This is a genomic window from Streptomyces albus subsp. chlorinus, from assembly GCF_013302895.1.
GTDB lineage: Bacteria > Actinomycetota > Actinomycetes > Streptomycetales > Streptomycetaceae > Streptomyces > Streptomyces chlorinus.
In genome coordinates this window covers 1,326,329-1,368,342 of record NZ_VJOK01000001.1, presented here as the reverse complement: position 1 = coordinate 1,368,342, position 42,014 = coordinate 1,326,329, and the positions used below count along the sequence as shown (strand labels likewise).

Here is a 42,014-nt window from a genome sequence, read left to right as displayed (position 1 = left end):
GCCCTGCGGTGCGGGCGCGTCGGCGTCCCGGGCGCCGTCGGCGCGGTCCCGGGCCGTCCCGTCCGGATGGCCGCCGTGGCCCGGGTGGCCCGTGTGCCCCGCCTGGTCCCGGGCGGTGTGCCCGTCGCCGCCGTGCCCGGCGTGGTCCACGGTCGACTTGGGGCGGCCCGCCTCGATCTGCCGCTCGTCCGGCCGGGCGGGCGCGGCGCGGCCCCCGGCGGCGCTCTTCCCGCCGAAGGTGACGTCCGAGCAGGTGTAGAACGCCTCCGGGCTGTCCGAGCGCTGCCAGATGCTGTAGACCAGGTGCCGTCCCGACCGCTCGGGCACGGTGGCGTCGATGACGTAGCTGCCGTTCTTCAGCGTCGGGTCGGTGACCTTCGCGAATGGTGCGGACTCCAGGTCGGACCACTTCAGCGGCTTCGCCGGGTCGTAGCCCTCCTTGGTGAGGTACAGCTCGAAGGTGCCCTTGTGCGGGGCCGTGGCCTTGTAGGTGAAGGTGTGCTCGCCCGCGGTCATCGCGGTGGCCGGCCAGTCCGCACGCGGCAGGTCCAGCCCCTTGTACTTGTCCCGCCCGGCGCTGCACAGCTTGCCGTCCGGGATGATGCGGCGGTGCTCGCCCGCAGCGTCGGGGATGTTGACCTCGTTCCAGTCGTAGAACGCCTGCGGCCCGCTCGCCGCGACGGCCGCCTTGCACGCCGCCGACTCCGGGCTCTCCGGCCCCTCGGCGAAGCAGGTCGAGACCCGGCTGACGGGGTCGGCCATGGAGCCGTGCGCGACGGCGGTGCCCGCGGGGACCACGGTGAGCGCCAGCGGGGCGAGACCCAGCAGGGCGATTCCGGTGGCCTTGCGGACGAATCCGGCGGCGGCCTCGCGGCGAACGGTCATGATGAAGGGCTCCTCGAAACGGGGACGTGGGGGTCCGGGCCGGGCCACGGTCCGCCGCCTCCCCTGCGGCCCGGCCGTGAACCCGCCCCGGCGACCAGCACGTTAGCCACGGCGCACGCCCGGAGGGGGGCTTCGGCGCCCGGTCCGGCGATCTTTAGGGCTCGCTTAAGGAGGGGTTGAGCGGCGGCACAGGAACGGGCACGGGCACGGGCGGCACAGGCAGGGGGAAGGCGCCCGCACCGACGACGGTCCGGGTGCCCTCTGTCACACGCGGGAACCAGAAGCCGGTATCCGGCGTTCTTCGCACAGACCGCTGTTCGCACACACCTGTCCGCACACCCGGCAGCACCGAGCACCTCGAAGAACCCGGGCCCCGCGCAACGGGAAGGCGCGCAAGGCGCACCACGGGAAAGCGCGCACCAGAAGGGAGCGGAGCCGTGAACCTGCTGGATCTGCTCCTGATCATCGCCGCCCTCGGCTACGCCGGTTCGGGCTTCCGCCGAGGGCTGGTGGCGGGGCTCGTCTCGCTGGCCGGCTTCGTCGGCGGCGCCGTGCTCGGCGTCTGGCTGCTGCCCTACGTCCTCGACCTGGTCGACCGGGGGACGACGGGCGCCACCGTCCTGGCCCTGCTGACCGTGCTGGTGCCCGCGCTCGGCGGGCACGCCCTGGCCGCGCCGCTGGGCTGGCGGCTGCGGCAGGCGCTCAGCCGCACCCCGGCGCGCTGGGTGGACGGGGCGGGCGGTGCCCTCGTCAACGTCGTCGCCGTGCTCGTCGTCGGCTGGATGGCCGGCAGCGCGCTGGCCGCCTCGCCCTCGCCCGCGCTCAACCAGGCCATACGCGGCTCCGCCCTGCTGGAGGGCGTGCACGAGAGGATGCCGGGCAGCGCGGCCACCTGGTTCAACCGTGCCACCGGCGCGCTCACCACCGCGGGCTTCCCGCCGGTCTTCAACCCCTTCGAGCAGGAGCCGGGCGCCTCGGTGCCCGAACCCTCCGGCGACTCGGTCACCCCGGCGGCGACGACGGCGGCCCAGCGCAGCACCGTCAAGGTCGAGGGCGTCGCCGACGTGGACGGCGGCCGGCAGGGCCAGGAAGGCAGCGGCTTCGTCTACGCACGCGGCCATGTGATGACCAACGCGCACGTCGTCGCCGGAGTGGACGCGCCCACCGTCCGCGTCGCCGGGACGGGCCGCCCCTACGCGGCGCGTGTCGTCCTCTTCGACCCGGAGAAGGACATCGCCGTCCTGGACGTCCCCGGCCTCACCGCGCCCGCCCTCCCCTTCGCCGGCGACGCCGACCGCGGTGACCAGGCCGTGGTCGCCGGCTACCCCGAGAACGGCGGCCTCGACCTGCGCGCCGCCGCCGTGGCCGCCCGCACCCCCGCCCGCGGCCAGGACATCTACGGCGACGAGCTGACGACCCGCGACATCTACGCCATACGCTCCCAGGTCCGGCCGGGGAACTCCGGCGGGCCGCTGCTGACGCCAGGCGGGCGGGTGTACGGCGTCGTCTTCGCCCGCTCCACCACCGACGCGAGCACGGGCTACGCGCTGACGGCCGCGCAGGTGCGCGACGCCGCGCGGAGCGCCGCCGGCGCCCACGAACCCGTGGACACCGGGGACCGCTCGGCCCTGTGACCACGGGCCGCCGCCGGCCCGGCCTCGTCGCGGTGGGGGACAATCACCGTGACGACCGCTCGCTCCCCGGAGGTCCCGTGCCGCGGAACCCATCGAACGTCCTGCGCCTCACCATCGACACCGAGGCGCCCGAGGCGCCCTACGAGCAGGTGCGCGCGCACATCGCCGCGCTGGCGCGCGGTGGCGACCTGCCCACCGGCTACAAGCTGCCGACCGTACGCGGCCTGGCCGAGGAGCTGGGGCTCGCGGCGAACACCGTCGCCAAGGCCTACCGGGCGCTGGAGACCGACGGCGTCATCGAGACCCGTGGCCGCAACGGCACCTTCGTCGCCGCCGCGGGCGGGGTCGCCGAGCGGGAGCTGGCCGAGGCGGCGCAGACGTTCGCCGCCCGGGCCCGCCGCCTCGGCATCACCGAGGACGCCGCCGGCGCCGCCGCCCGCGACGCCCTGCGCGCCGCCTACGGCAGGTAGCGACAGGGAGCGGCGGGCAGGGGCGGGCGGGAGCCGCGCAGGGCGGCGCCGCCGGGCGCGCGGTCCGGTGGCGAGCGCCGCCGGGCGGTCAGAGGCGGGCCGCCGCCTTGGTGGTCGTCATACGGAACGCGTCCACCGGGGCGTGCGCCAGCGTGCCCATCTCCGCCCAGCGCACCACCGTGACCTTGGCGCCCTTGCGGACCACCGCGAACAGGCTCACCCCGTGCTCCGACTCGGGCGGTGCGGTGTGCACACCGTAGACGTGGGCGCTGTCGCCCGCCTCGACCCTGCCGTAGTCGTCCCAGGACGCGGAGCTGCCCGGGTTCTTCCGCAGCCAGTCGGCCGCGCAGCCGGCCACCCGCGACTCCAGCTTCGCGGCGAGCTTGGTGGCGGCCTGCCGGGAGGCCGTCGTGACGCCGATCTGCGAGGCATGGGTGTCGTAGTCGGTGCCGAAGAGGCGGTGGTAGGTCTTCCCCGAGTCAGGGACCACCCCGTCGACGCAGAAGGGCTCCGGGTCGGGCAGGCCCTTGGCGACCTCGCCCGTGTACCAGGGGGAGGTGGCGTGCGGCGGCAGGTCGTCCGCCTCCAGGAAGCCCGGGCCGGCCGCCGCCGTGGCGGTGGTGGCGGTGGCGGCGAGTGCGGTGAGGGCGGCGGCGGTGGTGGTCAGGGCGGCGACGGTGCGGGTGCGGCGCATGGTGGGTCCTCCCCCGGGTGCGGGCTGTTGCCGTAACAGACAGCCGAGCGGGGGTGATGGTTGTCCCGGCAGGCTCCCGGTCCCCCTCAGGAGGTGTGCGGAGGGGGCCGGGACCAGGTCCGCCAGGCGCGTCCGGACGTCCCGCCAGGCGCGTCCGGACATCCACCACGCGCGGCACCCGCTCACAGGCGGCACCCGCTCACATGCACAGGCCGCGACGGCTCACAGGTACAGGCCGGCGCCTGAGCGCTCCTGCCCGGGGACGTGGGCGGGGGGCTTGCCCTTCCGCAGGGCGTACAGCTCCGCGAGGGTGGCGCCCTCCCGGCCGACGCCCTCGTCCGTGCCCAGCCAGGAGACGGCCTCGTCCCGGGTGAGGGAGCCGACCTCGATGCGGGCCAGGCACCGGCCGGGCCGTACCACGGCCGGGTGCAGCCGCTCCAGGTCCTCGTTGGTGGTGACGCCCACCAGCACGTTGCGGCCCTGTCCCAGCAGTCCGTCGGTGAGGTTGAGCAGCCGTGAGAGCGCCTGGCCCGCGGCGTACTTGGCCTCGCCGCGGATCAGCTCGTCGCAGTCCTCCAGGAGCAGCAGCCGCCACCGGCCCGACTCCGGGTCGGTGTCGTCCGCGCCGATGGCGATGTCCATCAGGTAGCCGATGTTGTTGAACAGGTGCTCGGGGTCGAGGACGCAGTCCACCTGGCACCATTCGCTCCAGGAGCGGGCCAGCGTCCGCAGTGCGGAGGTCTTGCCCGTGCCGGGCGGTCCGTGCAGCAGGAGGAGGCGCCCGGAGATGTCGTCGGGGCGGAGCCCCATCAGGCCGTCGAGGGCGGTGGCGACCGGGGCCGTGTAGTTCGGCCGCACCTCGGCCCACGAGCCCGCGCTGATGGTGCGGGAGGTGCGGCGCGGGCCGCGCATGGGGGAGTGGTACCAGAACCCCATGGAGACCTGGTCCTCCTGCGGCTCGGGCTCGTCCTCCGCGTCCTCCACGGCCTGCCGCAGCAGCTGGTCGGCGAGTTCGTCGGTGATCGCGGTGACCGTGACCTCGGCGCCGCGGTTCCAGCGCGAGACCCGCACCGTCCATCCGTCGCCCTCGGCGAGGACCGAGCCGGAGTTGTCGTCCTTGGCCTCGCGCAGCACGCGCGCGCCCGGCGGCAGGAGTGTGGAGCCCTTCTTCACGCGGTCCACGGTGTGGCTGCGGGAGTAGGGTTGTTCCCCCAGGGTGAAGCGGCCCAGGAAGAGGGCGTCGATGATGTCGCCGGTGGAGTCGCTGTCGTCGATCTGGAGCCGGGAGACCAGCGCCTGTTCGGGTGCGGTCTGCGGCGGGACCGCGGGCTGCTTCCGGTCGGTACTCATGAAGGCCATGATCCGGCATGGTGGTCCGGCCCGCACGCGGGTTTCGCGGCGCGCCACCCGCGCGCCAGGGGAAGCCCGTGAGCCCCCGTGTGCGCCCGGCGGCTTCCGAACTCCCGCCGCTGTGTCCGTATTTGTCGCGCTTCGCGGGGTGTCCGCCGGGGGCCGGGACGGCGTACCGTGTGCGTCAACCGCCTTGTGAGGCAGGTGAATGCTGTGACCGGGATGCACGCATGTCGTAGTCGGGAGATAGGGTTACTCTGCCCGGGCCGGGTGCCCTCGTACGGGTGGGGAGTGACATGGAACAGATAACAGTCGGCAGCAGGGCGCGAGTGCCCGCGATCAAATGCGGGACTGGCGCGACGAGTTCGCGCCTCGACCGGCACCTCTCCGTGCTCGCAGGACCCGCCGTCCCTCAGGTCGAGGCGGAGGACGCGACGACGCTGATGCGGGAGATCACGCAGCGCGACGCCGTGCGGAGCCGGGCGAGGAACCGCAGCGCGCGGGTCTCGCTCTTCGCTCCGCTGCGCAAGCTGCGCCGATCGCTCTTCGGCGGACGCGGCTGACGGCGGCCGCCGGACCGCCTCGCGCGGACGTCCCGGCGGCCGCTCTCTCCGGTTCCACCCGGCGCTCCCCGTCGATCCCGGCCCCTGGCTCGACCCGGCGTCCGGCCGGGAGCCGGTTTCCCCCGGCTCCCGGCCGGACGCCGGTCCTTTCTCCACCCGCGGACCGCGTCCGCCCCCCGGTCCGGTCGGTCCCTCAGTCCGAGACGTTCTCCAGCGTGACGGAGAACGCGAAGCGGTCACCCCGGTAGTGGATCCGCACGACGTCGACCACCTCGCCCTCGCCGTCGTAGGTCACCCCGGTGTAGTGCAGGATCGGGCTCAGCAGCGGCACCTCCAGCAGCCGCGCCGTCTCCGGGTCGGCCAGCCGCGCCTCGACGGTGTCGGTGATGCTGCTGATCCGCACCCCCACGCTGTCCCGCAGCACCTTGGTCATCGGCCAGCCCCGGCGCAGCTGGGCCGGGTCGATGCGCTCCGCCACGTCGGCGCGGATGAGGTTCACCGCCCAGTTGGCGGGCTCGCCGCTGTCCCGGTCGTGGCGGAGCCTGCGGTAGGCCATCACCTCCCGCTGTCCGGGGAAGTGCTCGGCCAGCTCGGCGGGCACCGGCTCGGGGCCGTGCCCCAGCAGCGTGGTCGGCTCGCCGGACTGCTGGGCCACGATCGTGTCGACCGAGCCCAGCAGCCGCACCGGGCGGGCGCGGCGCGCGTCGGGTTCGATGAAGGTGCCGCGCCGCCGGTGCCGGCTGATCAGCCCCTCGGTCTCCAGCTCCTTGAGGGCCTGCCGCATGGTCAGCACGCTGACGCCGTAGTGGCCGGCGAGCTGGTCCTCGGGCGGGAGCCGGTCCGGCGCCTGGGGCGGGCGGCCCAGTATGGAGGCGCGCAGCGACTGAGAGACCTGGTACCAGAGCGGCAGCTTCCGGTTCAGCTCGACGGAGTCCGGAGTGAACAGCGGCGTCATGGGGCGTGCCTCCGCGGGTGGGAGCGGTCCTCCCCCCGACGCCGTCGGCCGGGGGAGGCCACGACTCGAAGCGACCGTCAGGGGGCCGTGAAGTGACGCTCCAGACCCTGCCACACCGCGTCGTAGTCCCGCTGAAGATGTCCGGCCTCGGCCGCCTGCCGGGTCAGGATGACGGGCCACCGGGTCTCGAACATGAACGCCAGCCCGTCGTCCACCTTCTGCGGCGCCAGCTCGGCAGCGGAGGCCCGCTCGAAGGTCTCCCGGTCCGGGCCGTGCGCCGACATCATGGTGTGCAGTGAGCCGCCGCCGGGCACGAAGCCCTCGGCCTTGGCGTCGTAGGCGCCCTCGATCAGGCCCATGTACTCGCTCATCACGTTCCGGTGGAAGTACGGCGGCCGGAAGGTGTCCTCGCCCACCAGCCAGCGGGGCGCGAAGAGCACGAAGTCCACGTTCGCCAGGCCGGGGGTGTCCGACGGCGAGGTCAGCACGGTGAAGACCGAGGGGTCCGGATGGTCGTAGCTGATGGAGCCCAGGACGTTGAACCGCCGCAGGTCGTAGCGGTAGGGCACATGGCTGCCGTGCCAGGCGACGACGTCCAGCGGCGAGTGGTCCAAGACCGCCTTCCAGAGGTTGCCGCAGTACTTGGTGACGACCTCCACCGGGCCCCCGGTATCCTCGTAGGCGGCCGTGGGCGCCTGGAAGTCGCGGGCGTTGGCCAGCCCGTTGGCGCCGATCGGGCCCAGGTCGGGCAGGGTGAAGGGGCGGCCGTGGTTCTCGCACACGTAGCCGCGCGCGGCCCGGTCCTGCCCGCCGTCGGCCGGACTGTCCAGCAGTTCCACCCGGAAGCGCACCCCGCGCGGGATCAGCGCCACATGGCCCGGCTCGGCGCACAGCGGCCCGAACTCGGTGCGCAGCAGCAGCCCGCCGCGCTCGGGGACGATCAGCAGCTCTCCGTCGGCGTCGCTGAAGACCCGGTCGGTCATCGAGGCGTTCGCGGCGTACAGGTGCACGGCCATGCCGTTGCGCTGCCGTACGTCCCCGTTGCCGCCCAGCGTCCACAGGCCCGCGAGGAAGTCGGTGCCCTCGGGGGGCTCCGGCAGCGGGTTCCAGCGCAGCCGGTTGGGGTCCGGGACCGTCTCGTCGAAGGGGGCGCCCGCGAGGCCGCCGTTCGCCATCCGCTCGAACCGGGGGTGCGCGGCCGAGGGGCGGATGCGGTAGAGCCACGAGCGCCGGTTGTGGGCGCGCGGCTCGGTGAACGCGGTGCCGCTCAGCTGCTCCGCGTACAGCCCGAGGGGGGCCCGCTGGGGCGAGTTGCGGCCGACGGGCAGCGCGCCCGGCTCGGCCTCGCTGCTGTGCTCGTTGCCGAATCCGGTCAGGTAGGTGAGGTCCGCGGCCTCCTTGCGGGCCCGCTCCCGTGCCCGGTCTGTGCTGGTGCTGGTGCTGCTGTCGGTGCCCTGGCCCATCGCCAACTCCCGCCGCATGAAGGAATCCTGTGGTAGACCATAGGAATCGGCGGGGTTCCCGTCAACGAACCGGTTACCTGCTCCCCGCGCACCCGCGCGCGGTGAGGCGGGGATCCGCGACGCCCTGCTGACACGTAGCTGACCCGACAGTAGGTTTGCCCCATGAAGGCTCACGACGGCTTGTTCATCGACGGTGCCTGGCGGCCCGCGACGGGCACCGGGACGATCGAGGTCACCAATCCCGCCGATGGCAGCCTGCTGGCCACCGTCCCCGCCGGCGGGCCCGAAGATGTCGACGCGGCCGTGCGCGCGGCCCGCGCCGCCCTCCCCGGCTGGTCCGCCACGCCGCCCGCCCGGCGTGCCGCGCGGCTGGAGGCGCTGCAGCGGATCCTGAGCGCGCGCGGCGAGGAGATAGCCGGGACCGTCACCGCCGAACTCGGCTCGCCGCTCACCCTCTCCCGGAAGGTGCACGCCGCCGCCCCGGTCGCGGTCTGCGGCAGCTACGCGCGGCTCGCCGCCGAGTACTCCTTCGAGGAGCGGATCGGCAACTCCCGGGTGCTGCGCGAGCCGGTCGGCGTCGTCGGCGCCATCACCCCGTGGAACTACCCGCTCCACCAGATCGTCGCCAAGGCGGCCCCCGCGCTGGCCGCCGGCTGCACCATGGTCCTCAAGCCCGCCGAGGACACCCCGCTGGTCGCCCAGCTGTTCGCCGAGGCCGTCGCGGAGGCGGGGGTGCCGGCGGGCGTCTTCAACCTCGTCACCGGCCTCGGCCCCGTCGCGGGCCAGGCGCTGGCCGGGCACGAGGGCATCGACCTGCTCTCCTTCACCGGCTCCACCGCCGTCGGACGCCGGGTGGGCGCCCTCGCGGCGGGCGGCGTCAAGCGGGTCGCGCTCGAACTCGGCGGCAAGTCGGCCAACGTCATCCTGCCCGGCGCCGATCTGGCCCGGGCCGTCAAGGCCGGCGTCGCCAACGTCATGTCCAACTCCGGCCAGACGTGCAGCGCCTGGACCCGGATGCTGGTCGACGCCGAGCGCTACGACGAGGCCGTGCGGCTGGCCGCCGAGGCGGTCGCCCGGTACGTGCCGGGCGACCCGGCGCGGGAGTCCACCCGGCTGGGCCCGCTCGTCAACGCCGAGCAGCGCGAGCGCGTCCTCGGCTACATCCGGCGCGGCCAGGAGGAGGGCGCCCGGCTGGTGGCCGGCGGCACCGAGCCCCCCGAGGGCCTGGAGGGCGGCCACTACGTACGGCCCACCGTCTTCGCCGACGTCACCCCGGCGATGACCATCGCGCAGGAGGAGATCTTCGGACCCGTTCTGTCCGTCCTCGCCTACCGGGACACCGAGGAGGCGCTGCGCATCGCCAACGGCACCGTCTACGGCCTGGCCGGCGCCGTGTGGTCCGACGACGAGGAGGAGGCCGTCGCCTTCGCCCGCCGCATGGAGACCGGACAGGTCGACATCAACGGCGGCCGTTTCAACCCGCTCGCCCCGTTCGGCGGCTACAAGCAGTCGGGCATCGGACGGGAGCTGGGCCCGCACGGTCTGGAGGAGTACCTGCAGACCAAGTCCCTCCAGTTCTGACCCGGTCAGCCACCAGCCGTTGGGAGTCCCATGGTCCGCGCCGTCGTCCTGCCCGCCGTCTCGGCCCCGCTGGAGGTCACCTCCATAGCCCTGCCGGACCCCGGTCCGGGCCAGGTGCGGGTGCGGCTCGCCGCCGCGGGCGTCTGCCACTCCGACCTCTCCCTGGCGAACGGCACGCTGCGCCAGCCTGTACCGGCCGTGCTCGGCCACGAGGGCGCGGGCACCGTCGTCGCCGTGGGCGAGGACGTGACGGACCTCGCCCACGGCGACCGGGTCGTCCTCAACTGGGCGCCCGACTGCGGCGAGTGCCACTTCTGCGCCCGCCTGTCCCAGCCGTGGCTGTGCGTCCGCGCCAACGAGGCGACCACCCGCCCGTACGCCGCCACCCGCGGCGGCGACGGCCTCTACCCCGGGCTGAGTGTCGCCGCGTTCGCCGAGGAGACCCTCGTCCCCCGGCGCGCGGTCCTGGCACTGCCCGACGGGGTGCCGCTCCAGGACGCGGCCCTGCTCGGCTGCGCCATGCTCACCGGGTACGGCGCGGTGCACCACAGCGCCCGGCTGCGGGCGGGGGAGTCCGTCGCCGTGTACGGCGCCGGCGGGGTGGGACTGGCCACGATGCAGGCGGCGCGGCTGGCCGGCGCCGAGCGGATCATCGCGGTGGACGTGTCGGCGGAGAAGGAGGAGCTGACGCGGGCCGCCGGGGCGACGGACTTCGTGCTCGCCGGGGAGAAGACCGCCAAGGCCGTGCGGGGCCTGACCGAGGGCGGCTTCGGGGCGGACGTGGCCATCGAGTGCGTGGGCCGCGCGGAGACGATCCGCGCGGCCTGGGACTCCACCCGGCGGGGCGGACGCACGGTGGTGGTCGGAATCGGCGGCAAGGACGAGCGGGTCTCCTTCTCCGCGCTGGAGATCTTCCACTTCGCGCGGGAGCTGCGGGGCTGTGTCTACGGGGACTCCGACCCGGCGCGGGACGTCCCCGTGCTCGCCGGGCACGTACGGGCGGGACGGCTCCAGCCGGGCGCGCTGGTCACCGAGCGGGTCTCCCTCGACGGGGTGGGCGCCGCCTTCGAGGCCATGCGGGCCGGGCGCGGCGGGCGCACGCTGGTGGTGTTCTGACCGGGACTAAGCGGGCGCTCATCGTGGGGGTAAGCTGGCCGGATGACGACGGTCGAGACCGATGAATCGTTCGGCGGGGTCACACCGGACGCCGCCCGGAGGCTCCTGCTGGGCGCCGTCCAGGCGTTCGCGGAGCGCGGTTTCCACGCCACGACGACCCGCGACATCGCCGGCCGCGCCGGGATGAGCCCCGCGGCGCTCTACATCCACTACAAGACCAAGGAAGAGCTGCTCTTCCACATCAGCAGGGTGGGCCACGAGCGGTCGGTGGCCGTGCTGGAGGAGGCCGTCGAGGGCGCGGCCGACTGCGCGGAGCGGCTGGCCCGCGCCGTGCGCGCCTTCGTCCGCTGGCACGCCGGGCACCACACCACGGCGCGCGTCGTGCAGTACGAGCTGGCGGCGCTCGAACCGGAGCACTACCAGCGGATCGTGGTGCTGCGCCGCCGCAGCGAGGAGATCCTGCGCGGGGTGCTCGAAGACGGTGTGGCGGCGGGGGAGTTCGACATCTGTGACATCCGCGGCACCGCGCTGGCCGTGATGTCGCTGTGCATCGATGTCGCCCGCTGGTTCAGCCCCGAGGGCCGCAGGACGCCGGACGAGATCGGCGCGCTCTACGCCGACCTCGCCCTGCGCATGGCGGGCCACCGCGGCGCCGGGCAGGCCCGGCGGTAGCGGCGGCTCACCAGTAGTAGCGGCTGAGGCTCTCCGCGACGCACACCGGCTTGTCGCCGCCCTCGCGTTCGACCGCCACCCGCGCGGCCACCTGGACGCCGCCGTCGGACGCCTCGCTCACCTCCGTCAGCGCCAGGCGGGCCCGCAACCGGGAGCCGACCGGGACGGGCGCGGGGAAACGCACCTTGTTCACCCCGTAGTTGACGCCCATTCTCGCCCCCTCGACGCGCATGACCTGCGGGACGAGGGCCGGCAGGAGGGAGAGGGTGAGATAGCCGTGCGCGATGGTGGTGCCGAACGGGCCCTCGGCGGCGCGCTCAGGGTCGACGTGGATCCACTGGTGGTCGCCCGTCGCGTCGGCGAACAGATCGATCCGCTTCTGGCCGACCTCCAGCCAGTCGCTGCTGCCCAGCTCCTCGCCGACCGCCGCCCGCAGCTCGTCGGCCGAGGTGAAGACCCTCGGTTCCGCCATGCGAATAACCTCCCACGCGCCTGTGTCCGGAAGCCGGTGCCGAATAAGCGATTGCTCAGCACTCGGGCGGTCAGCATGCCAGTACCGCCCGCCGGAGCGCCAGCCCCGGCGCCGGCTCCCTGCGCCGGGCGGTGGCCGTGGCCCGGAGAGGCCCGGGGTGCTCCCTGTCAGGGGCCGGGCCATCCCGTGGAAGGGCGGGCTATCCCTGGGAGGGCAGCGGGCTGCCGAAGCCCAGTCGCGGGCCGCCGCTCTGGCGGTGCTGTTTGCGGGCCTCGCGCCGGCCGGTGCCGTCCGTGCGGATCTCCGTGCGCACCCCCTGGTCCAGCCGCAGTCCGCGGCGCTGCGGCGGGATCTCGCGCATGTCCATCACCGAGATCATGCGGCGCAGCACCTCGGCGAGCCGCGGTGTGGGCGGCTGCGCCGGATCGCACCGCAGCAGCGATCTTCCGCCCCAGGTTCTGCGGTGCCACTCGTCGAGCGCGGTGGGCTGTCTGATGCCCTCGCGCTTCTCCCGTTTGCGGCGGGCGGCGACTTCGGACTCGTAGGCGAGCCAGACCGCGCGGGCTTCCTCCAACTCCTCCAGTGCCGCCACGAGCAGCGCGGGGTCGGGTTCGCGGTCGTCGGGGTGGAACCCCGCGTTCCTGCACAGGTGCTGCCACGTGGCGCGGTGCCCGTAGGGGGCGAACCGTTCGAGGCACTTGCGCAGTGCCTGCCGCCGCTGCGACGGGTCTCTGTCAGGGTCTCGGACTTGTCGGGCGAGCGCTCTGAAACCGGCCAATCATCCCACCTCCGGCGGAGAGGACCCGTGTCGTCGGGGATGTGACGTACGACCCCGCGTCGAGGATCCGTCTCCGGCGATGTTTTTTCGCGCGGACAGCGCGCACTTGCTTCGGCGTGGCGGATTACCCCGGATATGGCCCGCTATTCCTGTAAGGGGCGGTTTCCCGCCTCACCTGACGCAGCCGCTCCCGGGGCTCTCCACCCGTCACGCGTACGCGTCGCCGCGCGCCGCGCACACCAGGGGAACGAGCCCTGGGCCGCTGTCGTTCCCGAGTGCGCGCCGAGAGTCGCCGGGATCGCCGGGCACCCCTTCCGCAACAACATACCGACTGGTTAGTCTGCCGAGCGGGCGTGCGGCCACCCGAGGCCGCCCGCACCCGAACGGGGCCGTACGGATGCCCGAGCGGGGCCGCGGAGCACGAGCCCGGGCCCCACGGACTGGGAGGCGCAGCCAATGGAGTCTTCGCGCGACAGCGTCGTCGTCACCGGGGCGGGCGGCGGTATCGGAGCGGCCCTCGCCCGCAGATTCGCCGCCGCGGGTGCCCGGGTCGCCGTCAACGACCTCGACGCGGACGCGGCCCGCGCCGTCGCCGACGAGATCGGCGGCATCGCCGTCCCCGGCGACGCCGCGACCGTGGCCGGCCCCGCCATGGAGGCGCTCGGCGGCACCGTCGACGTCTACTGCGCCAACGCGGGCATCGGCACGGAGGGCGGTCCCTTCTCGCCCGACGCCCAGTGGGACGCGGCCTGGGAGGTGAACGTCATGGCGCACGTACGGGCCGTGCGTGAGCTGCTGCCCGGCTGGCTGGAGCGCGGGCGCGGCCGGTTCGTGTCCACCGTCTCGGCGGCCGGACTGCTGACGATGGTCGGCTCGGCGCCCTACAGCGTCACCAAGCACGCGGCCCTCGCCTTCGCCGAGTGGCTGTCGGTCACCTACCGGCACCGCGGGGTGGACGTCCACGCCATCTGCCCGGAGGGCGTGCGCACCGACATGCTCGCCGCCACCGGCATTGCCGGCGACCTCGTGCTGCGGTCCGGCGCCATCGCCCCCGAGGCCGTCGCCGACGCGCTGTTCGCGGCCATGGCCGAAGGACGCTTCCTCGTCCTGCCGCACGCCACCACCCACGGCAGCTACGCGGCGCGCGCCCAGGACACCGACAGCTGGCTCGGCGGCATGAACCGCATCCAGCGCAAGCTCGAACAGCGGATACGCGACGCGCGCCCGGAAGAGCGCCCCCGCACGGAGGAAGAGGAAGCGGTGCGCCCCCGTACGGAAGAAGAGGTGCGCCCCCGTACGGAGGAGGCGGCACGGCCCCGCGCGGCGGAAGGGGAGCCCGCATGAGCCCGAAGTCCGCGCCCGCGTACGAGGACAAGCCCTGGCTCGCCCAGCTCAACCCCGCGCAGCGGGCCCCCGTCACCCCGCCCGAGACGCTGCTGCACGCCTTCCGCACCGCTGCCCGCGAGGTGCCCGACCGCACCGCCCTCGCCTACTTCGACGGACGGCTCACCTACGCCGAGGCCGACGCGCTCTCCGACGCCGTCGCCGCCCACCTGGCCGGGCGCGGCATCGAGCGCGGCGACCGGGTCGCCCTCATGCTCCAGAACACCCCGCACTACGTCCTCGCGCTGCTCGGCGCCTGGAAGGCGGGCGGCGTGGTGGTGCCCGTCAACCCGATGTACAAGGAGCGCGAGGTCGGCCACGTGCTGTCCGACTCGGGCGCCGGCGCGCTGGTGTGCTCCGACCGCGCCTGGGAGAGCCACCTGCGCGCGACCGCCGAGGGCACCGGCGTGCACACCGTCCTGACGGCCTGCGAGCTGGACCTGCAGACCCGCGACGACGCCCGGGTGCTCGACTTCGCACGGTGCGCGCCCGCCGGCGACACCACCGATCTGCTCGCCGCCGCGCGCACCGGCGCCCCCGCGCCCGCCGGGCGCGAGCCGGCCGGCGGCGACATCGCCCTCATCAGCTACACCTCCGGCACCAGCGGCACCCCCAAGGGCGCCATGAACACGCACGCCAACCTCGCGTTCAACGCCGAGCGCCAGCGCGTCGGCCAGGGCCTCCCCGAGGGCTCGCGCGTCTTCGCGCTGGCGCCGCTCTTCCACATCACCGGCATGGTCGCCCAGCTCGCCGGCTGCATCGCCAACAAGGGCACGCTCGTGCTGGCCTACCGCTTCGAGGCGGGCGTCGTCCTCGACGCGTTCCTCGAGCACCGGCCCGCCTTCACCGTCGGCCCCGCCACGGCGTTCATGGCGCTGGCCGCGCACCCCGCGGCCAGTCGCGAGCACTTCGCCTCCTTCCGGCACCTGTCCTCCGGCGGAGCCCCGCTGCCGCCCGCGCTGGTGGAGAAGTTCCGCGCCACTTTCGGCCCGTACCTCGCCAACGGCTACGGACTGACGGAGTGCACCGCGCCGTGCGCCTCGGTGCCGCCCGGCAAGGAGGCGCCCGTCGACCCGGAGTCGGGCACCCTCGCCGTCGGCGTCCCGGGCCCCGACACCGTGGTGCGCGTCCTGGACGAGCGGGGAGAGCCCGTCCCCTTCGGGCAGCAGGGCGAGATCGCCGTGAGGGGACCGCAGGTCGTGCCCGGGTACTGGCGGCGGCCCGAGGAGACGGCCGCGGCCCTGCCCGGCGGTGAACTGCGCACCGGCGACATCGGGTTCATGGACGAGAACGGCTGGCTGTACGTCGTCGACCGCAAGAAGGACATGATCAACGCCTCCGGGTTCAAGGTCTGGCCCCGCGAGGTCGAGGACGTCCTCTACACGCACCCCGCCGTCCGCGAGGCCGCCGTCGTCGGCGTCCCGCACCCCTACCGGGGGGAGACCGTCAAGGCGTACGTCAGCCTGCGCTCCCCGGCCGCGGCGGCGCCCGAGGAGCTGAGCGCGTTCTGCCGGGAGCGGCTCGCCGCCTACAAATACCCCCGCGAGGTGGAGATCCTGCCCGAGCTGCCCAAGACCACCAGTGGCAAGATCCTGCGACGGGAGCTGCGCTCCCGGCACCGGGCCGACGGTTGAGCGGCGCCGCACCGCCGGGAAGACCGAGCGACCCGGCCGAGGAACGACGAGGGAGAGGCAGGTGGCGGCCATGGCGACCAGGGCCGGTGAGGGACACGGGGCACGCCGGGGCGCTCAGGCGGCGCACGGCGACGACGGCTGGGGCGGCGACACCCCCGCGCCGGTGCCGCAGCGGCTGATGGCCGCCGCCACCCGCCTGTTCGCGGAGCGCGGCTACGACCGCACCTCCGTCCAGGACATCGTGGAGGCGGCGGGCGTCACCAAGGGCGCCCTCTACCACTACTTCGGCTCCAAGGACGACCTGCTCCACGAGATCTACGGCCGGCTGCTGCGGCTCCAGCAGGAGCGGCTCGACGCGCTGGCCGAGCGGGACGCGCCCGTCGAGGTGCGACTGCGCCAGGCCGCCGCCGACGTCGTCGTCACCACCATCGAGAACCTCGACGACGCCATGATCTTCTTCCGCTCCATGCACCAGCTCTCGCCCGAGAAGCACAAGCAGGTGCGGGCGGAGCGGCGCCGCTACCACGAGCGGTTCCGGGCACTGATCGAAGAGGGCCAGCGCAGCGGGGTGTTCAGCGACGCCACGCCCGCCGACCTGGTCGTGGACTACCACTTCGGATCCGTGCACCACCTCAGCAGCTGGTACAGCGCCGACGGCCCGCTCACCCCGCAAGAGGTCGCCGACCACTTGGCCGATCTGTTGCTGAGGGCGCTCCGGCCGTGAGGCCTCCGCCTGTTGCCGGAGCGGGGCTGCCCCTGGCCGCCGGTTGCGGGCTGCGGGCCCGTTGTGGTCGCTCGCGCAGTTCCCCGCGCCCTTACGGGGCGCACCCCGCGCTGCGCCGAGCCAGGGGGCGCGGGGGCGTAGCCCCCGCGTGCGATCCCGCCGCAACGGCGAGCGACCACGGCGGTGAGGGTCCGGCGGAAAGAACGACAAGCTCAACCAACATGTTCGGCGGAGAGGAAACCCTGTGCAGGGATGGCGCGTCCACAGCAACGGCGAACCGCGCGATGTGATGCGGCTGGAGGAGATACCCGAGCCCGAGCCGGGCCCCGGCCGGCTGCTGGTGCGGGTGCGGGCCGCCAACGTCAACTATCCGGACGCCCTGCTGTGCCGGGGCGAGTACCAGGTGCGGCCCCCGCTGCCCTTCACCCCCGGCGTGGAGCTGTGCGGCGAGATCGTCGGCGGCCCCCGGGAGGGGGAACGGGTGCTGGGCCAGCCCGTCCTGCCGGGCGGTGCCTTCGCCGAACTGGCCGTCGTCAGCGAGGAGAGCGCCCGGCCCGCCCCCGAGGCGCTGGACGACGCGGAGGCCGCCGCCCTGCACATCGGCTACCAGACCGGCTGGTTCGGCCTCCACCGCCGGGCCCGTCTCCAGCGGGGCGAGACCCTGCTGGTGCACGCGGCGGCCGGGGGCGTGGGCAGCGCCGCCGTCCAGCTCGGCAAGGCCGCCGGGGCACGGGTGATCGGTGTGGTCGGGGGCGGGGCCAAGGCCGGGGTCGCGCGGGAGCTGGGGTGCGACGTGGTCGTCGACCGGCGCTCCGAGGACGTCGTCGCCGCGGTCAAGGAGGCCACCGGGGGTGCCGGTGCCGACGTCGTGTACGACCCGGTGGGCGGTGACGCGTACACGGCCTCCGCCAAGTGCGCCGCCTTCGAGGGCCGCATCGTGGTCGTCGGCTTCGCCAGCGGCGCGGTGCCCACGCCGGGGCTCAACCACGCGCTGGTGAAGAACTACTCCATCCTGGGCCTGCACTGGGGCCTGTACGCCCAGCGCGACCCCGCCGCCGTGGACCGCTGCCACGAGGAGCTGACGCGGCTCGCGGGTCAGGGCCTGATACGCCCGCTGGTGAGCGAACGGGTGGCCCTGGACGGCGCCGCCGACGCGGTCCAGCGGGTGTTCGACGGCACAACGACGGGCCGCGTCGTGGTGGTGCCCGTGCGGGCCGCCTGAGCGCGGGAGACGCACGCGTGCACCTGATCCACCATTTCCATCTGGCAGCTTCCTGCCATGAGGTGGGCCTGCCTATCCCGGCTCACAGGCGGGTGGCAACCGCAGTCGGTGGCGGATGGCGGTCATGTGTCTTTTTGTTGGCACACGGGGCCTTTCTGCCCCGAGGCCGGTGGGGTGACGGAGACCTCTTCCGCCCGAATACGGAAGGTCTTCCATGTACGGTCGGCCGACCGATTGCGCACGGGATCCCACGCCCAAACGTGGTCACCGGTCGTCCCGAAGGTGAGCACCGGATGGTGTGGTATCGGCCCGTTGAAGACAGAGGTCTTCTTTGTCAGTGGTGTCACACACATGAGATTGCCCTGGATGCCGAACCATTGGGTGGGGTTCTTACCGGCCCGGGCTGTCGCGGCGGCGCGGTTCGCGGTATTGCCGGCATCTTCGATTCCGACCTGGATGACCGTCAACACCCAGACGAGAAGTACGAGCGGCCACACGAACAGCGTTACCTCTCGCAATCCGGACGTCCAATGGAAGTATTTCACCCACCCGGCTGCTCCGACGAAGAGCAGCAGCACGGCAAGCATGAGGGCCAGAGGTTTCAGGGCGACCAGAAATTGCCAGTAGAAGGGGACCGAAACGGCGTCGGCGGGGATACCGAAGACATCGGTCAAGTAGACAGCATGCAGCAGCTTCCCCGCATAAGGGAGGACGAATGCGATCGGGGTGGCGGCTACTGGCAGTACCCAGTGGGCGTTGCGTGACAGCCACGAGTCACGCACGGCATGCCATGCGCCGATCGCAAGGAGGAGCCCCAGCCCAGTGGCGGGGAGTGCGATTGCCGATCGAATCCCCGCGCCAGGCGACTGCTCGACGAAGACGTAGCCGATGAACGACAGCCCCCCTGTGATCACCATGCCGACTACGACTTGAACTGGTGCCGGGCGGGTCTCGTTGCTGGTGACCCACCGACCGACTGGCCAGGTCAGTGCGGCAGCGGGAAGCAGACACAGCACATTCCACGGTGGTGGCAGCGCACTCGAGGCGGAGCCGCCTGCGAGAAGGAAGACCAAGCAGACGCACCCGACGAGCATGTTCGGCCACAACCGCGTGGCACGGGACGGTGGGCGAGACCCCGTGGTCTGGTCGGTTGCGGGAGGCCGTCGAGGGCCTACTTGCAGTCGTACACCGTGGGTGGCTTCCTCGAACGCTGCACCGCCGAGTGTGCGCTGTCGCAGATCGGCGACGGCGTCCGAGGGGCTGGCCTCGCCCGGCAGTTCCACCATTCGTGGGACATCGGCCCCGCCGATGCTGATCCAGCAATCCCACAGCCGCCGGGCGATCGGGCCTGCGTCTGTCGGCGGCTTCCGATACATGAAGTAGCGGGTTGTTTGCGGATGCTGGCTGGGAACGACCATGGCCGCATCCCGCACCAACGCGCTCAGCTTCCGCGTCTCGATGAGGGCGGACACCTGGTGTCGCGCAGCACTGCACGCGTTGATACGGGCGCCTCGCAACCGAACTTCCACCAGGAGCGCGGTGTAGCCCTCGTCGGTATTCGGTTGGTCCTCAGCCGTTGCCTCACGGACTGTCCAGCCGCGTTCCTCGAAAACCTGCCGAGTCAGTCCGATCTCGTCATGCTGGTCCAGTACCCACACCAGCAGCCTCACGCGACGGTTGAACACCGGTGGCGGACTTCCATTGCTCTCGAACGGTACTTCTGTGTCGAGGGAGCGGGTCATATCTGTCAACAATTTCCTTCCGGAGAGATCAAGAGATCAGGGTGCCTTCCGGAGGGAGTCTTGCAGCCCGCACTGACAGGCCTGCCAGCATCGCTGAACCGCCTCAGCCCACGGCCCGTGCCGCCGCCCTCCCGGCCGTACGGCCCGAGAAGAGGCAGCCGCCCAGGAAGGTGCCCTCCAGCGAGCGGTAGCCGTGGACACCGCCGCCGCCGAAACCGGCGGCCTCCCCGGCGGCGTAGACACCGGGGAGCGGCTCTCCCGAGTCGGTCAGCACCCGGGAGGAGAGGTCGGTCTCCAGGCCGCCGAGCGTCTTGCGGGTCAGGATGGAGAGGCGGACCGCGATCAGCGGCCCCGCCGCCGGGTCCAGCAGCCGGTGCGGGGCCGCCACGCGGATGAGCCGGTCGCCGAGGTAGCGGCGGGCGCCGTGGATGGCGGTGACCTGGAGGTCCTTGGTGAAGGGGTTGCGGATCTCGCGGTCCCGGGCGGTGATCTCGCGGCGCAGTGCGTCCGTGTCGATGAGCCCGTCGCCGGTCAGCTCGTTCATCCGCCGGGCCAGCGCGGCGAGATCGCGCTCGATGACGAAGTCGGCGCCGTGTTCCATGAAGGACCGCACGGGACCCGGCGCGCCGTGCCGTGCCCGGCCGAGGACGTCGCGCACCGAACGGCCTGTCAGGTCGGGGTTCTGCTCGGAGCCGGAGAGGGTGAACTCCTTCTCGATGATCTTCTGGTTCAGCACGAACCAGGTGTAGCCGTACCCGGTCCGCATGATGTGGTCGAGCGTGCCGAGGGTGTCGAAGCCGGGGAAGAGGGGGACCGGCAGCCTCCTTCCGGTGGCGTCCAGCCACAGGGCGGAGGGGCCGGGCAGGATGCGGATGCCGTGCCGGGCCCAGATGGGGTTCCAGTTCTCGATGCCCTCGGTGTAGTGCCACATGCGGTCGCGGTTGATGACCCGCCCGCCGGCCCGTTCGGTGATGCCGAGCATCAGCCCGTCCACGTGCGCGGGCACCCCGGAGAGCATCACCTCCGGTGGAGTGCCCAGCCGTGCGGGCCAGTTGGCGCGGACCAGATCGTGGTTGCCGCCGAGGCCGCCGGAGGTGACGATCACGGCCTGGGCGCGCAGCGAGAAGGTGCCGGCGACCTCGCGGCTGCTGGCCGTACCGCGCGGTGCCGTGCTGGGCACCAGGACCTCGCCGGTGACGGTGTCCACCGTGCCGGCCGTCCGCTCCAGGCCCGTCACGCGGTGGCGGAAGCGCAGTTCGACCAGGCCGCGGGCGACGCCTGCCCGTACCCGCCGCTCGAACGGTTCGACGAGTCCGGGGCCGGTGCCCCAGGTGATGTGGAAGCGGGGCACCGAGTTGCCGTGGCCGCCCGCGTCGTAGCCGCCGCGCTCGGCCCAGCCGACGACGGGGAAGATCCTCAGCCCCTGGGAGCGCAGCCAGGCCCGCTTCTCGCCCGACGCGAAGTCGACGTACGCCTCGGCCCAGCGGCGCGGCCAGTGGTCCTCGGGTCGGTCGAAGCCCGCGGTGCCGAGCCAGTCCTGCCAGGCCAGTTCGCGGCTGTCCTTGATGCGCATGCGGCGCTGTTCGGGGGAGTCGACGAAGAAGAGACCGCCGAAGGACCAGTGGGCCTGGCCGCCGAGCGCCTGTTCGGGTTCCTGGTCGAGCAGGATGACGCGCCGTCCGGCGTCGGCCAGCTCGGCCGTGGCGGTGAGGCCCGCGAGGCCGCCCCCGATCACGATCACATCGGCGTCGTACGCCATGCTCCCACCCTTTCGCACACCCGCACCGAGGACTGGTGACCGGAGAGTAACCTCCGGTTCGGCCCACGGACACCCCTCCGGGCCGTCCGGCGTGTACCCGGGTGCTTGGATGGCGGCATGACCGAGCGTGACAGGAAGCACCGGGAGCGGGGACAGGGGCAGGAGCAGGGGCTGGAACGGAATCAGGCCCTGGAACCGGATCAGGCCCTGGAGCGGGATCAGGCCCTGGAGCGGGACCGGGTGCTGGACCAGGCACGGGGGCGGGCGGCGGACGAGCTGCTGGACGTGGTGGACGAGCGGGACCGGGTCGTCGGGCAGCGGCCGCGCGGTGACGTCTACGCCGAGCGGCTGCGGCACCGCAGCACCGCCATCAGGGTGCGGGACGCGCGGGGCCGCCTCTTCGTGCACCGCCGCACCCCCACCAAGCTGATCTTCCCCGGTATGTACGACGTGGTGGTCGGCGGCGTCGTGGGCGCGGGCGAGGACTACGACACCGCCGCGCTGCGGGAGGCGGAGGAGGAGCTGGGCGTCAGCGGGCTCCCGGCACCCGAACGGCGGCTCAAATTCCTGTTCGAGACCCCCGAGTACTCGTGGTTCCTCACGGTGTACGAGGTGGTGTGCACGCTGCCCGTCCGGCCGCAGGCCGAGGAGGTCGACTGGTGGGACTTCCTGCCCGAGGACGAGCTGGAGCGGCGGCTGTCCGGCTGGGAGGCGGCGGGTCTGGTCGTGCCCGACGGGGTGGAGTGCCACCGGCGGCTCTGCGCACTCTGACCCGGTGCGGCGTCCCCCGGAGGGAGCCGCCGCAGGTCACCGCGTACGGTTGACGCATGCGCGACCGGTTCTCGGCGACTCTCCGGCTGTGGTTCGCCCCCCAGCGGCTCAGGGAGGAGGGCACCACTCCCGACTACCGCTTCTCGCTCGCCAACGAGCGCACCTTCCTCGCCTGGATCCGCACCGCGCTCGCCCTGGTCGCGGGCGGCATCGCGGTGGACCAGTTCCTCACCGGCCTGCGCGGGGGCGTACGGACGACCGTCGCCATCGTGCTGCTGGCGGGAGCGGCGCTGTGCGCCTTCCGCGCGGTGAACCACTGGGTGCGGTGCGAGCGTGCCATGCGCCGGGGCGAGGACCTGCCCGCCTCCCGCTTCCCCGTGCTGCTCGCGACCGGGACGGCCCTCGCGGCGCTGCTGGTCGTCGCCGTCGTCGTCCTCGGTCTGGCGGGCCGGTGACAGTGCCGGGCGGAGGCGGGCCGGCCGGGGGGCGGCCGGAAGGAGGGCCGGAGGGCGAGGGCGCGCGAGGGCGGGTGGAGGCGTCGGGGAGCGCGGGCGGACCGCCGGCCGCGGTGCGCGACCCCGGCGCGCAGCCCGAGCGCACCTGGTTCGCCTGGCGCCGTACGACACTGACGTTCGTGGTGTCCGTCGCGCTGCTCGCGCGGACGGCGCTCGCCGAGCCGACCGCCCCGGCCCTGCTGGCCGTGAGCGTCGGGGCCTTCGCCTGGCTCGGCATGCTGGTGACGGCGCAGCGGCGCATCCGCGGGCTCGCGCGGCCCGCGCCGGCGGTCATGGGCCCCGGCCAGGTGCTGGGGACGCTCGCGTGCGTGCTGGTGCTGATCGTGGCGGGAGGAATGCTGCTGTGAACCGCGGGGAGGACGCTCCGGGGAAGGACGCCTCTGGGAGGGAAGCATCCGGGAAGGAAGCATCCGGGAAGGACGGGGAGGGCGCGCCGCTCGTCGTCGTGATGGGGGTGTCGGGCTCCGGCAAGAGCACCGTCGGCGAGTGGCTGGCGGAGGCGCTCGGCCTGCCGTTCGGCGACGCCGACGCCTTCCACCCCAAGTCCAACATCGAGAAGATGTCGGCCGGTGTCCCGCTGGACGACGCCGACCGGGCGCCGTGGCTGGAGGCGATGGCCGACTGGCTCGGCCGGCACCGCGACAGCGGCGCCGTCCTCGTCTGCTCGGCGCTCAAGGTCCGCTACCGCGACCGGCTCCGCCGTGCTTCCCCGCGGCTGTACTTCCTGCACCTGGAGGGCTCCTACGAGCTGATCGCCGCACGGGTGGCCCGCCGCCGGGGCCACTTCATGCCGCCCGGCCTGCTGCGGTCCCAGTTCGAGGCGCTGGAGCCGCTGACGGGCCGCGAGCGCGGAGCGGCGGTCTCCGTCGCGGGTACCCGGGAGGAGACCCGGGCGGCGGCGCGGGAGGAGTTGCGGCGCGCGGGGGTGTGCTGAGGGGCCCGGCCGGGTCCGGGGGTCCGGCCGGGACTCCGGTCAGGCGGCCCCGGTCAGGCGGTCCCGGGTCAGGCCAGGGCCACGGCGGTCAGAATGAGGACGCCGACCGTCAGGACGATGATCAGCGCGAGGCCTGAGGGGTTGCGGGGGTTGAGGACGTAGCCGTTCCTTGACCGCTTGTCCCGGACGAACAGCGGTTCGTTGTCACCGATGGGCATACCGGGAAGGCTAGGGCGCGATCCGCATATGTGTCATCGGCCGCAGGTCGGGACAGGCTGTGGCGCCGGTCTCCCCGCCCCCTCTGGACGGCATACCGACTAGTCGGCATGATCGGTGGCGACCGATTCCGAAGGAGCGCGCACGATGAGCGAATCCCCACCGCCCGGCCTCGACCTGGCGCGGCTCGCCGCACATCTGGAGCGGGAGCGTCCGGGGCTGGTGCGGGGCCCGTTGAGCGCCCAGGTCGTGCAGGGCGGGCGCTCGAACCTCACCTACCGGGTCACCGACGGGGCGCGGCGCTGGGTGGTGCGCCGCCCGCCGCTGGGCCACGTCCTGGCGACCGCGCACGACATGGCCCGCGAGTACCGCGTCATCAGCGCCCTGCGGGACACCGCCGTGCCCGTGCCGGAGACCGTGCTGCTGTGCGAGGACCCCGACGTGACGGGAGCGCCCTTCTACGTGATGGAGCACGTGGAGGGCACCCCCTACCGCACCAGTGAGCAGCTCGCCGGGCTCGGCGCCGAGCGCACCCGCCGCATCGTCCTCGCCCTGCCCGAGACGCTGGTCGCGCTGCACGCCGTCGACCCCGAGGAGGCGGGGCTCGGTGACTTCGGGCGGCCGGCGGGCTTCCTGGAGCGGCAGTTGCGGCGCTGGGGCAAGCAGTTGGAGGCGTCCCGCAGCCGGGAGCTGGCCGGGATCGACGAGCTGCGCGGCGCGCTCGGCCGGACGCTGCCCGTGTCGCCCCGGCCCACCGTCGTGCACGGCGACTTCCGCCTCGACAACGTCCTGGTCGGCCCCGACGACCGGATCACGGCGGTGCTCGACTGGGAGATGTCCACCCTCGGGGACCCGCTGACCGATCTCGGCCTGCTGGCCATGTACAGCGAGCGCCAGGACGTGCCCGGCTCACCCGTCAGCACCACCAGCGGCGCGCCCGGCCACCCCACGGCCGCCGAACTGGTCGAGCGCTACGCGCTGCTGTCCGGACGCGACGTCTCCCGCGTCAACTGGTACACGGCGTTCGCGTACTTCAAGCTCGCGGTGATCCTGGAGGGCATCCACTACCGCTTCACGCTCGGCCGGACGGTCGGAGAGGGTTTCGACCGGATAGGCGAGCTGGTCCCGGTCTTCATCGACAACGGACTCACCACTCTGCGGAAGGGCTGAGGCAGCACATGGACTTCGCATTCGACGCGCGCACCGAGGAGCTGCGCGAGCGGCTGCTCGCCTTCATGGACGCGCACGTGCGCCCCGCCGAGGCCGTGGCCGCCCAGCAGCGCGCCGCCTTGGACTCGCCCTGGCGGACGCCCGAGGTGGTACGGGAACTCCAGGCCACCGCGCGCAAGCTGGGCCTGTGGAACCTCTTCTTCGTTGACCAGCACAGTCTGCCCGACGAGGAGTACGGGGCCGGGCTCACCAACCTCCAGTACGCGCCGCTGGCCGAGATCACCGGACACAGCCCGCAGCTCGCCCCCACCGCGCTCAACTGCGCGGCACCCGACACCGGGAACATGGAACTGCTGGCCCAGTTCGGCTCGCCCGAGCAGCGCGAGCGGTGGCTGGTGCCGCTGCTGTCGGGCGAGATCCGCTCCGCCTTCGCCATGACCGAGCCCGAGGTCGCCTCCTCGGACGCCACCAACATCGGCACCCGTATCCGGCGCGACGGCGACCACTACGTCATCACAGGCCGCAAGTGGTACATCTCGGGCGCCATGAACCCGGAGTGCGCGGTCTTCATCGTCATGGGCAAGACCGACCCGGACGCCGAGGACGTGCGCCGCCAGCAGTCCATGGTGCTCGTCCCGCGCGACACCCCCGGCCTCCAGGTGCGGCGCGCCATGACGGTCTACGGCTACGAGGACCACTACCACGGCGGCCACGCCGAGGTCGTCTTCGACGACGTACGCGTCCCGGTGGGCAACCTGATCGGCGAGGAGGGCGGCGGCTTCGCCATCGCGCAGGCCCGCCTCGGCCCCGGCCGCATCCACCACTGCATGCGGCTCATCGGCATGGCCGAGCGGGCGATCGAGCTGATGTGCCGGCGGGCGCTGGAGCGGACGGCCTTCGGCAAGCCGCTCGCCGGGCAGGGCCAGGTGCAGGCGTGGATCGCGGACGCCCGGGTCCAGGTCGAGCAACTGCGGCTGCTGGTGCTCAAGACCGCCTGGCTGATGGACACGGTCGGCAACCGGGGCGCCCACACCGAGATCCAGGCCATCAAGATCGCCACGCCCCGCGCCGTGGTACGCATCCTCGACGACGCGGTGCAGCTCCACGGGGCGGGCGGGGTCTCGCAGGACTTCCCCCTCGCTGAGCTGTGGGCCGCTGCCAGGACGCTGCGCCTGGCCGACGGCCCCGACGAGGTCCACCAGCGCTCCCTGGCCCGCCGCGAACTGAAACGGTACCGATGAGTTGTCCCGCCGCTATGGTGAGCAACCGGCGAGAACGTGACCGGCGGTGCCGAACCGGGCCTCACCGCGGGCGGGTCCGGCACCGCCGGGCCGGTCGTCGTCGGCCGCCCGCCGTCGCGGCGGGAAAGAAGCTCAGTGCCTCCGCACCGGGCGCCGCCCCCGTGGTTGCTCCGGTTCCGGGCCGGGCTCGGGCTTCCGCAGACTGCGCGTCACAGGGGAGCCCTCCGCGACGCGGAAGGGCTCCCCGCAGTGGCACAGCCGCAGCGGCTCACCGTCCAGGAGCCGGTAGGTGACGGTCCCGCCCACGATCTCCACCCGCAGCCGCCGCCCCAGCATCTGCACCACGAAGGCCAGCTTGCTGAGCTGTTCGGGCAGGGCGGGGGAGAAGTCCAGCGTGCCGCCGCGGTAGCGCATCCCGCCGAACCCGGCGACCAGCGCGATCCAGGCCCCGGCCAGGGAGGCGATGTGCAGCCCGTCGCGGGTGTTGTTCTCCAGGTCGGCCAGGTCCATCAGCGCCGCCTCGCCCAGGTAGTCGTAGGCGAGGTGGAGGTGGCCGACCTCGGCGGCGGTCACGGCCTGGCAGCAGGCGGACAGCGACGAGTCGCGGACGGTCATCTGCTCGTAGTAGGCGAAGTTGCGCGCCTTCTGCTCGGCGTCGAAGGCGTCGCCCCGCTTGTACATGGCCAGCACCAGGTCGGCCTGTTTGATGACCTGCTTGCGGTACAGGTCGAAGTAGGGGAAGTGCAGCATCAGCGGGTACTGGTCGGCTCCCGTGGCGGAGAAGTCCCACAGCTGGTGCCCGGTGAAGCCCGCCGACTGCTCGTGCACCCCCAGCGTCTCGTTGAACGGTATGGCCACCGCCTCGGCCGCGTCCCGCCAGGCGGCGGCCTCCTCGTCGTCGACGCCCAGCGCGGCGGCCTCCTCGGGGTACCGCACCACCACGTCCGCCGCGGCCCGCAGGTTCAGCTGCGCCATGAGATTGGTGTAGAGGTTGTCGTCCGCGATGGCGCTGTACTCGTCGGGTCCGGTGACGCCGTCGAAGTGGAAGGTGCCGTGGTGGTCGTGGTGGCCCAGCGAGTGCCACAGCCGGGCGGTCTCGACGAGGATCTCCACCCCCGTCTCCCGCTCGAACTCCGTGTCGCCGGTGACGGCGACGTACCGGGTGACCGCGTCCGCGATGTCCGCGTTGACGTGGAAGGCGGCCGTGCCGGCGGGCCAGTAGGCCGAGCACTCCGAACCGTCGATCGTCCGCCAGGGGAACGCGGCGCCGCGCAGGCCCAGTTGGCGGGCCCGGTCGCGGGCCGCCGGCAGCGTCTCCTGCCGCCAGCGCAGCGCCTCGGCCACCGAGTCGGGCGAGGTGTAGGTGAGCACCGGCAGCACGAACGACTCGCTGTCCCAGAAGGAGTGCCCGTCGTAGCCGGAACCGGTGAGCCCCTTGGAGGGGATGGCGCGCTTCTCGGCGCGGGCACCGGCCTGGAGGACGTGGAAGAGCGCGAACCGCACCGCCTGCTGGATCTCCGCGTCCCCGTCCACCTCGACGTCGGCACGCGCCCAGAAGCCGTCCAGGTACTCCCGCTGCTGCCGCACCAGCCCCTGCCAGCCCTTGGAGCCGGCCCCGGCCAGCGCGGCGTCGACCTGGTCGCGGACGGCGGGCAGCGACCGCGCGCCGGACCAGCCGTAGGAGACCAGCTTCTCCACGCGCAGCGGCTGTCCGCGCTCCAGCTCGGCGGTGACGGTGAGCCGGGCGACATTGTCCCCGCTCTCACCGGCGGTGCGGGTGGTGGCGGGGCCGTGCACCACGTGGTCGGCGGCCGAACCGACCCGCAGTCCGCTGCGCTCGGTGCGGTGCACCAGCCGCAGCCGCATCTCGGAGGCGAAGTGCTCCTCGGGCACGAGGACGTCCTCCAGCGCGGCGGCGACCCGGGGGTCGCCGCCCTGCTTCTCGGGCAGCTGCTCGTTGGCGACCAGCTCCGACTGCACGACCACCCGGACATCGGAGTCCAGCGGCTCCACCTCGTAGGCGACGGCGGCGATGGCGCGCTGGGCGAAGGAGACCAGCCGCGTCGAGGTCACACGGACGGTGCAGCCCGCCGGTGAACTCCACTCGCACACCCGCCGCAGCAGGCCGGTCCGCAGGTCCAGCACCCGCTCGTGGGAGCGGAGTTTGCCGTACCGCACATCGAACGGCTCGTCGTTGACGAGCAGGCGCATGATCTTGCCGTTGGTGACGTTGATGACCGTCTGCCCCGACTCCGGGTAGCCGTAGCCCGCCTCCGCGTACGGCAGGGGATGCAGCTCGTGGACGCCGTTGAGGTAGGTGCCAGGCAGCCCGTGCGGCTCGCCCTCGTCCAGGTTGCCGCGCCAGCCGATGTGCCCGTTGGAGAGGGCGAAGACGGACTCGCTCTGCGGCAGCACGTCGAGGTTCAGCTCGCTCTCGCGCAGCCTCCACGGCTCCACGGTGTAGGAGGAGTTGCTGATCACTTAGGCGCCCTCCCCGGACTCCATGAGGTCGGCAAGGTCCTTCACGACGGTGTCGGCGCCGTGCTGCCGCAGCGCGTCGGCCTGGCCCGTGCGGTCCACCCCGACGACGTAGCCGAAGTTCCCGGCGCGGCCGGCCTCCATCCCGGCGAGGGCGTCCTCGAAGACCGCCGCGTCCTCGGGCGCCACCCCCAGGTCGCGGGCGGCGGCCAGGAAGGTGTCGGGGCGGGGTTTGCCGGGCAGGGCCCGTTCCCTGGCCACGATCCCGTCGATGCGCACGTCGAACCGGTCCTCGATGCCGACCGAGGCCAGGACGTCGCGGCAGTTCGCGCTGGAGGAGACGACGGCGGTCAGCAGCCCGGCGGACCGAACCGCGCGCAGATAGCGCAGCGAGCCGTCGTAGGCGGCGACGCCCTCCTTACGGATCTTCTCCAGCAGCAGGTCGTTCTTGCGGTTGCCCAGCCCGTACACGGTCTCCCGGCCGGGCGGGTCCTCGGCGGAGCCCTCCGGCAGCTCGATGCCGCGCGAGGCCAGGAACGTGGCGACGCCGTCGGCGCGGGGCCGCCCGTCCACGTACCGGTCGTAGTCGACGACCGGGTCGAAGGGCCGGAAGCCGGGCCCGTCGCGGCCGCGCAGGTACGCGTCGAACATCTCCTTCCAGGCGGCCGCGTGGACGACGGCCGTCCGGGTGAGGACGCCGTCGAGATCGAACAGGCAGGCGCGCACGCCATCCGGCAGACCGAGCTTCGTCATGCGTGCCGGGTCCCCGGGCAACCGGACGGGCATGCCTGCCGTTCCGCTTTCCCGCCCGGCTGGACGCCACCGGGACGGGTGCGGGTCCGGCCTCCCGGAGGACGCGGGCGCTCAGCCGTCGTGCTCGGTGTCGCGGGGGAGCGGGACATCCCACACGAGGCGGGTGCCGGGAGCCGCCCCGGGCCCCGGCTCATTTCCCCGGCTGTCCGTCACGGTCAGCGTGCCGCCCAGCAGCTCGGCCCGGGAGCGCATGTTGGCCAGCCCACCGGTGCGGGGCCGGTCCCCGACGCCGACACCGTCGTCGGTCACCGACAGCGTGATCGTCTCGCCGACCGACAGCGCCACGTCCACCCGGCGCGCCCGCGCGTGGCGGACGATGTTGCTCAACGCCTCGCCCAGTACCGCCCGCACGTGCTCGGCGGCCTCAGCGGGCACGGTGGTGTCCACCGGCCCCTCCATCCGCAGGGCGGGCAGGAAACCGAGCCGGTCCGCCGCGTCGCTGACGGCCTTCGCCAGTGTCCGGCGGAGCCCGGCGCGGCCGGCCCCGGCGTCCTGACGGCCCTCGCCCGAGGTGCGCAGCGCGAAGATGGTCGAGCGGATGATCTTGATGGTCTCGTCGAGGTCGTCCACGGCCCGGTTCACCCGTTCGGCCGCCTGGGGGCGGTCGATGAGCCGGACCGCGCTCTGCAGCGTCATCCCGGTGGCGAACAGCCGCTGGATGGCCAGGTCGTGCAGGTCGCGTGCGATCCGGTCCCGGTCGTGCAGCAGCGCCAACTGCTCCGACTCGGCGCGGTGCTGCGCCATCTCCAGGGCGAGCGCCGCCTGCGCCGCGAAGTCCGACAGCAGCTCCACCTCCGTCTGGTCGAACGGCGGGCGCCCCTTCCGCCGGCTCAGCCGCAGGGCGCCGGGCGCGTGCTTCTGCGCCAGCAGCGGTACGGCGACCACCGGCCCGTAGGCGTTCTCCCCGCCGGGGAAGGCGTGGGTACGCGGATCGGCCGTGATGTCCGCCGAGACGGCCGACTCGCCGGTGCGGGCCGCGAGGCCGGAGAGGGTGTCGTCGTAGGGCACCACGGCGCCGGTCTGCTCCTGGGCCAGTTCGCCCACCGCCACCACGACTCGCAGCCGCTCCGCGCCACCCGCACCGTCCCCGGCGTCCGGCAGCAGCACGCACGCCGAGTCGGACTGGGCGACCTCCATCGCCCGCCAGGCGATCACCCGCAGCACCTCGCTGGAGGGGGCGCCGCTCAGCAGCAGCCGGGTGATCTCGCCCAGCGCCTCCAGCCACTGCTCGCGACGCCGGCTCTCGGCGTAGAGCCGGGCGTTGTCCACGGCGACCCCGGCGGCCACGGCGAGGGTGGTGACGACCGCCTCGTCGTCGGCGTCGAAGTCGGCGCCGCCGCGCTTCTCGGTCAGGTACAGGTTGCCGAACACCTCGTCCCGCACCCGCACGGGCACCCCCAGGAAGGAGCGCATCGGGGGGTGGTGGGCGGGGAAGCCGTGGCTGGCCGGGTGCCGGGTCAGGTCCGAGAGCCGCAGTGGCTCGGGGTTGCGGATCAGCTCGCCGAGCACGCCGTGCCCGGACGGCAGCGGGCCGATGCGCGCCGCCTGGTCCTCGGAGATGCCCACGGGCAGGAACGTGCGCAGCCGCTGCCCCTCGCCGAGGACGCCCAGGGCGCCGTACCGCGCGTTGGTCAGGGTCAGCGCCGCCTCGACGATGCGCCGCAGCACCTGGGAGAGGTCCAGCTCCCGGCCCACGCTGAGCACGGCCTCCAGGAGGCTGTGCATCCGGTCCTGGGTGACCCGGGCCGCGTCCAGCCGCGTCTGCAGCTCGTCGAGCAGCTCGTCCAGCCGGAAGTGGGGTAACTTCCCCCGGTACGGATGGTGCTGCCCCTGACCGGCAGGCTCCGCCATGCGCACCTCCGTACGACGTACGACAGCCGGGCCCCGTGCGGCCCTCGGGGACGGCAGTCTACGGGCGAACCGCCCTCAGGTCCCCGCCCGTTCCGCTCCCCGCCCCCCGTCCCGCGGCCCCTGCCCGGGGAGGCTCGGCCCCTGCCCGGGGAGACTCCCCGGGCTGTCGGGTGCCTCAGGGGCATCGGGGCCGTCGGGTGCCTCGGGTGCCTCGGGGGCGTTGGGGCCGTCGGGACCGGCCGGGTCCGCCGGGGCGCCGGAGCCGGCGGCCGTCGCGTGCCCCGGGCCGGGGCCGGACGGCCGGTCCATCCGGCGCCACTCGGGCCGCAGCCCGGCCAGATTGGTGGTCAGGAAGTACGCGGCCCCGCCCGCGAGCAGCACCGGTGCCAGCCCGAAGGCGGCCACCGCGGTGCCGGCCAGCAGCCCGCCCAGGGGGATGCCGGCCCAGGCCAGCGAGTCGCCCAGCGCGTTGACCCGGCCCCGCAGCGGGGCGGGCACCCGTTCGAAGTTGACGGCCCCGAGTATCGGGTTGAGGAACCCCGCCCCGAACCCGCTCAGGGCGAACACCCCCAGCACGGCCGCCATCGGCACATCGCCGGCCAGGATCAGGAACCGGGGGGCGCCCGCCAGCAGGAAACCGCCGAAGAAGACCAGGCGGCGGCGTATCCGGTGCCCGACGGCCGCCGCCACCAGGCTGCCGCAGACCGCCGCGACGCCGAGCACGCTGTCGGCCAGACCGATCGCCCCGGGCCCGTGTCCCGACTCCCGCGCCCAGACCGGCAGCAGCAGCGAGGCGAAGGCCGCGTCCAGCAGATTGGTGACACCCACCGTGACGATGATCGTCAGCAGCAGCGGATCCCGCCGCAGGAACCGGAACCCCTCACCGAGCCGCCGCCAGTAACCGGGCTCCGCCCCGCGGCCCGCCGGCTCGGTGGGGACGTCCCGCGCGGCGGGACCAGGTCGTCCGGCCGGTCCGGTTCGGGAGCGGGAGCCGTCGCCGCACAGGAGGATCACCAGGCCGCCGGAGGCGAAGCAGACGGCGATGGCGAACAGGGCGGTCGGTGCGCCGAGCAGGGCGACCACCGCGCCGCCCGCCGCGGGGCCGACGGTCGAGGCCAGCCGCTCGGTGACGCCCGCCAGGCCGGCGGCGCGCTCCAGCGGGACCCGGGCGGCTGCCGCGGCGTCCGGCACCATGACCTGCTTGGCCAGGTCCCCGGGGCCGCGGGCCGCGCCGACCACGGCGACCAGCAGCAGGAGGAGCCAGAAGGACAGCGCGTCCACGAGGTGGAGGACCGAGACCGCCCCCACGGCCGCCGCGCTGGCCGCGTCGGTCACCCAGGAGACCCGGCGCGGCCCGGCCCGGTCCACCAGTGGCCCGGTGAGGGCCTTGACCAGGACGTACGGCGCCATCTCGCAGAGCGCCACCAGCCCGGTGCGTGCGGTGCTGCCGGTCGTGACGAGTACGAACCAGGGCAGGGCGACGGCCGAGACTCGGGTCCCGGTCAAGGAGACCGCGATCGCCGCCAGTACCCCCGTCAGCGGACGGATGCTCCGCGCGGCCGGGTCGTTCATATCCGCTCGGCCGGGTCGTTCATGTACCGCAGCCTAGATGACTGAGTCCGATGTTCTCAGCGGCCGTAGGCGATCAGTGATCGTTTGACTGTGGCGCCGGTGGTCCAGTTGTGCCAGGTGCCGGCGGCGAGGGCGAGGAGTCGTTGTCCTGTGCGGGCGAAGACGCCGGCGGGGGTTCTGCCGCCGTGTTGTTCGAGGCTGAGCTGGCCTTTGAGGGTGTCGATGACAGCTTCGGTCCACTGCCGGACCCGGGCGGTCTTCCCGTGGCGGACCGGTTCGTCCTTGCGGTCCGGCCGTACGAGGTGGGCACCGAGCCGCTCGCTCACGAAGGCTTCGAGCTCCTTCCCGGCGAAGCCCTTGTCCGCGAGGGTCACCTGTCCCCGGCGGATGAGGTGGTGGTCGCGTTCCAGCAGCGCGGTCATCACCTCCCGCTCGCCGGGTTTCGGACTGGCCGGACACCAGGTGACGGGCTTGCCTTCGGCAGTGGTGACCAGGTAGAGGCGGAAGCCCCAGCCAGTGGCCGGGCCGAGGGGAAACCGAGCAGGACCTGGGCGACCGCCAGGCACAGCAGTTCGGCGTCCGTGAGTTTCGGGGGCCGCCCGATCCGGCGGCAAGGCGCCACATGGTCGTCGATGATCCCGCGCGGTACCTGACGGGTGTCAGAGGTGCAGGGGACGTCAGGTGAGGTCACCCCGTGGGCGAGGCCGTAAGAGGGGGCGTGGGTGGGACCCTGAGAGGGGAGAGGAACCCGTCGGCTCGCTCGCCGAGACGGACTCCCTCACGCGCCGTCCAGTGGCGGCGCAGCACACGGACGCCCACGCATGTGTTGACCGTCGTGACCTCGGGAAAGGCCCCGAGATCCGTGGTGATGAAGCGGGCCAGGTCCTCCTCATCACGGAAGACGCCATAGTGGATCACCGAGGAGGAGCCGGCCACCATCGACACATAGCGGGCCGAAGGGTGACCGGCCAAGGTCTCGAGCAGACAGGGAATGGCCTGCGGAAGCACGGTCAGCGACATCAAGGCGTTGAGCGGGAAACCCAGCAGCGCGGGCTCGATCTCCACTCTCGGCTGGAGGGCGCCGCACTCAAGGAGCGTCTGCGAGGTGCGGTACGCGGTCGAGCGGCTGACGCCCAGTTCGCGGGCGATATCGGCGGCCGGTATCCGGCCGTTGGCCACCATCAGCTCCAGGGTGCGCCGCTCCAGTTCCGACAGCTCCTCCAGGGAGGCCCGCCGCTCCTGGCTGACCTGTACGGCGTGCTCGCGCAACCGGTCGGTCTGTGCCTGGTCGAGCCGGTGAAGCCGCCAGGTCTGGCCCATGGTGTGGGCCCGCAGGACCAGGTGGGACTCGGTGGAGACGATGCCGGGGATGCCGGGCAGCCGATTGGTCAGCAGGTCGAAGATGTCGGTGCCGAGCAGCGGATAGACGCTGCAATAGATATCGGCGCTGCCGGTCGTCACCAGCAGGGTCTGCACCTCGTCGGCCAGCTCCAGGATGCGGCGGGCGACCTCTTGGGAGCGCCCCGGCTCGCACTTGATCCACACCTGGCGCGGGTTCTCCGTCGTGATCAGCGGCCAGTCCAGCCGGCCCCCCACCCTCAGCAGCCGCTCCGTGCGCAGCCGTGACAGCCTCCGGGCGATGGTGCTGGGCGAGCTGTCCAGTATCTCGGCGAGGGCGTTGACCGGTGTGCGGGGCGCGAGTTGGAGCGCCGCGACCAGGTCGAGATCGACATCGTCGAGCAGCCGTTCCTCCGGGCGCCTGGAGGACCGCTGTGTGTTGACTCTGGGCGAGGACATGCTGCCTGATCCTAGCGCTTCACCCCCACGGGGTTACGCGGTCGAAACAACCGAATCTCGCTGAGTTATTGACACATTCAGCCGGGGTGCAGTGTCATGACGCATCAATAAGTCACCCGAGAGAGGGGTTGATGTGGCGACCAGAACGACGGTGGAGCGCCCGGTGAAGACATCGGGCTCCGTGGGCTTCACGCTGCGGGCGCTCGGCGTCATAGAGCGCGTCGGCAACCGGCTGCCGCACCCCTTCTGGCTGTTCGTGATACTCAGCGCAGTGCTGCTCCTGCTCAGCTGGGGCCTGCATGGACTGGGCGTATCGGCCGAATCGCCCACCGACGGCAAGACGATCGCGGTGCGGAGCCTGCTGTCGGACGCGGGCGTCACGATGATGCTCGACGGGCTGATCGACAACTACGCCACGTTCCCGCCGCTCGGGGTCGTCCTCGTCGTCATGCTCGGTGTGGCCGTCGCCGACCGGGCCGGGCTGCTCACCGCGATGCTGCGGGCCGCGCTGTCGAGGGTTCCGGTCAAGGCCGTCACCTTTGTGATCGCGCTGACCGGGATGCTCGCCCATATCGCCTCCGACGCGGCGTTCGTCGTCATGATCCCGCTGGGCGCCATCGCCTACCGCTCGGTGGGGCGCAATCCCGTGCTGGGCGCGGTGGTCGCCTTCGTCTCGGTCTCCGGAGGCCATGCCGCCAGCCCGCTGGTCACCCCCTCCGATGCCACACTGGCCGCGCTCACCACAGCCGCGGCACACACCATCGACCCCTCGTACACGGTCACCCCGGTGGCCAACTACTTCTTCTCCCTCGCCTCGGCCCTCGTGCTGTCGCTGGTCATCACCCTGATCGCCGAGACGCTGCTGACCCGCAGGCTCGCGATGATGGCCGACAACGACGCGGTGAAGGCCGGGAAGGACGCGGCGGCGGCAGAAGAAGAAGGCGGCGCCGAGGCCGGAGCCACTGCCGCCTCCGGCGCCGGAACCGACGAGCTGCCCGATCTGTCGCTCACGCGCGAGGAGCGCCGAGGTCTGCGTGCTGCCGGGATCACCGCCGCGGTGCTGCTGGCCGCCCTCACCATCGCGGCCGTTCCCTCGGGTTCGCCACTGCGCGGTGAGCACGGCGCCGTCATCGACTCCCCGCTCGTGCACAACATCGCCGTCTTCCTGTCCCTGCTCTTCTTCGCCACCGGTATCGCCTACGGACGGGCGGTGGGCACCGTGCGCACGGCGAAGGACATCCCCGAGATGATGGCAACGGGGCTGCGCGAACTGACTCCTGTCCTGGTGCTGTTCTTCGCGATCTCGCAGTTCCTCGCCTACTTCAAGTGGACCGCCATCGGCGAGGTCATGGCCATCACCGGCGCGAAGCTGCTGGACTCCTCCGGGGTGCCGGTCGCGCTCGTCTTCGTCGGCGTGATCGTGGTCGTCAGCGTGATGAACCTGATGCTGACCAGCGGGTCGGCCATGTGGGCGCTGATCGGTCCGATCTTCGTCCCGATGCTGATGCTGCTCGAGGTCGCCCCTGAGACCACCTGGGCCCTCTTCCGGATCGCCGATTCGTGCACCAACCCGATCACCCCGATGAGCCCGTACTTCGCGCTCTGCCTCGGATTCGTCCGCCGCTACCGGCCCACAGCGGGCATCGGCACCCTGATGTCGCTGACGCTTCCGGTCTCGCTGTCGCTGCTCGTCGTATGGACGCTGCTCTTCTTGGCCTGGTACTTCGTCGGCCTTCCCTTCGGGCCCGGGGCACCGACGCACTGACGGGGCGCCAGCTGTCGGCCCAGCTGAAGCCCCCTCCCGCATCAACCGCTCACGATCAGCGGCACGTCAAGAAACCATGAAACGGAGAACCACGCTCCCCATGTCGGAATCCGCCCCCACCCCGCTGCCCGTTCCCGAGCCGGCCGTGCTCGCGCGTGTCACGGCATGGTGCCGCGAACAGCGGTACGAGAACGGCTCTGACGGCTATCTCGCCGATCTGCGCCGGCTGGTTGAGCAGGAGTCGCCCAGCGATGACAAGCCACTCCTCGACGCCACCGCCGACCTGATCCAGGAGTTGCTGGCCGAACGGCTGGGCGAGCCGAGCCGCACCGTACGCCACCGCCATTCCGAGGCAGGCGATGTCATCGAGGCCGAGTACCGGGGCAGCGCCGACGGCACTGGTGGGAGCACCCTCCCGTGCGGCACGGTGACCGTGGTCGGCCACTACGACACCGTGTGGCCGGCCGGAACCGCCGCCGGCTGGCCGTTCACCGTGGGGGAGAAAACCGCCTCGGGCCCGGGAGTCTTCGATATGAAGGCCGGTCTGGCGCAGGGCATCTGGGCCCTGCGTGCCCTGCGCGCACTCGGCCTGCCGCACCCCACCGTACGGTTCGTCTTCAACGGCGACGAGGAAACCGGCAGCGTCCTCTCCCGGCCCCTCGTCGAGCGGGCCACCGAGGACGCGGCGGCCACCCTGGTACTGGAGCCGGGCGGGACGTGGGGGATCAAGTCAGGCCGCAAGGGTGTCGGCATCTTCAGCGTCACCGTCACCGGGCTGGAGGCACACGCCGGCCTCGACCCGGCCAAGGGCGCCAGCGCCGTCCATGGAGTGGCCGATGTCGTCCGAAGCCTGGTCGACGCCGCCGATCTGGAGCGCGGTACGTCCGTGAACGTGGGCCGGATCAGCGGAGGCACGGCCCGCAATGTCATCGCGGGCGAGGCGAGCTGCCTCGTGGATGTGCGCGTCAGCTCCCACGAGGAGGCCGAGCGCATAGACCGGGTACTTGCGGGGCTGACGGCCAGGGACCCTCGGGTCGCCGTCACCGTCGGTGGTGGCTGGAACCGTCCGCCGATGCTGCCGGGCGCCGGGGGCCGTCGGCTGTTCGCTCTGGCCGACGGTGTCGCGGCCGGAGTGCGGGGGCCGCTGGAGGAGTTGTTCGTCGGCGGTGGCAGCGACGCCAACTTCGTCGCCGCACTCGGCCGCCCCGTCCTGTGCGGTATGGGCGCCACCGGGGACGGGGCACACGCACGGCACGAGCACATCCTCCTCGCCGACATCCCCGACCGCATCGCACTGACCGCGGGCACCCTGCTGGGCCTGGCCGGGGCGGCGGGCACCGACCACTGAGAGCACCCGCCGGTTCGGTAAGGGCCCCGCCCGAAGCGTCCGCCCTCCCCGCAGGGACTCCGCCCCTGCTGCCCCATGGGTGGGGCCCTCGCCCCTTTGGCTTGGGCCCTCGCCCTGTGCTCCCCCTGTGGGTGGGGCCCTTGTCCCGGTGCTGGGGCCTCCGCCCAGTGCTCCCCATGTGTTGGGGGCTCCGCCCCCAAACCCCCGGTCCTCGCCGGACGGGCGTTGGGGCAGCTCCTCCCCCGGACTCCGTCGGGGGGACCCCCACTCAACGGCCCCCCGCTAGCTGGACGGCGCGGTCGTGCGGGTGCCGAACGGCCCCTACTCACACGGCGCCCCATGCTCCAGGCTGGGAGGCCGCTGCCGAGGAGGTTCCGTGTCCGAGCCCGTCCGTGTGTTCTTGCTCGACGACCACGAGGTGGTGCGGCGCGGGCTCCGTGACCTGCTGGAGGCCGAGCCCGACCTCCAGGTCGTCGGCGAGGCCGGCGATGCCGAGGAGGCCCTGGTCCGGGTCCCCGCCGCCCGCCCCCAGGTCGCCGTCCTCGATGTGCGCCTGGGCAGCGGGGAGGGGGGCGGCGACCACGGGGGCATCGAGGTCTGCCGCGAGCTGCGGGCCCGCAGGCCCGATCTGGTGTGCCTCATGCTCACCTCGTTCGACGACGACGAAGCGCTGTTCGACGCCGTGATGGCCGGCGCCGCCGGCTATGTGCTCAAGCAGATCCGGGGCGCCGACCTGGTGAACGCGATCCGCACCGTGGCGGCCGGCGACTCCCTCATCGGCCCGGACACCCGGGCCCGCGTCCTGGCCCGCGCCCGGGACCGCGAGAACCGCTCCGCGCCGCCCGAGCTGGCGCGGCTCACCCCGCGGGAGCGGCAGATCCTCGCCCTCGTCGGGGAGGGGCTGACCAACCGGCAGATCGGTGAGCGGCTGTACCTCGCCGAGAAGACCGTGAAGAACCGGATCTCGGGCATCCTCGGCAAGCTGGGCGTCGGCCGGCGGGTGCAGGCGGCGGTGATCGCCGAGCGGCTGAGGGAGAGCGGCTGAGGGGGAGCGAGCGAGGGTGACGCGCCGGTCGGTGCCCCCCCCCGCGTCCTCGACGCCCCGTCCCCGTACACGCCCGGTCTCAGCGCACCCCGCGGAGGCGGTCCAGTTCGCGGCGGTCGCGTTTGGTCGGGCGGCCGGCGCCCCGGTCGCGGCGGGGTGCCAGGGGGACCTCCACCCGGGGAGGGGGCGGCGGGCTGTGGTCGGCGTAGCACTCCACGGCCACCGGTGCCCCCACCCGCTTCTTCAGGAGCCGTTTGACGATCACGACGCGTTCCCGCCCCGCGGAGCGGACGCGTACCTCGTCCCCCACCCGCAGCGGGTGCGCGGCCTTCACGCTCACGCCGTTGACCTTGACGTGACCGCCGCGGGCCGCGGTGGCCGCCTGGGAGCGGGTCTTCGTCAGCCGTACGGACCAGATCCAGCTGTCCACCCGTACCGAGCCTTCGTCTGCCGTCATGCCCCCGACTTTAGGGGAGCGGAAGCCGCGGGTGCCCCGCCCGGCCGACCCGCACGGGGGCGCTCGCCCGGCGAACCCGCCCGGCAAGGCCGACAATGCTGGCATATGGACGCCTCGTCTGGGAGCGGCGGCCGGGAAGCCCCCCGAGGGACGCCGGAGGACGCGCTCGAAGAGCTGAAGCGGGCCGCGCTGCGTACCGTCGCGCGCGCCCGGCACCGCGCGCGGCTCCACGTCACCGGCGCCGAGCCGGCGCACCCCGCCCACCACGAACACGCGGCGGGGCGCGGTGAGGGGCGGCCGACGAGCGAGCCGTTCGCCTACGAGGGCGCCGAGACGGCGCCGCCCAGCGATGTGGCGGTGCTGCCCGGTCTGCCGGGGTGGCTGCCCGCCGTCCTGGGCGTGCTGCGCGGCAGCTCGACGGTGCTGCGGCCGGACTACGCGCCCGACGGCACGGTCCGCGACTTCATCGTCGTGGGCGCCAACCACTTCGAGCTGAGCGGGGTGGAGCGCGGCTCGTACGACTTCCTCGGCAAGCCGCTGTCCCTGACCCGGCCGGGCGTGCGCACCAGCGGGATGTACGACGTCTACCGCGCGGCGCTGGAGAAGGGGTGCCCCGTCTCCAGCGACACCCTCGACTACGTGGACGTCGTCGACGGCGTCCTCCAGCGGGCCCGGCTGCGCGGCACCGTCACCCTGCTGCCGGACGAGGGGCTGCTGCTGACGAACTGGGAGCCGGTCGGCGAGGCCCGGCTCAGCCACCGCATCCAGCAGCGGGCCCGGATGGGATGGGCGGAGTGGGACCTGATCACCGGCCGGATCCGCTGGTCGCGGGGCATGCGGGCGCTGCTGGGCCTCTCGGCGGCGCCGCCGGACGGCGTCCCGCCGGAGGAGGCGGCCCGCTCGGTGGCCTCGGCCAGGGACACCGTCCCCGACCCGTTCGTGGTGGGGCGGCTGCTGGACCCCGCGGACGTGCCCGGTTTCGTCGCCGACGTCAAGACGCTGCTGGCCGGGGGCGAGCTTCCCGACCGGGAGGTGACCATCCGGGTGGGCGGCGAGGAGCGCCGGATCCGCTGGCTGGGCCATGGCCACCCGGAGGGCGCGGACGTCCCCGAGTCGCTGCTGTTCGCGGCGCGGAACGTCACCGAGCAGGAGGCGCGGCTGCGGCGGGCGCTCAGTGACGCCGAGCGGCTGCGGCGGGAGGCGGATGCCGAGCACCGGGTCTCCGAGACGTTCCGCAGGGCCCTCACGCCGCCGGTGCAGGCGCTCAAACCCCCCTGGATCTCCGTCAGCACCGCCTATGTGCCCTCTGAATCCGGGGTGGGCGGCGACTGGTACAAGTGCCGCGAGCTGCCCGACGGCAGGGTGCTGCTGGCCGTCGGGGACGCCTCGGGGCACGGGGTGGAGGCGGCCAGCCGGGCCCTCCAGCAGCGCTCCGCGCTGGCCGGGCTCGCCTACACCGACGAGAACGCGGCCCAGCTGGCCACCGCGCTGGGCGAGGTCGTCTACTACGACTACTACGGCAGCCTGGACACCACGGCGACCTGTGTCGTGGGGCATCTGCACCCGCGCGCCCGGGTCTTCTCCTGGGCGAGTGCGGGGCACCCGGCGCCGGTGCTGGTCAGGGACGGCGAGCCGCGGCTGCTGGAGGCCGAGCACGGACTGATGCTGGGCGTCCTGCCCGACGCGGAGTACAAGATCAACACCACGCAGCTGCGCCACGGCGACCTGCTGCTGCTCTACACCGACGGTGTCATCGAGCGCCGCGGCATGGACCTGGACACCGGGGCCGAGGCCCTGCTGGAGGCGGTACGGACGTGCACGGCACGCGCCGGCCCGGGTCCGGAGGCCACGGACTGCATGGTGGAGACGCTGCTGGGGCCGGGGGCGGAGGACGACGCGACGATCCTCGCCGTGCACGTGTCCTGAGTGAGCCGTGCCCGTGTCCTGAGGGGTCGCCGACCACGTGTCCTGAGCGGCCGGCGTCCGCGTGTCCTGAGCGTCCCGCCCGTCCCCGAGGACCGGCCCCGGCCACACCGCCCGCACCGGCCGGCGGGCGTCACCGGGGGTCGGCCTTGCCGCGTTCGTAGCGGCGCAGCCTGCGGTAGCCGGTCAGCTCGCCCTCGGCGTCCAGCGTCATCTCGTACGAACCGAGCATGCTCACACTGTCGGGGATCTTGCGCAGCTCCACGACCTCGATCTGGAGCTTCCAGCCGCCGTCCTCGTCTCTGGCCACCGAGGAGACCGTCTCGGCCTCCAGCCCGGTCAGCGCCTCGATGGCCTCCCGTGCCGAGTGCAGCACCCGCGCCGTGCCGGGCGAGGACGCCCCGGTCGCCTGCTGCCGCGCGGCCTCCCGCTCCGGGGCGGTCTTCCCGCCGGTGCCGTCCGTGGTCCTCTCACTCATCTCGGCTCTCCTCCCTCCCCGCCCGTGCGGGGTGTGCGGTGGGCCGGACGGGTGCCCGCTGGGCGCGGAGTGAACCGGGACGGACCGGGTACCGGTCATCGCAGCCGGTGCGCGGCGCCGGGCCGGTCCCGCCGGGGCGCCGGGTCAGTCCTCGCCGCGGAAGATGTGGGACTCGGGGTCCTGGTCGCCGGACGGGGCGTGCGGGCCGTAGCCCATCGGACCGTCCCGCCCGGGCTGCTGCCGTGCGCCGAGCACGGGCGCCGGGCGCGGGTTCCGGGTGTTCTCCTGCTGTCTGGCGGTGCCCTGGGTCTGCTGCACCGGTGATCACCTCCGCGTACGACTGGCGACTGGACGTCGGGTCCCCACACCACGCCGGGCGAAACGGGTGGCAGGGGACGGAACGGGACCAAGGAGAGGCGATGGCTCATCGTCCGGACGTACTCGAACTGCTCACGGACGCGCACGCGGAGGCGGAACGCCTCGTCGCCGCCTATGAGGCGGTCGGCGACCCCGAGCGGCGCACCGCGCTGGCCGCCCGGCTGG

Annotated in this window: 37 protein-coding genes and 2 pseudogenes; 20 read left to right on the top strand and 19 right to left on the bottom strand. The window is 73.2% G+C overall.

What is annotated here, in order from left to right:
• Positions 1–885, bottom strand: an 885-nt coding sequence (locus FM076_RS06295; protein ID WP_173868927.1) for a lytic polysaccharide monooxygenase auxiliary activity family 9 protein, incomplete at its 3' end; no start/stop codon positions are given.
• Positions 886–1,322: 437 nt separating this feature from the next.
• On the opposite strand from FM076_RS06295, the gene FM076_RS06290 reads away from it, so the two are divergent.
• Together FM076_RS06290 and FM076_RS06285 are read left to right on the top strand one after the other, a co-directional pair.
• Positions 1,323–2,519, top strand: a complete 1,197-nt coding sequence (locus FM076_RS06290) for a MarP family serine protease (protein ID WP_173868926.1) — start codon at positions 1,323–1,325, stop codon at positions 2,517–2,519.
• A 77-nt stretch (positions 2,520–2,596) separates the two neighbouring features.
• Entirely contained in the window at positions 2,597–2,989 is a 393-nt protein-coding gene (locus tag FM076_RS06285) for a GntR family transcriptional regulator (protein WP_173868925.1), read from the top strand.
• Positions 2,990–3,077: 88 nt separating this feature from the next.
• On the opposite strand, the gene FM076_RS06280 is transcribed toward FM076_RS06285, so the two are convergent.
• Complete coding sequence (locus FM076_RS06280) at positions 3,078–3,683, bottom strand: hypothetical protein (RefSeq protein ID WP_173868924.1); 606 nt, start codon at positions 3,681–3,683, stop codon at positions 3,078–3,080.
• 222 nt (positions 3,684–3,905) lie between these two features.
• The gene (locus FM076_RS06275) at positions 3,906–5,033 is read right to left on the bottom strand and encodes a DUF5925 domain-containing protein (protein ID WP_173868923.1); all 1,128 of its coding nucleotides are present in this window, start codon (positions 5,031–5,033) and stop codon (positions 3,906–3,908) included.
• A 296-nt stretch (positions 5,034–5,329) separates the two neighbouring features.
• On the opposite strand from FM076_RS06275, the gene FM076_RS06270 reads away from it, so the two are divergent.
• On the top strand, positions 5,330–5,596 hold the full coding sequence (locus FM076_RS06270) for a hypothetical protein (RefSeq protein WP_173868922.1): 267 nt from the start codon (positions 5,330–5,332) through the stop codon (positions 5,594–5,596).
• Positions 5,597–5,789: 193 nt separating this feature from the next.
• Here FM076_RS06270 and FM076_RS06265 read toward each other — a convergent pair whose 3' ends face one another.
• Both FM076_RS06265 and hmgA read right to left on the bottom strand, forming a co-directional pair.
• On the bottom strand, positions 5,790–6,551 hold the full coding sequence (locus FM076_RS06265) for a GntR family transcriptional regulator (protein ID WP_173868921.1): 762 nt from the start codon (positions 6,549–6,551) through the stop codon (positions 5,790–5,792).
• A gap of 77 nt (positions 6,552–6,628) precedes the next feature.
• Positions 6,629–8,014, bottom strand: coding sequence for a homogentisate 1,2-dioxygenase (hmgA, locus tag FM076_RS06260; RefSeq protein ID WP_173874539.1), 1,386 nt, complete (start codon positions 8,012–8,014; stop codon positions 6,629–6,631).
• A gap of 162 nt (positions 8,015–8,176) precedes the next feature.
• Between hmgA and FM076_RS06255 the strand changes: the two genes are divergently transcribed.
• From FM076_RS06255 to FM076_RS06245, 3 genes are read left to right on the top strand one after another with little or no spacing between them, the layout of a single operon-like run.
• Positions 8,177–9,595: an aldehyde dehydrogenase family protein gene (locus FM076_RS06255; protein WP_173868920.1), complete on the top strand. Its 1,419-nt coding sequence runs from the start codon at positions 8,177–8,179 to the stop codon at positions 9,593–9,595.
• 30 nt (positions 9,596–9,625) lie between these two features.
• On the top strand, positions 9,626–10,711 hold the full coding sequence (locus tag FM076_RS06250) for a Zn-dependent alcohol dehydrogenase (RefSeq protein WP_173868919.1): 1,086 nt from the start codon (positions 9,626–9,628) through the stop codon (positions 10,709–10,711).
• 42 nt (positions 10,712–10,753) lie between these two features.
• Positions 10,754–11,383, top strand: a complete 630-nt coding sequence (locus tag FM076_RS06245; RefSeq protein ID WP_173868918.1) for a TetR/AcrR family transcriptional regulator — start codon at positions 10,754–10,756, stop codon at positions 11,381–11,383.
• Positions 11,384–11,390: 7 nt separating this feature from the next.
• Here FM076_RS06245 and FM076_RS06240 read toward each other — a convergent pair whose 3' ends face one another.
• Both FM076_RS06240 and FM076_RS06235 read right to left on the bottom strand, forming a co-directional pair.
• Positions 11,391–11,855: a MaoC family dehydratase gene (locus FM076_RS06240; protein ID WP_173868917.1), complete on the bottom strand. Its 465-nt coding sequence runs from the start codon at positions 11,853–11,855 to the stop codon at positions 11,391–11,393.
• A gap of 199 nt (positions 11,856–12,054) precedes the next feature.
• Positions 12,055–12,633, bottom strand: coding sequence for a hypothetical protein (locus FM076_RS06235; RefSeq protein WP_173868916.1), 579 nt, complete (start codon positions 12,631–12,633; stop codon positions 12,055–12,057).
• Positions 12,634–13,089: 456 nt separating this feature from the next.
• Between FM076_RS06235 and FM076_RS06230 the strand changes: the two are divergent.
• The 4 genes and pseudogenes from FM076_RS06230 to FM076_RS06215 all read left to right on the top strand — a co-directional run.
• Positions 13,090–13,839, top strand: a pseudogene (locus FM076_RS06230) (SDR family NAD(P)-dependent oxidoreductase); the annotation flags it as partial.
• Between the two features lie 134 nt (positions 13,840–13,973).
• Positions 13,974–15,650 carry an AMP-binding protein gene (locus FM076_RS06225; RefSeq protein WP_173868914.1) on the top strand — a complete coding sequence of 559 codons (1,677 nt, stop codon included), beginning with the start codon at positions 13,974–13,976 and terminating at the stop codon, positions 15,648–15,650.
• Positions 15,651–15,828: 178 nt separating this feature from the next.
• On the top strand, positions 15,829–16,374 hold the full coding sequence (locus FM076_RS06220; RefSeq protein ID WP_243274808.1) for a TetR/AcrR family transcriptional regulator: 546 nt from the start codon (positions 15,829–15,831) through the stop codon (positions 16,372–16,374).
• 244 nt (positions 16,375–16,618) lie between these two features.
• On the top strand, positions 16,619–17,596 hold the full coding sequence (locus FM076_RS06215) for a zinc-binding dehydrogenase (RefSeq protein ID WP_173868912.1): 978 nt from the start codon (positions 16,619–16,621) through the stop codon (positions 17,594–17,596).
• A gap of 122 nt (positions 17,597–17,718) precedes the next feature.
• On the opposite strand, the gene FM076_RS06210 is transcribed toward FM076_RS06215, so the two are convergent.
• Positions 17,719–19,338 carry a hypothetical protein gene (locus FM076_RS06210; RefSeq protein ID WP_173868911.1) on the bottom strand — a complete coding sequence of 540 codons (1,620 nt, stop codon included), beginning with the start codon at positions 19,336–19,338 and terminating at the stop codon, positions 17,719–17,721.
• Positions 19,339–19,441: 103 nt separating this feature from the next.
• Entirely contained in the window at positions 19,442–21,097 is a 1,656-nt protein-coding gene (locus FM076_RS06205; protein ID WP_173868910.1) for an FAD-binding dehydrogenase, read from the bottom strand.
• Between the two features lie 117 nt (positions 21,098–21,214).
• On the opposite strand from FM076_RS06205, the gene FM076_RS06200 reads away from it, so the two are divergent.
• The 4 genes from FM076_RS06200 (at position 21,215) to FM076_RS06185 (ending at position 23,317) form a co-directional block, all read left to right on the top strand.
• A complete protein-coding gene (locus tag FM076_RS06200; RefSeq protein ID WP_173868909.1) occupies positions 21,215–21,868 on the top strand; it encodes an NUDIX domain-containing protein in 654 nt (217 codons plus the stop codon).
• A gap of 56 nt (positions 21,869–21,924) precedes the next feature.
• The gene (locus FM076_RS06195; protein ID WP_173868908.1) at positions 21,925–22,323 is read left to right on the top strand and encodes a YidH family protein; all 399 of its coding nucleotides are present in this window, start codon (positions 21,925–21,927) and stop codon (positions 22,321–22,323) included.
• A gap of 113 nt (positions 22,324–22,436) precedes the next feature.
• Positions 22,437–22,730: a DUF202 domain-containing protein gene (locus tag FM076_RS06190; protein WP_173868907.1), complete on the top strand. Its 294-nt coding sequence runs from the start codon at positions 22,437–22,439 to the stop codon at positions 22,728–22,730.
• 101 nt (positions 22,731–22,831) lie between these two features.
• The gene (locus FM076_RS06185) at positions 22,832–23,317 is read left to right on the top strand and encodes a gluconokinase (RefSeq protein WP_173874538.1); all 486 of its coding nucleotides are present in this window, start codon (positions 22,832–22,834) and stop codon (positions 23,315–23,317) included.
• A gap of 68 nt (positions 23,318–23,385) precedes the next feature.
• Here the strand turns inward: FM076_RS06185 and FM076_RS06180 are convergent, their stop codons facing one another.
• Positions 23,386–23,535: a hypothetical protein gene (locus FM076_RS06180; RefSeq protein ID WP_173868906.1), complete on the bottom strand. Its 150-nt coding sequence runs from the start codon at positions 23,533–23,535 to the stop codon at positions 23,386–23,388.
• Between the two features lie 145 nt (positions 23,536–23,680).
• On the opposite strand from FM076_RS06180, the gene FM076_RS06175 reads away from it, so the two are divergent.
• Positions 23,681–24,703 carry a phosphotransferase family protein gene (locus FM076_RS06175; protein ID WP_173868905.1) on the top strand — a complete coding sequence of 341 codons (1,023 nt, stop codon included), beginning with the start codon at positions 23,681–23,683 and terminating at the stop codon, positions 24,701–24,703.
• Positions 24,704–24,711: 8 nt separating this feature from the next.
• Complete coding sequence (locus tag FM076_RS06170) at positions 24,712–25,944, top strand: acyl-CoA dehydrogenase family protein (RefSeq protein WP_173868904.1); 1,233 nt, start codon at positions 24,712–24,714, stop codon at positions 25,942–25,944.
• A gap of 132 nt (positions 25,945–26,076) precedes the next feature.
• On the opposite strand, the gene FM076_RS06165 is transcribed toward FM076_RS06170, so the two are convergent.
• The 6 genes and pseudogenes from FM076_RS06165 to FM076_RS06140 all read right to left on the bottom strand — a co-directional run bounded on the left by FM076_RS06165 (position 26,077) and on the right by FM076_RS06140 (position 34,455).
• A complete protein-coding gene (locus tag FM076_RS06165) occupies positions 26,077–28,425 on the bottom strand; it encodes a glycoside hydrolase family 65 protein (protein WP_173868903.1) in 2,349 nt (782 codons plus the stop codon).
• Positions 28,426–29,175: an HAD family hydrolase gene (locus tag FM076_RS06160; RefSeq protein WP_173868902.1), complete on the bottom strand. Its 750-nt coding sequence runs from the start codon at positions 29,173–29,175 to the stop codon at positions 28,426–28,428. It lies immediately after the preceding gene.
• A gap of 111 nt (positions 29,176–29,286) precedes the next feature.
• Positions 29,287–31,086: a GAF domain-containing sensor histidine kinase gene (locus tag FM076_RS06155; protein ID WP_173868901.1), complete on the bottom strand. Its 1,800-nt coding sequence runs from the start codon at positions 31,084–31,086 to the stop codon at positions 29,287–29,289.
• A gap of 75 nt (positions 31,087–31,161) precedes the next feature.
• Entirely contained in the window at positions 31,162–32,658 is a 1,497-nt protein-coding gene (locus FM076_RS06150; RefSeq protein ID WP_173868900.1) for an MFS transporter, read from the bottom strand.
• 56 nt (positions 32,659–32,714) lie between these two features.
• Positions 32,715–33,170: pseudogene (locus tag FM076_RS06145) on the bottom strand (IS982 family transposase); the annotation flags it as partial.
• Positions 33,171–33,345: 175 nt separating this feature from the next.
• On the bottom strand, positions 33,346–34,455 hold the full coding sequence (locus FM076_RS06140; protein ID WP_173868899.1) for an Lrp/AsnC family transcriptional regulator: 1,110 nt from the start codon (positions 34,453–34,455) through the stop codon (positions 33,346–33,348).
• 133 nt (positions 34,456–34,588) lie between these two features.
• Between FM076_RS06140 and FM076_RS06135 the strand changes: the two genes are divergently transcribed.
• From FM076_RS06135 to FM076_RS06125, 3 genes are all read left to right on the top strand, one after another.
• Positions 34,589–36,220 (top strand): AbgT family transporter, encoded by a 1,632-nt coding sequence (locus FM076_RS06135; RefSeq protein ID WP_345944900.1) that lies wholly within the window; start codon positions 34,589–34,591, stop codon positions 36,218–36,220.
• A 100-nt stretch (positions 36,221–36,320) separates the two neighbouring features.
• On the top strand, positions 36,321–37,568 hold the full coding sequence (locus FM076_RS06130) for a M20 family metallopeptidase (protein ID WP_173868898.1): 1,248 nt from the start codon (positions 36,321–36,323) through the stop codon (positions 37,566–37,568).
• A 376-nt stretch (positions 37,569–37,944) separates the two neighbouring features.
• Entirely contained in the window at positions 37,945–38,613 is a 669-nt protein-coding gene (locus FM076_RS06125) for a response regulator (protein ID WP_173868897.1), read from the top strand.
• 79 nt (positions 38,614–38,692) lie between these two features.
• On the opposite strand, the gene FM076_RS06120 is transcribed toward FM076_RS06125, so the two are convergent.
• Complete coding sequence (locus FM076_RS06120) at positions 38,693–39,175, bottom strand: RNA-binding S4 domain-containing protein (protein ID WP_243274334.1); 483 nt, start codon at positions 39,173–39,175, stop codon at positions 38,693–38,695.
• Here FM076_RS06120 and FM076_RS06115 point away from each other — a divergent pair, their 5' ends adjacent.
• Positions 39,176–40,996, top strand: coding sequence for a PP2C family protein-serine/threonine phosphatase (locus FM076_RS06115; protein WP_173868895.1), 1,821 nt, complete (start codon positions 39,176–39,178; stop codon positions 40,994–40,996).
• A 130-nt stretch (positions 40,997–41,126) separates the two neighbouring features.
• On the opposite strand, the gene FM076_RS06110 is transcribed toward FM076_RS06115, so the two are convergent.
• Together FM076_RS06110 and FM076_RS06105 are read right to left on the bottom strand one after the other, a co-directional pair.
• Positions 41,127–41,471 carry a gas vesicle protein gene (locus FM076_RS06110; RefSeq protein ID WP_173868894.1) on the bottom strand — a complete coding sequence of 115 codons (345 nt, stop codon included), beginning with the start codon at positions 41,469–41,471 and terminating at the stop codon, positions 41,127–41,129.
• 144 nt (positions 41,472–41,615) lie between these two features.
• Positions 41,616–41,789, bottom strand: a complete 174-nt coding sequence (locus FM076_RS06105; protein WP_173868893.1) for a hypothetical protein — start codon at positions 41,787–41,789, stop codon at positions 41,616–41,618.
• Positions 41,790–42,014: the final 225 nt, after the last annotated feature.

Bases quoted from the DNA above. Each gene is read 5' to 3' on its own strand.
- FM076_RS06280 (WP_173868924.1), bottom strand. From the start codon at position 3,683: ATGCGCCGCACCCGCACCGTCGCCGCCCTGACCACCACCGCCGCCGCC.
- FM076_RS06275 (WP_173868923.1), bottom strand. From the start codon at position 5,033: ATGAGTACCGACCGGAAGCAGCCCGCGGTCCCGCCGCAGACCGCACCC.
- FM076_RS06270 (WP_173868922.1), top strand. From the start codon at position 5,330: ATGGAACAGATAACAGTCGGCAGCAGGGCGCGAGTGCCCGCGATCAAA.
- FM076_RS06265 (WP_173868921.1), bottom strand. From the start codon at position 6,551: ATGACGCCGCTGTTCACTCCGGACTCCGTCGAGCTGAACCGGAAGCTG.
- hmgA (WP_173874539.1), bottom strand. From the start codon at position 8,014: ATGGGCCAGGGCACCGACAGCAGCACCAGCACCAGCACAGACCGGGCA.
- FM076_RS06255 (WP_173868920.1), top strand. From the start codon at position 8,177: ATGAAGGCTCACGACGGCTTGTTCATCGACGGTGCCTGGCGGCCCGCG.
- FM076_RS06250 (WP_173868919.1), top strand. From the start codon at position 9,626: ATGGTCCGCGCCGTCGTCCTGCCCGCCGTCTCGGCCCCGCTGGAGGTC.
- FM076_RS06245 (WP_173868918.1), top strand. From the start codon at position 10,754: ATGACGACGGTCGAGACCGATGAATCGTTCGGCGGGGTCACACCGGAC.
- FM076_RS06240 (WP_173868917.1), bottom strand. From the start codon at position 11,855: ATGGCGGAACCGAGGGTCTTCACCTCGGCCGACGAGCTGCGGGCGGCG.
- FM076_RS06225 (WP_173868914.1), top strand. From the start codon at position 13,974: ATGAGCCCGAAGTCCGCGCCCGCGTACGAGGACAAGCCCTGGCTCGCC.
- FM076_RS06220 (WP_243274808.1), top strand. From the start codon at position 15,829: ATGGCCGCCGCCACCCGCCTGTTCGCGGAGCGCGGCTACGACCGCACC.
- FM076_RS06210 (WP_173868911.1), bottom strand. From the start codon at position 19,338: ATGACCCGCTCCCTCGACACAGAAGTACCGTTCGAGAGCAATGGAAGT.
- FM076_RS06205 (WP_173868910.1), bottom strand. From the start codon at position 21,097: ATGGCGTACGACGCCGATGTGATCGTGATCGGGGGCGGCCTCGCGGGC.
- FM076_RS06200 (WP_173868909.1), top strand. From the start codon at position 21,215: ATGACCGAGCGTGACAGGAAGCACCGGGAGCGGGGACAGGGGCAGGAG.
- FM076_RS06195 (WP_173868908.1), top strand. From the start codon at position 21,925: ATGCGCGACCGGTTCTCGGCGACTCTCCGGCTGTGGTTCGCCCCCCAG.
- FM076_RS06185 (WP_173874538.1), top strand. From the start codon at position 22,832: ATGGGGGTGTCGGGCTCCGGCAAGAGCACCGTCGGCGAGTGGCTGGCG.
- FM076_RS06180 (WP_173868906.1), bottom strand. From the start codon at position 23,535: ATGCCCATCGGTGACAACGAACCGCTGTTCGTCCGGGACAAGCGGTCA.
- FM076_RS06175 (WP_173868905.1), top strand. From the start codon at position 23,681: ATGAGCGAATCCCCACCGCCCGGCCTCGACCTGGCGCGGCTCGCCGCA.
- FM076_RS06170 (WP_173868904.1), top strand. From the start codon at position 24,712: ATGGACTTCGCATTCGACGCGCGCACCGAGGAGCTGCGCGAGCGGCTG.
- FM076_RS06160 (WP_173868902.1), bottom strand. From the start codon at position 29,175: ATGACGAAGCTCGGTCTGCCGGATGGCGTGCGCGCCTGCCTGTTCGAT.
- FM076_RS06155 (WP_173868901.1), bottom strand. From the start codon at position 31,086: ATGGCGGAGCCTGCCGGTCAGGGGCAGCACCATCCGTACCGGGGGAAG.
- FM076_RS06150 (WP_173868900.1), bottom strand. From the start codon at position 32,658: ATGAACGACCCGGCCGCGCGGAGCATCCGTCCGCTGACGGGGGTACTG.
- FM076_RS06140 (WP_173868899.1), bottom strand. From the start codon at position 34,455: ATGTCCTCGCCCAGAGTCAACACACAGCGGTCCTCCAGGCGCCCGGAG.
- FM076_RS06130 (WP_173868898.1), top strand. From the start codon at position 36,321: ATGTCGGAATCCGCCCCCACCCCGCTGCCCGTTCCCGAGCCGGCCGTG.
- FM076_RS06120 (WP_243274334.1), bottom strand. From the start codon at position 39,175: ATGCCAGCATTGTCGGCCTTGCCGGGCGGGTTCGCCGGGCGAGCGCCC.
- FM076_RS06115 (WP_173868895.1), top strand. From the start codon at position 39,176: ATGGACGCCTCGTCTGGGAGCGGCGGCCGGGAAGCCCCCCGAGGGACG.
- FM076_RS06110 (WP_173868894.1), bottom strand. From the start codon at position 41,471: ATGAGTGAGAGGACCACGGACGGCACCGGCGGGAAGACCGCCCCGGAG.